Genomic DNA, 55,363 nt, shown 5'->3' with positions numbered 1-55,363 from the left:
ATGAATCCGGCATCGGTGACCGTGCTGGTCGCGCTGGCAAGCGTTTCAAAATCCTGGGCGTTCTACGTGACGCGCTGCGCGGTAAATCCGTGGGCGTTATCGAACAGGACGACGTCAAAGGCCTGACCAAAATCGCGAAACCAGCAGGCGTTATCGCGTCGCTGATCCCAACCACCAACCCAGAACTGACACCTCCGGTAACCGGCATCTACGCAATCAAATGTAAAGACGCTGTTATCTTCTCGCCTCACCCACGCGCGAAAAAGACCACGTTCGAAATGGTCCGCGTTATGCGTGAAACTCTGGCGAAACTGGGCGCTCCACGCGACCTGTTCCAGTGTGTTGAAAACCCATCGATCCCTCTGACCAACTATCTGATGGGCGCATGTGACCTGACGATGGCAACCGGCGGTAAACCAATGGTTCAGGCGGCATATTCGTCGGGCAAACCTGCCTACGGCGTTGGCGCTGGTAACTCGACCATGGTTATCGACGAAGATGCAGACATCGCAGAAGCAGCCATGAACAGCCGCATTTCGAAAACTTCGGACTTTGGTTCGGGCTGTTCGGCAGACGGCAACCTGATCATCCACTCGAAAATCTACGACGAGATGAAAGAGGCGCTGATCAAAGAAGGCGGTTACCTGTGTAACGCAGAAGAAAAAGAGCTTCTGCAAAAAGCACTGTGGACCGAAGAAGGCGGCCGCCGCATCGAAACCGTTGCGATCGCTGCGCAGAAAATCGCAGAATTCGCAGGCTTTGAGATCCCAGAAGACCGTAAATTCATCATGGTCGAACAAGAAGAGATCGGAAAAGAGCACAAATTCTCGGGTGAAAAACTGTCTGTCACCATGGCGCTGTACAAAGCGGCTGATTTCGATGACGCGATGGCCAAAGTGCGCGCGATCTACGACGTAGCAGGCAAAGGCCATTCGTGTGGTATCTATTCGTTCAGCGAAGAGAACATCATCAAACACGCAATGAACGCACCTGTTTCGCGCGTTATGGTTCGTCAGCCTCAGTCCAAAGCGAACGCTGGTTCGTTCGAAAATGGCATGCCAATGACATCGTCGCTGGGTTGCGGTATCTGGGGTGGCAACATCACCAACGAAAACGTCAACCTGAAACACTACATGAACGTGACTTGGGTTGCGCGTCCGATCCCTGCTGACCGTCCATCCGACGAAGAGCTGTTCGGCGAATTCTACAACACAGAGGTGATGTAAGAATGGTTACCAAGAACATCGAGCCAGGTAAGGACCTGATTGCAAATCAGCTGTGCCGTTACCTAGAGGGCCGCGGCGTCGAACATATCTTCGGCCTGTGTGGTCACACAAACATCGCTGTTCTGTCGGCGCTGGCGGAGTCGTCCATCGACTTCGTCAACGTTCGCCACGAACAAATTTCGTCGCACGCAGCAGACGGTTACGCACGTGTCACCGGCAAAGCGTCGGTCGTCCTGTCGCACCTGTCGCCTGGTCTGACCAACGCGGCAACCGGTGTTGCGAACGCGGCGCTGGACTGTATCCCAATGGTCGTGATCGCAGGTGACATTCCGTCGTACTACTACGGTAAACACCCCCACCAAGAGGTGAACCTGCACGCCGACGGTTCGCAGTACGAAATCTACCGCCCGTTCGTGAAACGTGCATGGCGTGTGGATACCCCTGAACTGCTGCCAGAAATTATGGAAAAAGCGTTCCAATTGGCCGAAAGCGGTCAGCCGGGTCCGGTTCTGGTCAACGTGCCGATGGATTACTTCTCGGCTCAGGTTGAAAACACCCTGTGGGAAAAGCAGAACGCCAACACCAAAGCGCTGAAGAAACCATCGATCGATGACGAAACCGCGCGCGAAATCATTCAGGCTCTGCTGGATGCAGAACGCCCAGTGATCTACGCAGGCGGCGGCGTTGCGCTGGCACGTGCATGGGACGAATTGAAAGAGTTCGTTGACCACCTGCAACTGCCTGTTGCGCATTCGCTGATGGGCAAAGGTTGCGTGCCTGATGACCACCCGCTGGTTCTGGGCATGACTGGTTTCTGGGGAACTTCGTTCACCAACCAACAGACCCTGAACGCTGACTGGATCATCGGTCTGGGTTCGCGTTTCAAAGAAGCTGACTGTTCGTCTTGGTATCCTGAATACACGTTCAACATCGGCGAAGGCGCGACCAAACTGATCCACATCGACATCGAAAGCCAAGAGATTGGCCGCAACTACCCAGTTGAAATCGGTGCCGTTGCTGATCTGAAAGCCGCGCTAAAGGTTCTGAACCGCGTTGCCAAAGAAATGAAACCAGAAGGCGTTCAGCGCCCAGAGCTGGTTCAGGCGATTGCTGATTTCCGTGCAGAGTTCAAATCCAAGAACACTGAAATGCAGAAATCGGACGCATTCCCGATGATGCCAGAACGTATTCTGGCTGACCTGCGCGAAGCGATGCCTCGCAACGCCTATCTGACCTCGGACGTGGGTTGGAACAAAAACGGTGTGGCGCAGCAGTTCGACATCTTTGAACCAGGTTCGATCCTGATCCCGGGCGGTTTTGCGACCATGGGCTTTGGTCCTGGTGCGGCTGTCGGTGCACAGGTTGCAGCACCTGATCGCGTTGTCATTTCGCTGGTTGGCGATGGCGGCTTTGGTCAGAACCCTGCGGTACTGGCAACGGCTGCGGCTGAAAACCTGCCTGTCATCTGGGTTGTTATGAACAACAACGCATTCGGCACCATCGCAGGTCTGCAAAAAGCGCACTACGATCTGACCTACGGCACCACCTTTAACAAGGCGGATGAAGTACTGGAGCAGACCCCAGACTATGCGGCAATCGCACGTGCCTATGGCTGTGTCGGCGTTCGCCCTGCATCGGCGGCTGAATTCAAACCAGCCCTAGAAGCAGCGATCGCATCGCGCAAACCAACCGTGATCGATATCGCGATGATCAACAACCCGACCCCAACTTCGGGCCACTGGAACATCTTGGATATCTATTCGCCAGAAGGCGGCGTAGGCCACGTATCGACCGACTAATTTCGGTCTAAAAACAACGTTGCGGCGTGCAATTCGGGGTGACTTTGGCAGGTGCTAGAGTATGCTCTGAACTGCGCGCCGCGCGGCATTTTAAAGGTGAGACGATGAAAACTTCGATTGCGACTGTGTCCATTTCCGGCGACCTGATCGAAAAGCTGACCGCGATTTCTAACGCGGGGTTCGACGGCATCGAAATTTTCGAACAGGACATCATCACCTTTGACGGATCGCCTCGTCAGGTCGGCGAACTGGCCAAAGAATTCGGTTTGACCATCGATCTATTCCAACCCGTCCGCGATTTCGAAGGCATGCCCGACGGCCTGCGCCAAAAGGCGTTTGATCGCGTTGAACGCAAATTCGATCTGTTGCAGGAATTGGGCACCGATCTGCTGCTCATTTCGTCCTCGACCCATCCAAAGGCGTTGGGCGGTGTGGATCGTCTGGCGGCGGATTTCGCCGAACTGGGCGAACTGGCGGCAAAACGCGGTGTGCGCATCGGCTACGAGGCCCGTTCGTGGGGCACCTATGTGTCATCGCACCTAGACGCATGGGAGGTCGTGCGCCGCGCTGATCACCCGAACGTCGGTATCATTCTGGACAGTTTCCACACGCTGGCCGCAGGTCACGACGTGGACAGCATCCGCCGTATTCCCGGTGACAAAGTGTTCCACGTCCAACTGTCGGACGCGCCGAATATCGACATGGATCTGGAATATCTGTCCCGCCATTTCCGGTCTATGCCGGGCGAAGGCGATCTGGACATCGTATCGTTCTTGGGCGCTGTGATGGACACAGGGTATAACGGCCCGCTGAGCCTAGAGATTTTGAACGACCAATTCCGCGGCGGGAACCCGCGGATCATCGCCAATGACGGTCAGCGGTCGTTGATCGCGTCGATGGATGCGCTGCGCCGCACGGGGCAGGAATTGACCGTCGATCTGCCTGACATGCCTGCGCCTGTCGCGCTAAAGGGTGTCGAATTCGTTGAATTCGCCGCAGACGAGGCAGAGGCGAAAGTGCTGGGCGGTATGCTGACCACCTTGGGCTTTGCCCATGCGGGGCAGCACATCAGCAAAAACGTTAACCTGTACCGTCAGGGCGATATCAACATCGTCATCAATACCGAACAAGAAGGCTATGCCTATTCCGCCTATGTGACCCACGGCACCTGCGTTTGTGATGTGGGCCTGCTGGTGGATGATGCACAGGCCGCGAAAACCCGCGCGAACGCTTTGGGCGCAAACCTGTTTTCGCAGCGGCGCGGGGCAGGGGAATTGGATATCCCAGCCGTGCGCGGCGTGGGCGGCAGCGTTCTGCACCTGCTGGACCACGGCGCCGAACTGGGCAAAGTCTGGGAGGCAGAGTTCACCCAACTAAACGCCGATACCAAAGGTGCAGGTCTGACCCGCATCGACCATCTGGCCGAGTCGATGAAACACGAAGAGCTGCTGACCTGGACCCTGTTCTATTCCACCATCTTTGATCTGGACCGCACGCCGATCACTGACGTCGCGGACCCTGGCGGCGTGGTGCATTCGCGCGCGCTGCAGTCATCAGATGGCGCGTTCCGTCTGACCATGAACGGCGTGGATACCCACCGTACCTTTGCTGGGCGTTTCTTGGCCGACAGCTTTGGCAGTTCGGTCCAGCACGTCGCGTTTGGCACGGATGATATCTTTGCAACTGCGCAGGCGCTGTCGGACAACGGGTTCGAACCTTTGCCGATTTTCGAAAACTACTATGCAGATCTGGACGCGCGTGGCGTTTTGGATGACGCGACGATGGACCGTCTGAAACAGTTCAACATCATGTATGACGAAGACGAACAGGGCGGATATTTCCAGATGTATTCGAAACCCTATGGCAACGGTTTCTTCTTTGAAATCGTGCAGCGGACAGGCAAATACGGCGGCTACGGCGCGCCAAATGCGCCCTATCGGACCGCAGCGCTGAAACGTCTGGCGCGGGATATTAGCATCCCGACGATGTAAGAATCGTTAACGAATGCCTAAATTCGTCGCCTATATAGTGGTTGTGCACAGGATATTTCCCTAGAGTTTGGGTTATCCCCAATATTTTGCTTTACACCGAATCACTTCCGAATCACCATGGTTGGTAGAGGCGGACGTGATTTTGGGGCCTCTGCAAAACGCAACTAGCGTTTCGGTCGCTGCCAATCGCCGAACGCTACAGCGCATGAGGCCGAGCAAATGGCACTGACAGAGCAGTATTTCGACAACGGCGATATTCACCCGATTGATGTCGTTGAAAATCTAGCAAATTTCCATGAATGGGAATTCGACCGTATCGCGGACGATCAGATTGCGATGCAAGTCGAAGGCCTTTGGCGCACCTATTCGATCACCTTGGCGTGGTCGGCTTATGATCAGACACTGCGGTTGATCTGCAGCTTTGAAATGGAACCACCTGAACACCGCATCCCGCACCTGTACGAGGCGCTGAGCCGCGCGAATGATCAATGCTGGTCAGGTAATTTCACGTGGTGGGGCGAACAGCAGTTGATGGTGTATCGCTATGGTCTGGTTCTGACCGGCGATCAAATCGCATCGCCTGAACAGATTGATACGATCATTGGGTCGGCTGTGGTGAACAGCGAACGGTTCTATCCTGCGTTCCAATTGGTCACTTGGGCCGAACGCACTCCCAAAGAGGCGATGGACATCGCCATGAGCGAAGCTTACGGCACCGCCTAAATCAAACAGCTGGGCGGGAAACCTGCCTGCCCGCTTGCAGTCCTATTCCCCGCGTCCTACCAATTGGGCAAATGACTATGGGGATTGCCATGAATATGGATGATGTGGCCCGTCGCGGGCTGGTTTTGCTGGGATGCGGGAAAATGGGATCGGCGATGCTGGCCGGTTGGTTGCGGTCTGGGCTGCCGGCAACGTCGGTCTGGGTGAATGATCCCCATCCCAGCGATTGGTTGACCCAGCAGGGCGTGAACATCAACGCGGTTCTGCCTGATAGCCCTGCGATCGTTTTGGTCGCCGTGAAACCCCAAATGATGGCTGATGCGCTGCCGACCCTGCGGTCGTATGGCAATGGCGACACTGTGTTTCTGTCGGTTGCTGCGGGCATCACCATTGGCACCTATGAAACCATGCTGGGCGCTGAAACGCCGATCATCCGCGCTATGCCCAACACGCCTGCCGCCATCGGGCGCGGTGTGACGGCGATTGTCGGCAATGCGCAGGCGTCGGCGGATATGATGGATCTGGCGGACAACCTGCTACAAGCCATCGGTCAGGTCGTTCGACTGGAATCTGAATCCCAGATGAGCGCGGTCACAGCGATTTCCGGCTGCGGCCCTGCCTATGTGTTCCACCTGATCGAAGCGATGGCAGCTGCGGGCGAAAAGGCGGGCCTAGCCCCTGAATTGGCCATGCAGTTGGCCAAGGCAACCGTGGGCGGCGCAGGACAATTGGCCGAAGACGCAGACGACAGCCCAACGCAGTTGCGGATCAACGTGACGTCCCCGAATGGCGTGACGTTCGAGGCGCTAAAGGTGCTGATGAACGAAACCGATGGGTTCCCAGTGTTGATGGACCGCGCGGTTCAGGCCGCCGTTCAGCGCGATCAGGAATTGTCGAATGGCTGAGATTGATTTCGACGATTTCCTAAAGGTGGATGTACGGGTCGGCCGCGTTGTGCGCGCCGAACCCTATCCCGAGGCGCGAAAGCCAGCGATCAAAATGTGGATCGATTTTGGCGATGAGATTGGGGAAAAACGGACCTCGGCGCAGGTGACGAAACACTATGACCCTGACATGCTGATAGGGAAACAGGTGATGGCTGTGGTCAATTTCCCGCCCCGCCAAATCGGCAAATTCATGTCCGAAGTTCTGGTTCTGGGGCTGCCCGATGAAAACGGCGATATCGTGCTGGTCGGCCCCGATCATGGCGTACCCGTAGGAGGCCGTCTGCATTGAAACTGTTGATCACCCGCGCCCTAGCGCAGCCCGTTCTGGATCAAGCGGCACAGCTGTTTGACATGACGTTGAACGAAAACGGTCCTTTGTCGGCGGACGCAGCCCGCGCTGCCATGATGGAATACGACGCGATTTTAGCGACCTTGTCCGATGATTTTTCCGCTGCTGCGTTTGATGGCGATCTGCGGTGCAAGATGCTGGGGAATTTCGGGGTGGGGTATAACCACATCGACACGGACGCCGCCGCAAAGGCTGGCGTGATCGTGTCAAACACCCCTGATGTGTTGACCGATGCCACGGCGGATACTGGCCTGACGTTGCTGTTGATGGCCGCCCGCCGCGCTGGCGAAGGTGAACGGATGCTGCGCGCTGGCCAATGGCAGGGGTTCGGTCCTGCGGTCGGTTTGGGCACCCAAGTGACCGGCAAAACCGTGTCGATCATCGGCATGGGGCGTATCGGTCAGGCCGTGGCGCATCGTTGCCACTATGGCTTTGGTATGGATGTGATCTATTACAACCGCAGCCGCAAAGATGTTGCCGTCCCAGCGCGTCAGGTCGATACGTTGGAACAGGCAATGAACGCCGATTTTGTGGTGGTGACTGTCCCTGGCGGGGCAGAGACGCGACAGTTGATTGATAAAGACGCCTTGGCCGCGATGCCCGAACATGGGATTTTCATCAATATCGCGCGCGGCGAAGTCGTGGACGAGGACGCATTGATCGACGCGTTGGAGGCCAAAACAATCCGCGCGGCGGGGCTGGACGTTTACGTCAATGAACCCCACGTGCCCCAGCGTCTGATTGACCTAGAAAACGCGGTTCTGTTGCCGCACATCGGATCCGCAACGGTCGAAACGCGTCAGGCGATGGCCCAGATGGCATTGGACAACATCGTTGCATGGTCCAAAGGCCAAATGCCGCCCCAAAAGGTCAATTAACAGCAGTCGCCGACAGCCTCGCGCCAATGTTTGCGGCATAGCGAAACATAACGGTCGTTACCGCCAATCGACACCTGATCGCCTGCGGTGACGACATTTCCGTTTTCGTCCTTGCGGATAACCATCGTGGCCTTTTTTCCGCAGTGGCAGATGGTGCGGACTTCGCGCATTTCGTCGGCTAGGGCCAATAGAGCCGCAGAGCCTGGGAAAAGTTGCCCCAGAAAATCAACGCGCAACCCATAGCACATGACCGGCACTTTCAGGTCATCGACGGCGCGGGCCAATTGCCAGACTTGGGTTTCCGTCAGAAATTGGGCTTCGTCGACGAAAATACAGGCGCAGGGCCCAGCGTTCAGGCGCGCCTGAATTTTTTCAAACAAATCATCGTTTGCGGAATAGGTATCGGCCTTAGCCGATATTCCGATGCGGCTGGCAATCACGCCTTCGCCCGCGCGATCGTCCATTTGCGCGGTTAGCAAATAGGTCTGCATCCCGCGTTCGATATAGTTGTAAGACGCCTGAAGCAGGATCGTAGATTTGCCTGCGTTCATCGTCGAAAAATTGAAATACAGCTTTGCCATATCGCAGGAATAATCGGCCTATGGCCCCGAATTCAAGTGCAGAAAAAATGGCCAGAGACGGTGGTGCGAGGGTCGGCGCAGGATGCCAAACGACGCGCAGGATGGGGACACTATCCCTGGCCAATGCAGCGAAAAAAACGCGCTGCAACTCGGAAACACAATAAAAACGCAATGGGGTATGCGCTTAACTGTAGGTTTTAAATGACATTCTTTGCATATTTGTTTAATGGGAAACTGTAGGTGGTTTTCCCCAGTGGACGGGGGCCATCATGTTTTTGGGGAAAACAGTACGTTGAATAGCTATCTGAAGAAACATACCGAAGCTTTGGTTAAGGACGTCGGAATCGAGGCAGCTTGCCGATTGACCGGTAAATCCAAAGCAACTTTGGGGCGTTATTATTCCGAAGCGGATGAACATTCCGACCGATACATTCCGGTTGATGCAGTTGCAGCCCTAGAAGCCGCAGCATCTTACCCACATGTCACATCGGCATTGGCAGAGCTGAAAGGCGCATCCATTTCGTTGGATCAGTCGCCTTCGAACAGCAAAAGCGGCGGCATTAATTCGGATGTGATCGCGCTAAGCCAACGATTTGCAATGCTGATGGCCGAATACAACCAGTCGATCGAAGACGGTGTGATTTCCATCAACGAAGCAAAACGCCTGCTGCGCGAAACGGTTGCCCTGCAAAAGGTGCTGATCGAAATGAAACTGCACCTAGAAGACGAAGCAGTTTAATTATTTACGGCGCAGGATGACCGAACCGACGGAATAACCTGCGCCGAACGAACAGATCAGACCGGCATCGCCAGACGTCAGATCGTCAGAATATTTATCAAACGCAATGATCGACCCTGCAGACGATGTGTTGGCATAGTCTTGTAAGATGTTGGGCTGTTCGCCGTCCTCTGGTGTGCGGCCCAGAACCTTTTTCCCGATATAGTCGTTCATGGTTTTGTTGGCCTGATGCAGCCACAGGCGTTTCAGATCGTCCGCTGCGATGCCTTCGTCTGCCATGTGGTCGGCGATGTGGGCGCTGACCAAAGGCAGCACCTCTTTGAATACTTTGCGGCCGTTTTGCATGAACCGCATGTCTCGGCGGTCGTCCATGGCGTCACGGGTCGGGCGCAGGAACCCCATGTTATTGCGAATGTTGTTCGAAAATTTCGATGCGCAGCGGGTGGACAGCACGCTGAAACCGTCCTGACCTTCGTCGCGTTCCAGAATGACAGCCGTCGCCACATCGCCAAAGATGAAATGGCAATCGCGGTCGCGCCATTCCAAATGACCCGATGTGATTTCAGGCGAAATGACCATCGCGCGGCGCACCGATCCTGCGCGGATCATGTCAGCGGCGGTTTGAATGCCGAAAGTCGCCGATGAACAAGCCACGTTCATGTCAAACGCCATGCCGCCCGCGCCCAGCAGGTCCTGAATTTCGACGGCCATCGCGGGATAGGCGCGTTCCATGTTGGACGCGGCACATAGGATCAGATCGATATCTTCGCCTTTTAACCCAGCACGGTCCAATGCGATCTGTGCAGCCGCAACGCCCATTTCCGCCATCATCGACGGCGCGTCATCGCTGCGTTCAGTGTAGCGCGGATACATGCGGGTCGGGTCCAGAATGCCGTCTTTGGTCATCACGTAACGGCTTTCGATGCCGGATGCTGCGACGATGAATTCAGAACTGGAATGGGGGACCGCCGCACGTTCGCCCGCAGCAATCGCATCGGCGTGTTGTTCGTTTTGCAGATCTGCATAGGCATTGAACGCCTGCACCAATTCGTCGTTGGAAATGGCATGTGGCGGCGTGAAAACGCCGGTGGCAGTCAGAACAACACTATGCATTGGGGCCTCCTTCGCAGTGCATGGATTTTGTGCGCTAACGAAGGGATTGTCCATAACGTCGCAGGGCGGACGTGACGTAACGAAAAGGCCGGTCACAGGGACCGGCCTTTTGTATGTGATGTGCTGTGCGCTTAGCTTTGCAGGCTGCGGACGGTTAGGTCGTCTTCGTCGCGGGCTTGCATGGCCTGTGCGGCGGCTTGGGCGCCTGCTGCGGTGGTGAAGTACGGGATCTTGTCGTACAGCGCGACCGAACGGATTTCACGGCTGTCTGTGACCGCTTGTGCGCCTTCGGTGGTGTTGAACACCAGATCGATTTTCCCGTCTTTCAGCAGGTCCACAATGGTGCGGCCGCCTTCGTAGACTTTGTTCACGGTTTCACACGCAACGCCGTTTTCCGACAGGAACGCAGCGGTGCCGCGGGTGGCCTGAATGCCAAAGCCCAGATCGGTCAGCGTTTTCGCGGCTGTGACCATGTCTGCGGTTTTGTCGTCGTCGCGGATCGAAATGAACACGTTGCCTTCGGTCGGCAGGTGCGTGCCTGCGCCCAGCTGTGCCTTTAGGAACGCGCGGCCAAACGAACGGTCCCAACCCATGACTTCACCGGTCGAGCGCATTTCTGGGCCCAAGATGGTGTCAACGCCAGGGAAACGTGCGAACGGCAGAACTGCCTCTTTCACGCTGAACCATGGGGTGTTCGGGTCGGCCAATTCGAACGGGTTGTTGCCTTTTTCAGGGGCATCAGCCGCACGCAGAGGGAAGTTCGACAGCGGTTCGCCCGCCATCAGACGTGCCGCGATCGATGCAACCGCGCTGTCCACAGCCTTGGCCACGAACGGAACGGTACGCGATGCGCGTGGGTTCACCTCGATCAGGTAAACGTCGCCGTCTTTGACCGCGAACTGAACGTTCATCAGGCCTTTGACTTGCAGCGCCAGTGCCAATTCTTTGGTCTGGCGGCGGATTTCGGTGACGATGTCCGCTGGCAGAGTGTGGGGCGGCAGACAGCAAGCCGAGTCGCCCGAGTGAACGCCGGCTTCTTCGATGTGCTGCATGATGCCTGCAACGTGGACGTTTTCGCCGTCGCATAGTGCGTCGACGTCAACTTCGGTTGCGCCCGACAGGTAGCTGTCTAGCAGAACAGGGCTGTCACCCGACACAACAACCGCTTCGTTGATGTAGCGTTCCAGCTGCGCCTGATCGCGCACGATTTCCATCGCGCGGCCACCCAGAACGTAGGATGGGCGGATCACCAGTGGGAAACCGATTTCAGCCGCGATTTTGAACGCTTCTTCGTCGGTGGACGCGATGCCGTTGACTGGCTGTTTCAGGTCTAGGCGGTTCACCAGATCCTGGAAACGTTCACGGTCTTCGGCCAGGTCGATCGCGTCTGGCGACGTACCAAGGATCGGGATGCCAGATTCTTCCAATGCGTTTGCCAATTTCAGCGGGGTCTGGCCGCCGAACTGAACGATCACGCCGTGCAGGTTGCCGTTTTCCTGTTCTACGCGCAGGATTTCCATCACGTGTTCGAACGTCAGCGGTTCGAAATACAGACGGTCCGAGGTGTCGTAGTCGGTCGAAACGGTTTCTGGGTTACAGTTGATCATGATCGTCTCGTAACCCTGTTCGGTTAGCGAGAAACACGCATGACAGCAGCAGTAATCGAATTCGATACCCTGACCGATACGGTTTGGACCACCACCCAAGATGACGACTTTCTTACGGTCGGTCGGGCGGCTTTCGCATTCAACGTCGCCCATCGCTGGGGCTTCGTAGGTCGAATACATGTACGGGGTCTGCGCTTCGAACTCTGCCGCGCAGGTGTCGATGCGTTTGAAGGTTGCCACAACGCCCAGATTCTGGCGTGCGCGGCGCACGTTATCTTCGTCGCGGCCTGTTAGTTTCGCCAGACGCGCGTCGGTAAAGCCCATCATCTTCAGCTTGCGCAGGCCTTTTTCGTCGACAGGCAGGCCGTTTTTACGAATGTCTTCTTCGGCGTCGATGATTTCGCGGATGCGGTCAAGGAACCAAGGATCGAACGACGTGATCGCCTGAATTTCGTCGTTGGTGAAACCGTGACGCATCGATTGCGCGATGGTGCGCAGGCGGTCAGGGGTCGCTTTGGAAATCGCGGCGGAAACAGCAGCTTTGTCTGGTGCGCCCGGGATTTTGACTTCGTCGAAACCGGTCAGGCCCGTTTCCATCGATGCCAATGCCTTTTGCATGGATTCGTGGAAGGTTCGGCCAATCGCCATTGCCTCGCCCACGGATTTCATCGCGGTGGTCAGGTATGGTTCGGAACCTGCAAATTTTTCAAACGCGAAACGTGGGATTTTAGTGACCACGTAGTCGATTGTTGGTTCGAACGACGCTGGGGTCACTTTGGTGATGTCGTTGTCCAGTTCGTCCAGCGTGTAACCAACAGCCAGTTTCGCCGCGATTTTCGCGATTGGGAAACCGGTTGCCTTGGACGCCAGAGCCGACGAACGCGACACGCGTGGGTTCATTTCGATCACGACCATACGGCCGTCTTTGGGGTTAACGGCCCACTGAACGTTCGAACCACCAGTTTCCACGCCGATTTCGCGCAGGACCGCGATCGATGCGGTGCGCATGATCTGGTATTCTTTGTCGGTCAGGGTCAGTGCAGGCGCCACAGTGATGGAATCGCCTGTGTGAACGCCCATCGGGTCCACGTTTTCGATCGAACATACGATGATCGCGTTGTCTGCTTTGTCGCGGACAACTTCCATTTCGTATTCTTTCCAGCCCAGCAGGGATTCATCGACCAGGATCTGACCCACTGGCGATGCGTCCATGCCCGAACGGCAATAGTGTTCGTATTCTTCGCGGTTGTATGCAACGCCGCCGCCTGTGCCGCCCAAAGTGAACGCAGGACGGATGATCGCAGGCAGACCGATTTCTTCCAGTGCTTCCATCGCGATGGCCAGACCGGCCTTTAGGTCTTTTTTGCCGTTGGCATCAACAGGCGCGGTGACGATGGTCGCTTTGGGGTTTTCGATGCCCAGACGGTCCATCGCGTCGCGGAACAATTTGCGGTCTTCGGCCATTTCGATGGCTTCGCGTTTTGCGCCGATCATTTCGACGTTGTATTTTTCCAGAACGCCCATGTCGGCCAGTGCCAGCGACGTGTTCAGGCCCGTTTGGCCGCCCATGGTTGGCAGCAACGCATCGGGGCGTTCTTTTTCGATGATTTTCGCAACGACCTCTGGGGTGATCGGTTCGATGTAGGTCGCGTCAGCCAGACCTGGGTCGGTCATGATCGTCGCAGGGTTCGAGTTTACCAGAATAACGCGGTAACCCTCTTCGCGCAGCGCCTTACAGGCCTGTGCGCCAGAGTAGTCGAATTCACAAGCCTGACCGATAATAATCGGCCCCGCTCCGATGATCATGATCGACTGGATGTCGGTTCTCTTCGGCATAGGACCCTCATATGTTTTTGGCAGCAGAAAACAGAGCGCGTGCGGCGCTCAAATTGTTGGGCGTTATAGGCATCGAACGGCGCGGCGCAAGGGGCTAATGCGCATGTTCCCCGTTTTCGGCCCAGTTTTCGCACCCAGCGTAAATGTGACGTGATTATTCGCAATAAAATTCCAAAACCGACGGGCCGCGCGGGCAAAAAAATTGCAGGTGTCGGCCATTGATAACGCCGCATCGCGTTTCATTTCCGTCATCAACAGAATCGGTTCGGACAATTGCGGTTGTGATTTGCGCGATTATCTGGTGTCACGATGCCAAACCCAACTAGGACGCATAGATTGCAGCGATGAAGATCTATTTTGACAAAGGCCCAAACGGCACCGCCGCCCAGTTTGATGCGCCCGATCAGATCATCGAAGCATGGACACCAGGCGACGTTCCTGCCGCATTTGCGGCGCTGGCGGATGCGGACGGATGGCTGGCGGGGTACTGCAGCTATGAACTGGGCTACGCGTTAGAGCCGAAGCTGGCGGACCTGATGCCAGCGGATCGAAACCTGCCGTTGTTGCGATTTGGTGTGTATTCGGGCTGGTCCGATGGTGCATTGCCGGATGCGGGCGGCGATATCGGGGCGCTGCGCCCTGTTTGGTCGCAATCGGACCATGCGGATGCCATAAAACGTGTGCGGGACTATATCGCGGCTGGCGATATCTATCAGGCAAATCTGACCTTTCCGATCGAAACCACCGTGTCGGGCGATCCTGCCGCGCTCTATGCCCTTTTGGCCGCGCATCAGCCCGTTGGCCACGGCGCGTTTGTGCAGCAAGACGGCCCCACGATCCTATCGCGGTCGCCCGAACTGTTTTTCCGCACCACGAACGGCGTGATTGAAACGGCTCCGATGAAAGGCACCATGCCGCGCGGCGCCACCCCGCAAGAGGACGCCGCGAACAAAGCGTTCCTATCGTCGGACGAAAAGAACCGCGCCGAAAACCTGATGATCGTGGATTTGCTGCGCAATGACATCAGCCGCGTGTCAAAGGCTGGTTCGGTTAAGGTGCCCGACCTGTTCCACGTCCAGACCTTTGCGACGGTGCATCAAATGATCAGCCGTGTGCGGGCCGAACTGAATGACGGCGTGACGTTGCCCGATATCCTGACCGCGCTGTTCCCCTGCGGGTCGATCACAGGCGCACCCAAAGTCCGCGCGATGGAGGTCATCCGCGAACTGGAACCCGCGCCGCGCGATATTTATTGCGGGTCGATCGGGTGGTACGCACCCAGCGGCGACAGCGAATTTAACGTGGCGATCCGCACCCTGACCGTCGATGGGGACCGCGCCACGCTGAATGTTGGGGGCGGCATCGTCTGGGATTCCCGCGCTGCCGACGAATACCAAGAGGCCCTGTGGAAGGCCCGTTTCGCGCAGTTTTAGTATAAGTTTCGCCGCGAATGACGCGGCTTTGCTTGACATCTGGGCATGAACGCTGTGTATCGGCTCGAAACCCCGAAAACCCTAAGGGATATTGAATTCATGCACGCCTATCGCACACACAATTGCGCTCAGCTGACCAAAGAAAACGTTGGTGAAACCGTCCGTCTGTCGGGCTGGGTCCACCGCGTCCGCGACCACGGCGGCATTCTGTTTATCGACCTTCGTGATACATACGGCGTTACGCAGGTTCTGTGTGACCCTGACAGCCCTGTATTTGCAGAGGTCGAAAAGGTCCGCAGCGAATGGTGTATCCGCATCGACGGCACCGTCAAAGCACGTGATCCTGAACTGGTGAACCCGAAACTGCCAACCGGCGAAGTCGAGGTTTTCGTTCGCGATATCGAAATTCTGGGATCGGCTGGCGAACTGCCGCTGATGGTGTTCGGCGATCAGGAATACCCAGAAGAAACCCGCCTAAAATACCGTTATCTGGACCTGCGCCGCGACGTGATGCAGACCAACATGAAAATGCGTTCGGACGTTGTGCGTTCGATGCGCGAACGCATGTGGAACAACGGTTTCCGCGAATTCCAGACGCCAATCATCACCGCATCGTCCCCAGAAGGCGCGCGCGATTTCTTGGTGCCTTCGCGTCTGCACCCAGGTAAATTCTATGCGCTGCCTCAGGCTCCTCAGCAGTTCAAACAGCTGATCATGGTGTCGGGCTACGACAAATATTTCCAGATCGCGCCTTGTTTCCGCGACGAAGATCCACGCGCTGACCGTTCGCCAACCGATTTCTATCAGTTGGACATGGAAATGTCGTTCGTGACCCAGCAAGATATCTTTGACACCATTTCCCCAGTTCTGGCTGGCGTGTTCGAAGAATTCGGCGGCGGCAAAAAAGTCGATAACCCAGCAGAATGGCCACAGATTTCGTACCGTGACGCGGCGCTGTGGTACGGTTCGGACAAACCTGACCTGCGTAACCCGATCAAGATGCAGGTTGTTTCCGAACACTTTGCAGGGTCTGGTTTCGCGATCTTCTCGAAACTGCTGGAACAAGAAGGCACCGAAATCCGTGCCATCCCTGCGCCCAAAGGCGGCAGCCGCAAATTCTGTGACCGCATGAACGCGTTCGCACAGAAAGAGGGTCTGCCTGGTATGGGCTACATCTTCTGGCGCGATCAGGGCGAAGGCATGGAAGCTGCCGGTCCATTGGCGAAAAACATCGGCCCAGAGCGTACCGAAGCGATCCGTCAGCAACTGGGTCTGGGCGTTGGCGATGCTGCGTTCTTCTTGGGTGGTAAACCCAAAGCGTTCGAATCCGTTGCAGGCAAAGCTCGTAACGTCATCGGCGAAGAACTGGGCCTGACCGACAAGGACCGTTTTGCATTCGCTTGGATCGTGGATTTCCCGATCTACGAAAAAGACGAAGAAACCGGCGACATCGATTTCGAACACAACCCGTTCTCGATGCCTCAGGGCGGTATGGACGCGCTGATGGGCGACCCGCTAGAGGTCAAAGGCTATCAGTACGATTTGGCTTGTAACGGCTACGAACTGGTGTCGGGCGCGATCCGTAACCACAAACCTGAAATCATGGTCAAAGCGTTCGAACTGGCTGGTTACGGCGAAGAAGAGGTTAAGAACCGCTTTGGTGCGCTGTTTAACGCGTTCCACTACGGCGCTCCTCCGCACGGTGGCTGTGCTGCGGGTATCGACCGTATCGTCATGCTGCTGGCTGAACAGTCGAACATCCGCGAAGTCATGATGTTCCCAATGAACCAGCGCGCCGAAGACCTGATGATGAACGCGCCTAGCGCGCCGCAAAACGAACAGCTGCGCGAACTGTCGCTGCGTGTGATCCCACAAGAAGACTGATCACTTTTCCGCTGATTTCAAAGGCCGGTAGGGAAACCTATCGGCCTTTTTGTTATGTAGTGGTGAATCGTATAAAGGGGGCGGTATGCGCACAGAGGCAGAAATTGCGCAAATTCGGTATGGTCTGGGATTGTCACCGCATGTCACGTCGCCGACTGCGCCAGATGATATGTTGGATCGTTTGACGCGGTTCGATGCAGATGCCGCACGTTTTCCGATCCCGTTGTTTGATGCTGCGCACCCGACATTGTTGGAACAGCGTCTGATGCGCCGTGAACGCAGTGCCGCCGACCAATCCGGTGACCCCGTTGCCATTGCCGAAGTGCAAGCGCGATATCGCGCCCAAAGAAAAGCCCGCCGCGATGCGGAATGGCTGCATTTCCGAACCAACCTAGTGCGCGGCGCATGGACCGAAGATGCGTTTCGCGAACGGCTTGCGCGGTTTTGGGGGGACCACTTTACCGTTGCCTCCCGTGTGCATGAAAGCAGCCATTTGGTTGCGCCCTATATTGAAACAGCGATCCGGCCGAATATGACGGGCCGATTTGCCGATCTGCTGTGGGCCGTTGTGACCCATCCAATGATGATCGGCTATCTGGATCAGGGGCGGTCTTATGGACCCAACAGTGTGCTCGGTCTGCGGCGCGGGTTGGGATTGAACGAAAACCTCGCTCGAGAGATGTTAGAGCTGCACACGCTAGGCATTGACGGCAGCTATGACCAAGATGACGTTCGCGAATTGGCTGAACTGTTGACGGGGCTGACCTATCGCCCTGATCGCGGGCTATATTTTGATGCGGGTCGTGCGGAACCTGGCGCAGAAACTGTTTTAGGCCGCACGTATATGGCCGTTGCGGACATGTCTGTGCTGCGCGCTGCGGTTGATGATATCGCGGCGCACCCCGACACAGCGTTTCACATCGCCCGCAAATTGGTCGTGCATTTCGTGTCAGATGAACCCGATACGGCTTTGGTTGCGGCCATTGCGGGACGTTTTTCCGAAACAGGGGGCGACCTGATGGCGGTCTATGAGGCGTTGTTGACGCATGACGCTGCATGGGAACCAAACGCCCAAAAGGTCAAACAGCCGATGGGGTTTGTCACATCGACGTTCAGGGCGCTGGGCACGGACGCGGACCGAATTTTCAACGCACAGCATACGCATATTAAGAACGGCATTTACGTACCTATGCAGACGATGGGTCAGGAATGGGAACACCCCATCAGTCCCGAAGGTTGGCCCGAAGAGGCCGAAGCATGGGTGACACCGCAAGGCATGGCGGGCCGGATCAATTGGGCGATGACAGCGCCAGAGCGCTGGGTGGATGAATTGCCAGACCCTCGGGACTTTGTGGTGACGGCGCTGGGCAACGGCGCGGATGCTGAATTGCGCTTTGCCGCACATGCCGCTGAATCTGTGCGCGATGGCGTGGGGATCGTTCTGGCCTCTGCTGCGTTTCAACGGAGATGACAATGATTGGACGCCGTGGATTTTTACAACAAGGTTTGGCGCTGGGCTGTTCGGCGGCTGCGTCACCGTTTTTGACGCCGATCGCTTTTGCTTCGGCGCCGTGGAACACGCGGTTGGTCGTGATTGTCCTGCGTGGTGCTATGGATGGTTTGCATATGGTGCAGCCCTATGGAGATCCGGCTTTTGCGGACTATCGACCGAATTTGGCGATGTCGCCCGATCAAGGGGCCTTTGATCTGGATGGATTTTTCGCCATGCACGGTGATTTGGCTCCGCTGTGGCCATTATGGCAAGCGGGCGAATTGGGATTTGTGCACGCCGTATCCACGCCCTACCGCGATAAACGAAGCCATTTTGACGGACAGGATATTCTAGAGGCAGGTGGCTATCAGGTGGGGGATGTCGATGGCGGATGGCTGAACCGTTTGGTATCCCATTTGCCCGCGTCCGATCCGGAAATTGCCTATGCTGTGGGGCGCGAACAGATGTTGATTTTGTCGGGGCAGGCAGACGTGTCCAGTTGGTCGCCCGACGCGACACTATCTCTAAGCCCCCAAGCGCAACGTTTGCTACAGCGCGTCTACGAAGGGGACCCACTATTTGAACAGGCCAGTTTGGACGCGATTAACATCGCTCAGGGGTTAACAGCATCCGATGACATGGCCGATGACGACATGATGATGGGCGGGTCAAATGGGGGGCATGTTGAAATTGCGAAATTTGCGGCGTCTCGGTTGGCGGGCGACGCGCGCATCGCAAGTTTTTCGTTGAATGGCTGGGATACGCACGTCAAACAAAATCGCAATTTGCGAAAATCATTCGCCAATCTGTCTGATGTGATCCTGACCTTGCGGGCCTATCTAGGGCCGATTTGGCAAAATACAGCCGTTGTCGCGATGACAGAATTCGGGCGCACGGTTGCGGAAAACGGGAACCAAGGCACCGACCACGGCACAGGTGGCGCAATGCTTACGGCGGGGGGCGCAATCCGCGGGGGGCGCGTTGTATGTGACTGGCCAGGTTTGGCCGAGGCTGATTTATACGCGCGCCGCGATCTGATGCCGACCCAAGATGTCCGCGCGATTGCAGGTTGGATCATGCGCGGGGCCACAGATGTGCCGTTGGACGTTATTCGTGATGCGGTGTTTCCGGGGGTCGATATGGGCACTGACCCGAAATTCTTTGGCTAATTAGACGCCAGCGATTGTGGCGACCGCTGAATCATCCTGCGCGATGTTGCTGGCGCTGGTGTCAATGACCGCGAAAATCGCAATGGACAGCATGACCAGACCTGCCGACAGCACCAACCAGTCAACCGCGTTGCTGCCTTTGTCGTCGTTCCAGAACCGTTCCATAATTTCGGCCATGTCGCTTTTCCTAGTCTTGGTTGTTCGTCTGATACGTTTGTGACGAAAGACTTGGACGCGTTAACGGACGGTTTGTGCCATTTTTGAGGTTTCGTTCGCCTGATTGGGGCGAAAAAATGACGGCGTTAGTTTAGGCTGTTGTGTTCGGTTTCCAGTAATCGCGTTTCGATTAGGTCCGAAAGAGCACGCATTTGCGGGCCGATAGGTTGGCCGTTTTGACGAAGTGATTGCAATTCATCTAGCGCCTGCAAAATCGGCTGGTCGTCCGCGCATTCTGCAACGCCTGACAGGAATTGATGCACGTAATCAAGCGTTCTGGGGTCCGCGTTTGTTGCGATCAGGCGTGCGATCTGGGTCAGGTCATCGCGATAGGCAATGCGATCTGGCGCTATTGTTGCGGCCGGCAAACGGCGCGGGCCTTTGGGGCGGCGATCCATCGGCATGTGGTCTAAAATGGCGGCTTGAAACGCGGCTAGGCTATTGAAAGGTTTGCACATAAATCCGTCGGCGCCAGATATTTTTGCGCGCATTTCTCCGTCAGGATCGCCGCTGGTTGCCAAAATGGCTTGGACGCGGGGTGTTGCGCGGGATAGTTCGGAAATCAGGTCTTCGCCATATCCGTCGGGCAGCCCCAGATCGATGATCGCAACCGAAGGTCGATAAATCCGCAGGTGTTGGCGCGCGCTGGCAATGCTGTCGGCACGGCGCAACCGCGCGCCCGAACGCGACGCCATCATACGCATCGCTTCGCAGGCGAAACGGCTGTCTTCGACCAATAAAAGTGTGACCCCCATCAGGGGACGTTCCGCGGTTGGTGGGCGGGTCAGTAGAAAATCGTCTTGGGTATCCATAGCGAATCCTCTGGCAGGGGGATTATGGGTCATGATTGCGCAGCTTGGTTGATGATCGGTTAACCTGCGACGCAACGACCGCTTTGCAAAATGCTGCGGGTGCGTAATAAAGTTGCGCAGACATAGGGAGATTCCAAAATGATCGGACGCTTGAATCACGTCGCCATCGCCGTGCCAGACCTAGAGGCCGCATCCGCGCAATACCGTGACACGCTGGGCGCGAATGTTGGCGCACCGCAAGATGAACCAGATCACGGCGTGACCGTGGTGTTCATCGAATTGCCGAATACCAAAATCGAATTGCTGTACCCGCTGGGCGACGATTCCCCGATCAACGGGTTTCTGGAAAAGAATCCGTCGGGCGGCATTCACCATGTCTGCTACGAAGTGGACGATATTCTAGCCGCGCGTGATCAGCTGGTCGAAAAGGGCGCGCGCATTTTGGGCAGTGGCGAACCGAAAATCGGTGCGCACGGCAAACCCGTGTTGTTCCTGCACCCCAAAGATTTTCAAGGCACGCTGGTCGAACTAGAGCAAGTGTGACTTGTCCCGCGATCTAATCGGCGTATGTAACGCGGGGCGGGATATCCGCCCCGTTTGTATTTAGGAGGATCCGATGGCCATAACTTCGGCTTTGGTATTGCTAGCTGTGACTTGGTTCATGACGCTGTTTTGCGTGTTGCCGATGCGTTTAACGACCCAAGGTGAAGCCGGCGAAGTCGTTCCGGGTACACACGCGTCGGCGCCTGCGAATTTTTCGGCAAAACGCACGGCTTGGGTCACCACCCTGATCGCCGTGCCGATTTGGGCGCTGATCACCGGCGTTATCCTTTCGGGCGTCATTAGCGTCCGCGATCTGGATTATTTTCAACGGATGAGCACACCAGAAGTATCGCAGCCAGCGGCGACTGAATAATCAGCGCGCCGCCAGTCGGTGATAAAGGTGCGTAAACGTTGCAGCCCCCAATATCGGGATCAGCAGGTTTAGGATCGGCACCATCAACGGCACGGTCATCAAACACCCAGCGAACCAAATTTGCGCAGAGTAACGTTTGCGCAGAATTTTGGCGCCCTGACGACCTTCGCGGCGCATGGCAGCCAAAGTGAAATATTCTCGGCCCAGAAGAAATCCGTTTAGGCCGACGAAAATTGGAACGGCAAAGATCGGAAATACGATCGACAGCGCGAACGCGATGATGTTTGCCGCAATAAGCACGCCCAGAAAATTCACCGTATCGACCACGCCATCCCAAAAGGATGGGCCAGGCACATCTGGCAGATGCGGATAATGTTTGTGTTCAACGGCTTGGGCAACGTCATCCAAAAATAGCGACGTCATGGCTGATGCCACAGGCACCATCAAAAACACGGACAGCACCATCATCAGGATCAAGGACCCGATGGAAAAGAACCCGTTTAGCCAACCGACCTGACCGACAATGGGCAAGCTAACCGACGATGGGTCGGCCCAGCTGATCAATCCGACCAGCGCCATGTAAATCAGGACCAATAGGCCCAAAGCCAGCCCGATGCCCAAAAACAGAACGCGCTGGAAACGTGAATCCGACAGTTGGGCAACGGCTTTGGCGAAATCGGTAAAAATCATTTCCACGTCACGATGTTGGATAGATCTGGGCGTGGGCGTTCTGGTGGAACCATGGATTCCGTGCCCAGATGGATGATGCCAGCGACCTTTTCATCTGCGGTTACGCCTAACTGATCTGCGACGTGTTGCGGATCGTGGCTGTGCCAGCCTGAAACCCAGCTTGCTGCCCAGCCCGATGCCAATGCTGCATTCACCAACGACAGGCAAGCAGCGCCTGCCGAATATAGCTGTTCAATCTCGGGTACTTTGGCGGCGGGTTTCGGCGAATACACGACCACAACGGCACAGGGCGATTGAGTATAAACACCAGCGGGTTTGTCGATGTTTGCCTGTTCCACGCCCAGACGTTCGCCAGCGGCCTGCAGGGTGTTGGCATAGGCGGTCAACGCCTCATCGCCCAACACAATAAACCGCCAAGGCACCAACGCGCCGTGGTCGGGCGTGCGTGCTGCGGCCGTTAGGATGGTTTCCAATGCTGCGCGATCAGGGCCGGGGCCTTTGATCGTTTTGGCAGGGCGCGAACGGCGGGTGGTCAAAAATTCCATAACAGCATCGTTATGGGCAAGCGGTGCAATTGTTGTGTTGGTCATCGAAATCTCCTGTTGGGCCAGATATCGGGGTTTGATCCAGCAAATTCAATCACTAGCCTGCGCAGTATCGGCGGTCTAAACTAATTTTCTATGACGGACCTGACACATTTTATGAGCTCTGGCGCGATGATCGCTGTGCGCGTGACACCCAAGGCAAGCCGCGACCGTATCACGGTCGAGGGCGATCAGATACGTGTCTACGTGACCGCCGTGCCCGAAAACGGCAAAGCGAACGCAGCGGTCGTGAAACTACTGGCCAAGGCTTTGGGCGTGCCGAAATCACGCCTGACTGTCGTGAAAGGCGTGACATCGCGCGACAAGGTCATCCAGATCGACTGATCAGTCTTTGCGTAGGCGATAGACGCCCTCTGGTAGGTCCAGCGCGGCCTCTAGATCCTGAAGCTGCGAAAACGACAGCGTGATTTTCATCACCTGATCCGTCCGCGCGTCCAGTTGTTCGATTGTAATGCAGTCTTCGAATGCGGATACCGTAATATCCTCTTGAAGGTGGGTGCCGCCTTCGTCGACCAATGTGACGACAGTCGCGTCAAAATCATGCTCGATGGTAAACATAAGGTCAGCCTACGCCCGAGTTTCCCCAAAGAAAAGCCCTGATGGCGAACCTGTGATTGATCGGGCTTTGACCTTTGCTGCGGTTGCAGAAATGATAGGGCGTTGAATATAGGGAATTTCGATGCGGATCGTATTTGCAGCAATGTTTGTAGCGTTGTCGTTGGCAGGGTGCGTGATGGCACCAATCGGCCCTATGCCAACGGTCGGAAACAGCGAACCGGACCTAGCGCAGCGGGCCCAGTTTCTGCGCGTGGTGGACAACGTTGAACCTGTGATCGAACGCATTTGCCGCGAGGTGACCATTCAACGGGATTGCGATTTTCTGATCGTTGTCGACACCGCAGCGAACATGCCCGCGAATGCCTATCAAACGGTGGATCAACGTGGGCGCCCAGTGATCGCCTTTACCACCGCATTGCTGGACGACATTCAGAACGATGACGAACTGGCCTTTGTTCTGGGTCACGAAGCATCGCATCACATCGCGGGCCATCTGGAACAAACCCAGCGCAACGCCCAGATCGGAGCCGAGATTTTCAGCGGCCTTGCAGGGCTTGCTGGGTCCGGCGTGCCAGAAGATGTGACGCTGGCACGGGAACTGGGGGCCGCCGTTGGCGCGCGCGCCTATTCCAAAGACTATGAATTAGAAGCCGACAGGATGGCCGCACGTATCTCCACGATCGCAGGGTATGATGCGTGGAAAGGGGCGCAGTTCTTTTTCCGAATCCCTGATCCTGGTGACCGGTTTTTAGGGTCTCATCCGGCGAATGCAGACCGTGTTCGGGCCGTTCAAAACGTGGTCGCAGGCCTGAATTAACATACCCATTGGTAGAGTTTTCCCATGCCCGATTTTCAGCGGATCGGACCTTTTGGCACATTTTTTGAAAATAATTCACTCGGATGGATAAAATGGTCAGTCCGTCGGTCGTTACCCTACCTGAACGAAAAGTTCACTGCACCGAAGGGGATTTTGACATGGGCTCTATACAACATAAGACGTTCCAAAAGTCTAAAGACGTTGCTGGTACGCCGCGTTGTTGTCTCGAACTGTTCCTTGCGGTCGAAGATGGACACATGAATGCGACAAATGTTCATGACCTGTCCGAAACGTGCCGTAAGTGTCCGCGCAGGAACCGCGCGCGGGGGTGGATTAGTGATAATAGCAGCATCGGTGTGTGGAGCGGATGCGCCCACCAGCGGCAGCTGAAAGATGCAATGAAACGGTAAACGCGCCAAACGTTGGGTGGGCTTTGGCGTAACGAAAGCGAAGTTACGTGGCCTTTCCAATGTGCTGTCATATTTGCGCCCGTCGTGATGCGCCTGTGATGCACCTGCAGGTGCCATCATGAGCTATACCGTTAAAACCGTGCTGCCCGCCAAAGTCATCCACGACGCTGGCCGCGAAGATAGCCCCGAAGAAAAAGTAAACATCGTTGGTTTTGATGTGGTGGACACATCCGTTTTAGCGATGACCGTCGAAGACGCCACAGGCAACATGCAGCAATTCCCGCTGTGGCCGACCGTTCGGATTTCCACGCGCTATGGCAAACAACAAACGGGCGATCAGCTGTTGGCCGAACTGGTAAAGGCCAAAAAGGTCAATATGATCGAGCCGCCCAAACCGCGTCAGGAATTCCACCAGCCGCCGCTAGAGCCTGTAAAGCTGGTCAAGCTGCGCAAATGGGAAGTCTACGCCCTGACCTTTGTCATCATGTTCTTTATCTGGGAAATCGTGCGGCACGCGTTATAACGGCGCGCATGAAAATTCTGGATAACATCATTTCCGACCGCGGATCGAAATATTCGGTGTCCGGCGCGCCCGTCAATTCGCCCGAGGACGCCAAGGCATTCATCAAAACCCTGTGTAAAAACAAAAAGTTCGCCAAAGCGACCCATAACACATGGGCCGTTCTGCTGGACAACGGCCCGCTGAAAAACGACGACGGAGAAAGCGGCGCAGGCATGGTGATCGTGCGGATGCTGGAACGCGAAGGCCTACGCGGTCACCTCATCTGCGTCACCCGCTGGTTCGGCGGCAAACATCTGGGCGGAGACAGGTTCCGACACGTTCAGGATGCTGTGCGGGTTTATTTGGAGGGGATGGAGCGAAGAAAAACTATTAACAAATAGAATAATGATAAAAAGACCTAGCTTTACTCTGGGATATTTTCATCAGGATATAGCGTTCGCCAAGTTTTGTGTAATTCCGTGAAGCTCTTGTTAAGCTGCTTACCTTGAGCAGCCGTAGCTTGCAGGAATTTGAGCCGATATTGTGGCGATTTCTTAGGTATCCCTACTGCCTCAACTAGGCTTTGGGGTTGGTCAAAAATATCGGGATTTAAAATTACCCGAGTATCGGGGGCGGGTCGATCGGCCGAGTGGTCCAGAAATTCCATCAGTAGATCAGCATCGCTTTTCAGGCATTTAAATTTCGCTTGCAGACTATCATGATCAAAAAACTTGTTAGGGTTTTTGAGGAGCTTCTCCAAATCTGTGAGCCGGTCCAACTGCAGAACATCAAAGGACTGACCTATGTCATCCAAGAATCGCTGTATGCCATTAAAGTGCTCGTGTATCTCGTGATACAGAGATCGATCACCTTGTGTAGGTTTAATTCTTGTTTGTATCGAAGCGTTTGGCGCCGTGCTCTTTGTCTTCGAAGCAACGGCATTCTTACCGCTTGGAGAAGAATAAACTTCCGAGCCGATCCAAGTGAAAATCGCTGCAATCGCGCCCCAGACTTCCCAAGTTCTATTTTGATAGAATAGCTCTAGATCATCTTTAGTTGGGAGGTGAAGTGGGCGAAATAGCAATGCCACCAGAGCTATAGCAGTAGGCCAGCTCCGATTCTTATAAAATTTACTTTTTGCACAATTCTCTTACCCTAGGTTACCCCACAAATCATACTCCCCAGCCTCATCAACCTCAACCTTAACGATATCACCGACGGACAACCCTTGGGTGCCTTCGTCGATGAATAGGTTGCCGTCGATCTCTGGCGCGTCGGCCCATGTGCGGCAGGTGGCGATGCCGTCTTCGTCGATGTCGTCCACGATCGCTTCGACCGTTTTGCCGACTTTGGCCTGTAGTTTCGCCTCGGAAATGGCCTGTGCCTTTTCCATGAAACGTTCCCAGCGGTCCTGTTTCACCTCGGCGGGGACATGATCGGGCAGGTCGTTCGACCGCGCTCCGTCCACGTTTTCGTACTGGAAACAGCCGACGCGATCCAATTGCGCTTCGTCCAGCCAATCCAGCAGAGTGTTGAATTCATCCTCGGTTTCGCCGGGGTAGCCCACGATAAACGTGCTGCGCAGGGTCATATCTGGGCAGACCGACCGCCACGCCGCGATTTCGTCCAGCGTTTTCGCCGCCGCTGCAGGGCGCGCCATGCGTTTTAGCGTGTCGGGGTGCGCGTGTTGGAACGGGATGTCCAGATACGGCAGGATCAGCCCGTCCGCCATCAGCGGGATCAGGTCGCGCACATGCGGGTAGGGGTAGACATAGTGCAAACGCACCCACGCACCCAAACTGCCCAAATCGCGCGCCAGATCAGTGATGTGCGCACGGTGTTCGCGTTCGGTTTTGTGTTTGATGTCAACGCCATAGGCGCTGGTGTCTTGGGAAATGACCAGCAGTTCCTTAACACCTGCATCGACGAGTTTTTCCGCCTCGCGGATGACCGCATGGGCTGGGCGCGACGCCAGTTTGCCGCGCATATCTGGGATGATGCAGAATTTACATTTGTGGTTACAGCCTTCGGAGATTTTCAGATAGCTGTAGTGGCGCGGCGTCAGTTTCACGCCCGACGCAGGCAGCAAATCCACAAAGGGATCAGGTTTTGGCGGCACGGCGGCATGCACGCTATCCAGCACCTGTTCGTACTGATGCGGGCCCGTGACGGCCAGAATATTCGGGTGATGTTCGCGGATGTAATCAGGTTCCGCGCCCAAACAGCCGGTCACGATGACTTTGCCGTTTTCGACCAGCGCTTCGCCAATGGCGTCCAGCGATTCAGCCTTGGCCGAATCTAGAAAACCGCAAGTGTTCACGATCACCGCGTCCGCGCCCGTGTAATCGGGGCTGATCTGGTAACCTTCGGCGCGTAGGCGCGTCAAAATCCGTTCGCTATCGACCAACGCTTTGGGACAGCCCAAAGAGACCATGCCGATCGTCGGCTGGCCGTCGCGTTTTTCAGTATCGAAGCGGGGCTTTGGCGCCAGATCAGGGCGCAAGCTTGGCGGATTTTGAGACATGACAGCCCTATAATCCTGAATCTGCTGCCGTTAAAGAGATTACAGAGCTGCGACGATCAAAATCGCGTTTCTATCCTTTTGGTAAGTCAAAGGGGGCTATGCAGGCCGCCTTTGGTTTCGTATTGGTAAGAAATGCTATACACGTATCGAAACCGCAATTCTGACTGTCCTTATGAAATGGCGCTGGGTTTGGTGTCAAAACGGTGGAAGCCGCGCATTTTGGCGATCCTGTCTGAACAGACCCTGCGATATGGCGATTTAAAGGACGCATTGGCGGGCGTTTCGGACAAAGTGCTGACCGGCGCGTTGGATGATTTGACGCGGGACGGGTTGATCAGCCGCACAGCGTTCGCCGTGATCCCGCCGCGGGTCGAATATGCGCTGACCCCGCAGGGCGAAACGCTGCTAGAGGCGCTGGCGCCGTTGGCAGAATGGGCAAAGCGGGAAAATGGTCGATAAACCTGCTATATCATTTATTACCCAATGGTGAGAAATGATATTTATTGGCTTTCGTTCATGATCGTGTTCGCGACCAATTCGCTAATAGCATTGCTTCCTTTGGCGGATGGGTGGATCAGATCGAGCCCGTGAAAACTGCGGTCGCCATGGGGCACCAGTTCGGCCAGCGATACAAACACCACACCATCATCACCTTCGGCAAATCGGGCGATCCGCGCGTCCATTTCGTCGCCAATGGGGCCGCACGATTCAATCGGACCATTAACGCCGGGGGTACGCAGATATCCGGTGTAAAGAACCCGAGCGCCCGTTTCGCGCAGGTCGCGGATTGTGTCGGGAATAACGCCGGTTTGCCCATCGGCGGAAATCAGGCGGTCCAGACGTCGATCACAGGCGCCGCAACCGCAGCCGAACAGGATATCGTTGCCGCCGCCATTCATGACGATCCATTCCCAATTGCCGGTCAGGTACTGGCTTTGGATTTTCATACCTGCGGCGCCGCTGACGGGTAGGTTATAGATCAGGCGCGCGCCGGAAACGGATCGATCTATGACATTCGTGCCCAAACGATCCTGCAGGTGATCCGCCACGCTGTTTCCCGACAGGCGATTGAACGCCATCATGGAATCGCCCATCAGCAATATTTGCGGTTCCGAGGGATCCTCGACCGTATCAGTGCAGGACATGGCCAAAAGGCTGACCAAGACGATGAAAAACCAGCGCAACATGTGCCACCTGAATCTGTGTGGGCATAAAAATGATATCACAGTGATTTATAACGGGTGAAATGCGTTCAAATTAGGTCGGAAAACCTGCCTTGAGCGGGGGATGGGTGATTCGCATGAAAAAACCCGCCTCAATGGGCGGGTTGATCCGTAAAATCGTGGTGCCAATTAGCGGCGGCGATCGCGGCGCGCGCTCATGGGTTGGAAGGCCACGCCAACGTGCGCTTCGCAATATGGTTTGCCCTGTTGGACGGGCAGACCGCAGAACCAGAAATCTGATGTTGCTGGGTCACCGATCGGCCATTTGCAGGTGCGTTCGGTCAATTCCATCAGAGAAATTTTCTTGGCGGTTTTTTCCACCTCGTTCACGCGGGCCAGTGCCTCGGGCGAAATTTCGTTGGCCGATGGTTGCGGCGGCAAAGGCTGTCCTGCAGGGATAATCGCCTTGCGTGCTGGGCTCATTGGCACAGTGGCAGGGGGCTGCGCGGCGGCAGGCTCTGCGGCTTTCGGCTCTGGTTTGGGGGCCGGCTTGGCCTTGGGCTTCGGCGCTGGGGCCGGCTTTGGTGCCTCGGCCTTGGCCGCTTTGGGGGCGGCTGCCGCACCCGCGCTGGTCGCGCGGTTGGATAGGCCCAAACGGTGCACTTTGCCGATCACAGCGTTACGTGTAACGCCGCCCAGTTCTTTAGCGATCTGGCTTGCGGATTGGCCTTCGCCCCACATCTTTTTCAACAGCTCGACGCGTTCGTCGGTCCAGGACATATGAGTTCCTTTGACATTTTTGGCGGGCGCAGCGCGGCATCCGTCCTTGCAACATTGGTCAGAGACCTATTCTAAGCACCATTGAGCGGGATACAAGCGTTCGAATCGCGAAAACAGGAGAGGATGATGCAAGAACACGTCGCAATGGGCGTTCGCCGCTTTGGTCGGGTGAACTGGTTGGGCCTTTATACGTTGATCCGCCGAGAGATTTTGCGGTTCATGAACGTTTGGTCGCAAACAATCATGGCGCCGCTAATTAACGCGGGCCTGTTTCTGCTGATTTTCACAATTGCCATCGGTTCCCAACGCGGAGACGTCATGGGCGTGCCGTTTATGCATTTTCTGGCCCCCGGTATCCTAACGATGACGGTGATCCAGAACGCATTTGCGAATTCGTCGTCGTCGCTGACTTCGGCCAAGGTGCAGGGGAATATCGTTGATACGCTGATGCCGCCGCTGTCAGCGGGGGAATTGGTTGCGGGATATGTTTGCGGCGCTGTTGCGCGGGGCCTGTTGGTCGCGGTCGTGATCGCAGTGGGCGTTTGGCTGTTTCTGGGCGTTGGTATGCAGCATCCGCTGTGGGTGCTGGTGTTCGTCGTTCTGGGCGCTGTGTTTATGGGCGGTTTGGGCATCATCGCCGCGATTTTTGCCAATAAATTCGATCAGTTGGCGGCAATCAGTAATTTCATCGTGACCCCGCTGTCTTTCCTATCGGGCACGTTTTATTCCATCGATGCCTTGCCGCCGTTTCTGAATAAACTCAGCCACGTGAACCCGTTTTTCTACATCATCGACGGCGTCCGCTATGGGATGATCGGCGTGTCTGACGGCAGCCCGTGGCGCGGCCTGTGGGTCGCGGCACTGGCGGCGACCATCGTTCTGTCGATCTGCTGGTATTGGTTCCGCAAAGGTTACCGGCTCAAAGCATAAAACGCTTTGCATTATGCCATGTCGCCCCTATACGGGCGGCATGATGACCTGTGCACAAAACACCACGATTCGACGCCGACGCTAATTTATTTAGCGCCGCGCTGCTTTTGCGCACCCATCTTCCTTCCTTACACGTTGACATGCCCCCGCCAGCTTGGCACCAATCGGGCTTCTAATTTTTAAAGGGTTTGACCATGATCCCCTCTGTTTTGCCGACCTATAACCGTGCGCCGCTGTCTTTTGTCGAAGGCAAAGGCTCTTGGCTGATCGAGGCGGACGGCCGACGTTTTCTGGATTTGGGCGCGGGCATCGCGGTGAATTCGCTGGGACATGCGCACCCTGATCTGGTTGCGGCCCTAACGACCCAAGCGAATGCGCTGTGGCATGTGTCGAACCTGTATAAAATCCCTGCGCAACAGGAATTGGCCGATCGTGTGGTCGAAGCCTCCTTTGCCGACACCGTGTTTTTCACGAACTCGGGCACGGAATCGTGCGAACTGGCCGTGAAAATGGCGCGCAAATATCATTACGAAAAAGGCGCGCCAGAACGCACCACGATCATCACCTTTGACGGATCGTTCCACGGTCGTTCGTCGGCGGGCATCGCGGCCGCGGGGTCGGAAAAAATGGTCAAAGGTTTTGGCCCGTTGTTGCCAGGTTTCAAACACCTGAAATGGGGCGACCACGATGCATTGCGCGCAGCGGCGGCTGAACCGGATGTTGGCGCGATCCTGATCGAACCTGTTCAGGGCGAAGGCGGCATTCGCCCGCTACCTGATCAGTGCCTAAAAGGTCTGCGCGATCTGTGCGACGAACACGGTATCCTGTTGATTTTGGACGAAGTTCAATGCGGCGTGGGCCGTACGGGCAAACTGTTTGCGCATGAATGGTCGGGCGTGACGCCTGATATCATGATGGTCGCCAAAGGCATCGGTGGTGGTTTCCCGCTGGGCGCTGTTCTGGCCACCGAAAACGCGGCCTATGGCATGACCGCAGGCACCCACGGGTCCACCTATGGCGGTAACCCATTGGCCTGCGCGGTGGGCAACGCCGTGATGAAACACGTGGCCGACGATGTATTTCTGGCCGAAGTGAACCGCAAAGGCGCGTTGCTGCGTCAAAAACTAGAAGGGCTGGTCGCCTCTCATCCTGACGTGTTCGATCACGTGCGTGGGTCGGGCCTGATGCTGGGTATCAAATGCAAATCCCCGAACACTGATGTTGTGGCCGCTGGCTATGACAATGGCGTTCTAACGGTTCCCGCTGGGGACAACGTCCTGCGTTTGCTGCCCGCGCTGAACATCAGCGATGACGACATCGATCAGGCGATCACACGTCTGGATGCCGCAGCCGCCCAAATTGAAAAGGGCTAAGGCCCAAGCGAAAGATTATACGATGACCCATTTTCTGGATATCAACACCACCTCGCCCGAGGATCTGCGGGCGATTATCGACAGCGCCAAAGCGATGAAAGCAGCCCGTCAGGGCCAGCCGAAAGGCGCTTTGGATGCGGAAAAACCGCTGGACGGCCGTATGGTCGCGCTGATCTTTGAAAAACCATCCACCCGTACCCGCGTTTCGTTTGACGTGGGCGTACGCCAGATGGGCGGTCAGACCATGGTTCTGTCGGGCACTGATATGCAGCTGGGTCACGGTGAAACCATCGCCGATACCGCGCGCGTTCTGTCGCGTTACGTTGACATGATCATGATCCGCACATTCGAAGAACAGACCCTACAGGAAATGGCGGAATATGCGTCCGTTCCTGTGATCAACGGCCTGACCAACCGCACGCACCCATGCCAGATCATGGCCGACATCCAAACGTTCGAAGAACACCGTGGGTCGATCGCCGGTAAAAAGGTTGTCTGGTCGGGCGACGGCAACAACGTTTGCGCATCGTTCATCCATGCCGCTGGCCAGTTCGGTTTCGACCTGACGTTCACCGGCCCTGAAAAACTGGACCCAGAGGCCGTGTTCGTCGAAGAGGCCCGCGCAAAAGGCGTGACCATCGATATCGAACGCGATCCGATCAAAGCGGTCGAAGGCGCGGATCTGGTTGTCACTGATACGTGGGTGTCGATGCATGATCCGGCGTCCGCTCGTGAACGCCGCCATAACCTGCTGCACAAATATCAGGTCAACGAACGCCTGATGGCTGCGGCAAAACCTGACGCGTTGTTCATGCACTGTCTGCCTGCCCACCGCGAAGACGAAGCCACAAGCGCCGTGATGGATGGACCGAATTCGGTGATTTTTGACGAAGCGGAAAACCGTCTGCACGCACAAAAAGCCATCATGCGTCACTGTTTGGGCGCATAAATAAAAGGGGCCTTAGCGGCCCCTTTTTTCGTTACAGCGCTAGGCCGATGGTGACGGTGCCGGTATAGCCGGTTTCAGGATCACCTGTGACAACCATCGTGCGTTGTTCCATCTGCGCGTCCGAACTGTCGCCAAACACCATGTCGCGGGTCAGTGTCTGACGGTCCAAATTACGGATGCCGTTGGAATACAGATCGCTTTTCGCGTTGTAGACGGTTTCACAGTCGTCTTCGTTGAATGCGATCTGCGAAATCAGCAGGCTGTCGCGGCCCGTTGCGATGTCGTCAGGGGATGCGAAAACTTCGAAATGCATGTGCGGCCAGCGGCCATCGTAACAACCAGGGAAAATGCTGGTGAATTTCACGATGCCGTTTTCATCCGAAATGCCGACGCCGCGCAGATAGTTGCGGTCGGTCGTATCATAAAGCGAATACAGGCCCGTCACATCACAGTGCCACAGATACAGGGCATAGCCCGAAACCGGCGCGCAATTGTCGTTCACGTTGACCAATTGCAGCTGCATCTCTAGCGGAACACCTTCGGCGGTTGTGCCTTCGTAATCGCCGAAAGATGTGCGTAGGTCTTCGCGGATCACGCCTTCTTGGGTTAGGACGTTGACGGTTTGGCCCGCTTTGGCGTTGGTGCCGTCAGCAGGGTAGGGGCCCGCGGTTTCCTGTTGGTCTGCGACGCACATCAGATCGGCGGCAGCCGCTGGGCCAGCCATCGCAATACCGGTGCCTAGGCCCAGCAGCATCAATGCTTTGCGGCGGCCAATCAGGCGGGGCAGGTCGTGTTTTAGGCCGTGATCGTGGTCATGAATATCGGACATTTGAAATACCTTTTTGTTCGCGTTCAAAGGTTAAACGCATAAGTTTTGATATTCCGTCATAATTTTTTTGAATACTTGTCAGCCAAGCGCCTGCAAAACATGAAATGCGGCGGCGGAAAAGATCGCAGTGATTGGCAAGGTCACCATCCACGCTGCGATAATTGTCATGAAATGACTGCGCCGCACCAAACGGCGATGGCGGCGTTCTTCGACTGCGGTTCGGGGGTGTAGGGTCGACCGTTTCTGTTTTTGCGCCTGATCCCATTCACGAAAGAAACCAACGCCAAACACGGCGCCAACGGCGATATGGGTTGATGACACAGGCAGACCAAACCCACTGGCGATAATCACCGTGACTGCGGCAGACAGGGCGACGCAAAACCCGCGAACAGGGTTCAGTTTGGTGATCTGTTTGCCGACCATCCGGATCAATTTCGGGCCGAATGTCATCAGCCCGAATGAAATGCCCAATGCGCCAATCAACATCACCCACAGCGGAATTTCAGCATTAAAAGAAACATCGCCGTAGGAGTATGTGTGAACGATCGCGGCCAGCGGCCCAACCGCATTCGCAACGTCATTCGCCCCATGGGCAAAGGACAACAAAGCGGCGGCAATGACCAATGGTGCCCGAAACAATTGTTTGATTGATTTCGCGCGGTTTTCCATCCCAACGGATTTTGCGCGGATAACCGGTTTTGCAATCGCATAGGCCAACGCGGCAAATCCGGCGGACACCAACACAACCCGCAATGTTGATGGGGTGTCGATGACTTTGTTTAGACCTTTGGTCATAAGATAAGCGGAAAATGATCCAGCCATGATCGCAAAATAAACGGGCAGCCAACGGCGTGCGGCTGTGATCTGGTCGTCTTGGCCCAATATCGTGCGCCGTATCAGCGCCAAAAAAACCGCAGCGACCAAACCGCCAGCCAGCGGTGATGTGACCCAAGAGGCCATGATGATCATAACCGCAGGCCAGTTGACGACGGCAAACCCTGCACCTGCGATGCCCGCACCCAAAACCCCGCCAACAACTGCATGCGTGGTGGATACCGGTGCGCCGATCCATGTTGCGATGTTGACCCATAGGGCTGACGATATCAGGGCCGACAGCATGGCCCACATAAACACTTCTGACGTTGGGGCGACCGTTGGTTCTAGCAAATCACGCGAAATGGTCGTGACGACATCCCCGCCCGCGATCAAAGCGCCCGCCGCTTCGCAAATCGCGGCGATAGCGATCGCAACCCCGATGGGTAATGCGCCAGCCCCCACCGCAGGGCCCATATTGTTGGACACGTCATTGGCCCCGATGTTCAGCGCAAGGTAGGCGCTGAATACGGCTGCTGCGATAACGATGGCGGCCTTTGATTCAAGGCCAAAGAAAACGGCGGCCTCGATCCCTGCGCCAACAATGAAAATCAGCGCGATGCCCATGGCCACCAGCCGCCGTCCCGAAATGAACGACGCGGTTTCCAGCACGGAAATCCGTTTGAGGTCTTTGTCCAGCGACTGCCAGTCGTCATGTTGTTTGTGGCTCATACCCATCGGGTAAGCCTGACAGGTCACCGTTTCAAGCCTGTCGTCGCGGTTTTAACGGTTTGCAATCCAATGGCGTAGAAAATCCGACAAATCCGCATCGTCCACTTCGTCTGGGGCTGTATCCAGATCGACCAGACGGCGGTCACGTTCGGATATTTCGGGATAGTCATCTGACAATTCATCGACGGGGATCACATAAACGAATGTTTCGCAATCAAACCGCAGACCGCTGTCGCGTTCTTTGACCGTGTCAAATCGGCCTGCAAATTGGAATTTTTCTGGGTTCGAGATGACGCCTGCTTCTTCCCATGCCTCTAACGCGGCGGTCTCTGCGCCGGATTTTCCGTTTTCTGGCCAGCCTTTAGGGATAATCCATCGCCCGTTTGACGACGTGATCAAAACGATTTGTGTCTTGTCACTGTTAGCGCATATACACAGCGCGGCAAATTGCACTATTTTCGGGCGTTTCAGAATGGGCGTGACCACAGCGGCCAACATTCTAATTAACGACCTGAACATAAGTTTATCGGCTTTCGGGTTAGGGATGGATGTACCTACCAATACTGTCAGCCTGACGCAAATTTTGATGCTTGGAAAGGCAGACAAATGGACACTTTGGCAAATCTTGGCCTGTACGGTCTGGGGACAATGGGTAGCGCACTGGCGCTGAATATTCTGGATAACGGTTTTGCGCTGCACGTCGCGAACCGTTCCGAAGACGCGACGAAAGACTTCGCTGCCGAAGCGAACGACGCGGCGCTGGCTGACAAACTGACCACGCATGCATCATTGGCGGATATGGCACGCAACATGCCTGCTCCGCGCGCGATCATCCTGATGATCCCAGCGGGCAAACCTGTCGAATCCGCAATCGAAGACCTGTGTGATCTGCTGGAACCCGGTGATACCATCATCGATGCAGGCAACACCGATTTTCACGACACCCGCCGCCGCACCGCCTATGTCGAAGGCCGCGGCCTGACCTTTATCGGTATGGGCGTTTCGGGCGGCGAAGAGGGCGCACGCAACGGCCCGTCGATCATGGTTGGCGGCACGCCTGACGCGTGGTCGGGTATCCGTCCCGTCATCGAAGCGATTGCAGCCAAATTCGAAGGCGCCCCTTGTGCCGACCATCTGGGCCCAGATGGCGCAGGCCATTTTGTGAAAACCGTGCACAACGGCATCGAATATGCCGACATGCAGATGATCACCGAACTGTACGGCATGATGCGTTACGGCCAAGCCATGGATCCAGCAGCCATCGGCGCGCGTTTTGAATCGTGGGATACTGGTGCGCTGAAATCCTATCTGGTGGAAATCACCGGCAAGGTATTGCAAGCGACTGACAGCAAAACAGGCAAACCCGCCGTTGATGTGATCTTGGACAAAGCTGGTCAAAAGGGCACGGGCCGCTGGACCCTGATCGAAGCGTTGCGCCTTGGCCAATCCGCGTCGTCGATCGAAGCCGCCGTTGCGGCCCGTTCGTGGAGTTCCGAAAAAGACACCCGCGTCGCAGGCGAAGCGATCTTGGGCGGCACCCGCAACGCTGTTGACCTAACCGAGGCCGACTATGCCGACGCGTTGCTGGCTGCACGCATCATCGCATATGCCCAAGGTTTCCGTCTGCTGGCTGCGGCGTCCGAAGAATACGAATGGTCGTTGGATTTCGCACGCATCGCTGAAATCTGGCGTGCGGGCTGTATCATCCGTTCGTCGTTGCTGGATGATATTTCGGCAGCATTCCGTGGTGACATGCCACACGGCCAATTGGTGTTCGCGCCAGCCTTTGCTGAACGCCTGTCGAAAACCGTTCCTGCATTGCGCCGCGTTGTGGCTGCTGCTGCGCTGGGCGGTCACCCGATCCCTGCGTTGGCATCGGCGCTGTCGTTCATCGACACCTTTGCAATGGCGCGCGGCCTGACCGACCTGATCCAAGGTCAGCGCGATTTCTTTGGTATGCACGGGTTCGAACGGTTGGACGACGGATCCACAGGCCAACACGGACCTTGGTGGGAATAAATAAAAAGGCGCGGGATGATCCCCGCGCCTTTTTTATGTCTTTCGGGGCTTTGCCCGCAGCGTCGGATCGGCTGTTGTCGGGTCTTCGGGCCACGGATGTTTGGGGTACTGGGCACGCATGTCTTTGCGTACGTCGGGATAGGAATTCACCCAAAATCCTGGAATATCGGCAGTGACCTGAACCGGTTTTTGCGCGGGTGATAGCAACGTAAATTTAATGGGCGTGTTGCCGATCGTCGGGTGCTGCGTGACGCCAAACATTTCCTGAACGCGGACTGTAATGTGCGGCAAGCCGCCTGTGTAATCAATCGGCAGCTTACGACCCAACGGCGTTTGAAAATGCGACGGCGCTTGTTTGTCCAGCAACTGCGTCTGGTCCCAGTCTAGCATCGCGCGTAATGCATTTATCGGGTCGAATTTTTTCCAATCTTCGGCGGATCGAACGCCGTCCAGATGCGGAAGCAGCCAGTCGTCAATCGTCGCCATCAGGCTGTCATCATCCATCGCAGGTAACCTGTCACCGCCCGCCCGAACCAATTCAACCCGCGCCCGAAGCCGCTCTGCGGCGTCCGTCAATCGGATGCCCAATTCGCGCACGCCGTCCAGCATAGCAACCGCCACATCCTGCGGGTCCGCATCGCCATTGTTGCGGTCATCCAAAACCAAAGCGCCCAGCCGTTCCTGCGTGCGCGTCAGCACGCGGCGATCCCGTTTGGACCATTCGCACACGTCCACCCATTCGATCTGATCGGCGAACAATCCGCGCAATTCGCTGTCGGATAGGGCAATTGCCTGACGGATTTTGGCTTCGCGTGGGTTGCCATCCAGATCGGTGGCGACGATCAATCGTTGACCCGCCAACGCGTCGCCGTCAGGCATAATCGCGCCTTTGCCGCCCGACAGGATGAACCGCGGCGCGTCGCCTTTGCGGCGTAAGCCGATGCGGTCGGGATAGGCCAAAGCGGCCATTTCAGCCCAAGATAGCGCAGGTTTGTCCGCAGCCTCTTTGGCTAATCGTTTCGCTTCGGCTCTGATCCTGTCCAGAGCGCTGCGATTGGCGCGGGGGTCCCCGTTTTGAATGGCCCGCATGCGCAACGTCAGATCGGTCGATACGCCCTTTAACGGATCGCGGTCCGCCAGTAACGCGGCCAAAGGTGCGGCCTGTTTTCCCGCGACCACCATCATATGCGCCAATCGGGGGTGCACGGGCATTTTCGCAATGTCTGACCCGTGCGAGGTAATTTGCCCCGCATAGTCCAATGCGCCCAATTGGGTCAGTAGGGCGCGTGCCTCGGCCAATGTGCCTTCGGGTGGGGGCGTCAAAAACGGCAGATCAGATGATCCCCAAACCGCCAGTTCTAATGCGAGCCCCGCCAGATCGGCGGCTTCGATTTCGGCAGGGGGAAAGGCCGCCATCGAACCCTCTTCGCCTTTGGTCCACATGCGGAAACATGTGCCTTCGGCCACGCGGCCCGCGCGGCCTGTCCGCTGGGTTGCTTCGGCTTTGGTCACGCGTTCGGTGACCAGACGGGACATGCCCGATGATGGATCGTATCGCGATCTGCGCGCGCGTCCGCAATCCACCACCACGCGGATATCTTCGATCGTCAGGGACGTTTCGGCGATGGATGTGGACAGCACGACCTTGCGCCCTGATTTCACTGGGGCAATCGCGGCGCGTTGTTTGTCGAAGGGCATCGCGCCGAACAGAGGGCGGATATCGACATCCCCCGGCAGACGGCCCGTTAACGCGGATTCGACACGTCTGATTTCGCCTTCGCCCGGCAGGAACACCAACACGCCGCCGTTGGTAGATTTGACGGCTTGGGCGATCAGATCAGCCGCCGCCGTTTCAAACCGCATGGATTTATCGACAGGGCGATCAAGGTGTTGGATGTCTACGGGATAGGCGCGGCCCTGTGATGTGATGATTGGCGCGTCATCCAACATCGCCGCAACGGGGGCGGCATCCAATGTTGCGGACATGACGACCAGATGCAGATCATCGCGCAGCGCCTGAATAATTTCCCACGTCAGCGCCAGCCCTAGGTCCGCATTCAGCGACCTTTCGTGGAATTCGTCGAAAATGACCGTGCCAATGCCCGTCAGTTCGGGATCGGATTGCAACATACGGGTCAGGATGCCTTCGGTCACGACTTCGATTTTTGAACCCGATTTGCTGTCGCCGCGCATGCGGTAACCCACGCTTTGCCCCGTTTTTTCGCCCAGTTGTTCGGCCAAACGTTCGGCGGCGGCGCGGGCGGCGATGCGGCGCGGTTCCAGCATGATGATTTTGCCCGCGTTTGTGCCCGACTGCATCAGGGCAAGCGGCACACGCGTTGTTTTACCCGCGCCCGGCGGCGCCTGTAGCACCGCGCGACCGTGGGATTTCAGCGCCGCGATCAGATCGGGCAGGGCAGCATCAATGGGCAAAGTCATGGATGCTGTTTAGGGGGCGCGGCTGGTGCGGCGCAAGGGGCCTTATTTTACGATGTGTTCGTCTTTGACGAACAGGTTCGCCCATGCGCGGTCGATCAGGTCAGGTGTCATCTGATAGGGGATGCCTTCGAAATCGCAGATCGAAATGATCTGATCCAACAAGAACCCCGGCTGATAGTTCGCAAACACATTGTTGATCGTCGGGTATTTGTTTTTCAGCAAATGAACCAACGCAGGTTCGTTTAGCGGCACGCCTTTTTTCTTTGCGATCATGGCAAAGATTTTCAGGAAATCCTGTTTGCTGGGGCCGTCGATTTTGATCTTGTAGAAAATACGGCGCAGTGCCGCTTGGTCAAAGATTTCGTTCGGGTGGAAGTTGGTCGAAAAAATGACCAGCGTATCGAACGGCACTTCGAATTTTTCGCCCGATTGCAAGGCAAGGATATCGCGGTTTTCCTCTAGCGGAACAATCCAGCGGTTGACCAGTTTCTGGGGCGGGTCCTCTTGGCGGCCAAGGTCGTCGACGATGAAAACGCCGCCCGTCGATTTCAGCTGCAAAGGCGCCTGATAGGTCCGTGCCACGGGGTTGTAGACAAGGTTCAGCATGTCCAACGACAGTTCGCCCCCCGTTATCACGGTCGGGCGGTCACAGCGGACGTAACGCGTGTCGAATTTGCCCGACGTGCGGCGCAGGGAATTGGGATCGTCCAGATCCTCTTCGGCGGCGGAATGGACGATGGGGTCGTAGACGGTAATCACCTGACCTGCATATTCGATGGCGCGCGGGATATAGATTTTGTCGCCCAACGCGTCACGGATACCGTTGGAAATCGACGATTTACCGTTGCCCGGGGGGCCATACATCAGGATCGAACGCCCCGCCGAAATCGCGGGCCCCAATTCGCCAATCAACGGAGGCGGCAGGATCAGGTGGCCCATCGCCTCGGTCAGGCGTTGGCGGGTCATTTGCAGGTTTTTGATCGACTGGCGTTTCACCTGTTCGGCGTAAACGGCCATCGGCACAGGCATCGCGCCGTAATATTCGGATTGGGCCAATGCCTCTTGCGCGCGGGCGCGTCCGCTGTCGGTCAGTTGATAGGACATTTCGTTGCTGGAATTGGCGTGCAATGTGCCCAGCGTTTCCATCAGGTTCTGACCGCGTGCGATTTCTACCAATTCCTGCGTCACAGGGATCGGCAGCGCAATCATACGCGAAATATCAGAAACCATCGTTTTGTTCGTGCGGAACATGGTTTTGATCAGGATGTCGCGCATCATAACGATGGGCAGCTGCATCGCATCCAACGAACGCGGCGCGGGCGGAGCCATAACGGAACTGGTTTGCATGTTCATAAACGGTGGCCTGTGTCTAATGCGCCGCGACTATTCAGAGTTTCCAAAGCCGCGACGATGAATCGTTGCCCGACCTGATTGGCGAATTATTGTGGCCAAAAAATGGACAAACCATTGAAAGAGGCAGGCATGAGCAAAGCAAACCGCGGTGCGGTTCTATTGGTGTTGGTGGCGGTGCTGATCGCTATGGGTGGAATTTCCCTGCTAAAGGGCGGTTTTTTCATCGGAAAACACGAAGGTGACACCATTCATCTGGTCGATATCGTCATGCGCATGTCGATGGGCCAGACACCGCACAGCGATTTCATGACGCCGATTGGTTTTCTGGCCTTTGCGCCCATGTCGATGTTCGTCGCATGGGGGAATGGGATCGGTCACGCGATTATTCAAAGCCAGATTTTTGTGGCTATCGCTTTGCTACCTGCGATCTGGTGGGTGTCGGTGTCGCGACTGCCGAAACGTTTGGCCATGGGGTTTGGCGTTGTTGTTTTGGTCATGATCCTTGCGCTGGTCCATGGCGAAGCAAACAGCGCCGTTTCCATTTCTATGCACTACAACCGCTGGGCTTGGTCTTTGGCGTATTTGGCGATCATGGCCGCGATCCTGCCGCCCGTTTATGGGCGGTCGCGTATCGCTGACGGCGCCATCATCGGCGGAGCCATGGCCGCGCTTGTGTTGATCAAAGTCACGTATTTTGCGGCCTTTGCGCTGCCTGTTGTCCTTGCACTGATTGTGACGCGCCAAATCATGACGTTCGTTTATGCCATTCTGGCGGGGTTGGTCGTCGCCGGTGCGGTGACCGCGTTTTACGGCGTTGATTTCTGGTTTGCCTATCTTGCCGATCTACAGGCGGTTGCCTCTTCTGACACGCGTGCGGCACCGGGCCTGCCGTTGGATCAGATCCTGATTGCGCCTGCCTACATGGGCATCACCGCTATGGGCGTCGCGGGGGTCATCCTGCTGCGTCAGGCGGGCGCCATGGCCGGAGGATTGGTCCTGCTGACTTTGTTGCCTGGGTTTGTTTATGTGACCTATCAAAACTATGGCAATGATCCGCAGTGGTTGCTGCTGTTCGCCATACTGGTTCTTGCACTGCGTCCCGAAACCGAACGCCGCGCGCCATCAGGGTTAGAGCTGCGCGGTGCGTTGGGCGTATTGGCGGTTATTGCGCTGACCTTTGGCGCGCCATCGTTCCTGAATATGGCCTATAGCCCGTTCCGCCATAACGCAGTCGATACGACCGATTACATCCCGATGTTCTTTGAAACCGAAGGCGCGTTGTCGGATCTATATGCCTTTGCCCCGCGCATTGTTCAGGTCACTGAAAAACGTGGACTGGACGGGACGGGCGAATATTTTCACGAATGGAATGAATTGGCCGATCGGGGCGAGCCGACCGAATTCATGGGCATGACGTTTGATGATTGCACATTGGACGGCGGCATGGCGGCCTATTCAGAATCCATTGGTGCCGAACTGACGGCCGTGAACGGTCAGCCCGTTTTTGTCGCAGATATCTTTAATGCGCTGTGGCTGTATCAGGATTTCGCACTCGTTGCGGGCGCTGCGCCATGGAACTATGGCGATCTGTCAGGGTTCGAAAACGCCAGCCACCTGTTGGTGCCGACCTGCCCGATGTCCGCGCAGGTCCATGGCGCAATTCTGGATGCGATTACTGATGCGGGCACGTCCCTGACCGAAATCGACCGGACAGAGATGTATATCCTATATGAAATCGGATGATCAGGCGGCGATAAACGGTGCAATCAGATAGGCGATTAGGGCCATTCCCAGTGGAAACCCCATTGGGAACCGTTTGCCCGTTGACCAGCTTTCCCAATTTGGGGCCAGTTTGCGTAGCGACGTGTATTTCGCAACGCGATGTAGGCCCACGCCGATCAGGATCGCAGCAGCAAGGATGTACATCATCATGGGTGCATCCTGTCTGGACACAAACGGCGCGGCGGCCGCGATGAATTTGGCATCACCTGCGCCCATTAATCCCAATGCATTTGCCGCAACGCCCGCGAACAGCAACGCGATCAAATGTACCCAGCGCCACGCCCAGACATCCAACGGCAACGCGATGATGCCAACCACAGCAAACACCGCAATCAGCGCTAAGACCGCTTTGTTCGGGATTTTCATCGAACGCAGGTCGCTGTAGGCCACATAGATACAGATCGGGGCGACGGCGGGCAAAAACCACGCTGCTTGGGTCGTTGTCAGGTCCATCGGATCAATTCGTTACGTTGTTTTCCAAGGCGCGTAGCGAACGCACGGCAGCCTCAAAGTGTTGCGGGTGCGTATCAATTGCCTCTTGCAGCAGACCGCGGGCAATTGTGACGTCGCCTTGTTTTACGGCCGTCAACGCCAGAGTATGCAGCAACTGCGCGCGTTCTGTCTGTGTCATCGGGATAACCGGCAGATCATAATTGCGCTGTGATCCGCGCGCCATCACTAGGTTATTTTTGGCCGTGAACAACGATGAATCGCTGCGCAACGCGTCGCTGAACATCTGTTCCGCACCGCGATAATCGCCGCGTGTCAGTTTGGAAAAACCCCAGTTGTTATAGACTCCAGCAGGGGTCATGGTCAGCCCGACAGCGGTTTCATAGAAACTATCGGCGCGATCCCAATCTTCGTTGCTGTCTGCAACCATCGCTTCTAGGCGGTAGCGCGCAAAGGTTTCATAGGTCGGCGGGATGGTGTCCAAAATGCCTTCGGCTTTGTCCCATTCGCCGGTACGCACCAACGCGTCCGCCAACGCCAAATGGTCGTCGTTTGTCGCCTCGGGGTGATTGGAAACGATGGTCCAGACGCGCACGGCTTCGCTATAGCGGCCCGCGCGGATCAGCGATTTGCCCAAACCCTGCAATAGATCGATGCGGTCAGGTTGGCTGGCGCTGGCGCGTTGGAAATAGGCGACGGCTTCGTTCGGATCGCCGATGGTCAGCATCACGTCGTTTAGATTGGTTTCGTCAATCACATTGACGTCTGCCATGGCGCGCGCAACTTCAGCGTCGCCGTCTTTCATACAGCCTGCAAGCGCAATTGCGCCAGCAAGCGTCACAAATCCAATGTGGCGCATGTGCCTGCGTCCTTTACTGCTCTTCTTTCCTTAGTGGTCTGACAGCAGCAGGTAGTCGCCCGAACCGCGCCGAACCAGATGGAAGATATCGTTCTGATTGGGGTCAGCATAATCGGAATTCGCAAGTTTTGATAGCGCCAAGCGCAAGTTGTCGCGGATTTGATCAGAATTGCCGTTGTCCGTGGCATAAGCGCGACGCAGAACCTGTGCGGCCTCTTCGATTTTGCCGCGTTCGATCAAAACAACGCCCAGATTGTTCCAAGCAGCGGCAAATTCTGGGTCTTCTTCGACGGCGCGGCGCAGCAGTTTTTCCGCCTGATTCAGGCGGCCCAGTTTTAGGTTGGCGGACCCTATCGCAGACAAGGTATCGACATTCAGGCCTTGTTGCGCGGCGGCGCGCATATAGGCCCGCAACGCCAGTTCATGTTCGCCCGCGGCCATCAATCGGTGACCCACGATCAAACCGTCAATGTCCATTTCACCCGCGACGCCGGGGGCATAGACCCCGTCTCCACGGTTTAGGCCGCCCGAGGTGCAGGCGGCCAAAAAAGCAATCGAAATGAAGGTCAGAATGATGCGCATGATGCGCGTCAATTACCATTCATGCTCATGAATGTCATGATGCCATAGACGGATGGGCCAATCAGAATGATCAACAGTGGCGGAACGGTCAGCATCATGGTTGCCAGAGTCATCTTGGTCGGCAGGGTATTTGCCTTTTCTTCGGCGCGCATCACGCGTTTGTCACGCATTTCGGCGGCATAGACCCGCAACGCTTCGGCGATGGATGTACCGAATTGCTGCGATTGGATCAGCACGGTCACGAAGGATTGGATGTCACCCACGCCGCAGCGTTCGGCCATGTCGCGCATGACTTGGGTTTTGTCTTTACCCGCTTTCAATTCGTAGGACACGATTTGGAATTCTTCGGCCAGTTCGGGGAAACCCGATTTCAATTCGGTCGCTACCCGCAAAATGGCCTGATCCAACGATTGGCCGGCCTCGATACAGACCAGCAGCATGTCCAAACTGTCAGGGAACCCGTTTTCGATCGCTTTCTGGCGTTCGCCTTGACGGCGGGTGACCCAGTATTTCGGGCCCATATAACCAGCTGCGCCTGGGATCAGGATCGACAGCATGATGTCCTGCGTCGAAGGTTCACCCGTTTTGGATTTCAAAATAGCAAATGCCACGCCTGCAATCAGCGCGATCAGGCCCAAAGCAAACTGGGCAAAATGATACATCCGAACAGCGTTTTTCGACCGATATCCTGCCTGCATCAGTTTTAGCTGAATGGCGGAATATTCTTCTTCGTCCTGCGGTTCTAGAAAGTTGGAATATTTTTCCAGCTTATCGTGCCCAGAGGACGTGCGCAGGCTGTCTTTCCGGTCGCGCGGATCGCCGCGGCCAGCTGTCCGTTTCAGTTTGTCCAGCGGGTCTTCTTTTTGCTGCATCAGGATAGGGATCAGCAAAAGGATCATCAAAACGACGATCCCCGCGACCAGATACAGTGGGCCGTAGGCACCAAACCGATCCGTCAGAAAATCTAATAGTCCGTTCATTTCTGACCCCCTTAGACTTTGATATTAACCAGCGTGCGCATCACAAAGATGTTCGCAGCCAAGAAACCGCCAACGATCAGACAGCCCGGAATAAACGCAGGGGTATCTTTGACGCCGTCGTAGTAATCTGGTTTCGCAACGTTGATCAGCAGCAGCGCCGCCAGCGGGAAACCGGACAGGAACATGCCGGACCATTTCGCCTCGGCGGTGATCGCTTTGACGCGGCGGAACAATTTGAAACGTGCGCGGATCACTTTGGCCAAACCGTCCAGAATTTCGGCCAGGTTACCACCCGATTGCTGTTGGATCGTCACGGCCACGGCCAAGAAACGCAAATCCTGCATACCGATGCGTTCTGCCATCGCTTTCAGACATTCGCCCATATCGCGGCCATAGGCGGCTTCGTCAGCGATCATGCCCATTTCGGTGCCCAATGGGTCTGCGACCTCTTTGGATACGATCTGGACCGCGCTGGAAAACGGGTGACCGACGCGCAGCGAACGCACCATCAGTTCGACCGCGTCAGGCAGCTGTTCTTCTAGCAGGGAAATACGTTTTTTCGCCTTGCCGTTGATCCAGACGTAAACACCGCCGATACCCATCGCCAATGAAACACCGATACGAATGGGCGTCGATGCGCCCGTGCCGACCGTCAGGCCGATAAACGCCATAGCAGACAGTGCCATCATTAGCATAATCAGCTGTGACGGCGTGAACGCGATGTTCGCCTTTTGCGCCTTGCTGGCCAGCAGCGAATACAGCGGGATCTGCTGGGATTTGATGTGCTGCGTCATTTCTTTGCGCAGCTGTTCCAGCACCTGTTCGCGGTTGCCGCCTTTTTCCAGCAGCTCTAGTCGGCGGTTGACGCGGTTGTTCAGGCTGATCGATTTGCCGAAAACCGTCAGATAGACGCCTTCGACCAAAATCAGAACGGCGACAAAGACCAGACCATAGATGAGCGGTTCAGCAGTTAGGACCATGGCAATTATTCCGCAGCATAAGGTTCAAAAATCGAGGCAGGCAGATCATAGCCCCACAGGCGGAACCGTTCGGCAAAATGCGAACGCACCCCGGTTGCGGTGAAATGACCGATGATTTTGTTGTCGGGTGTCAGGCCTACGCGCTGGTAGCGGAACACCTCTTGCATCGAAATCACGTCACCTTCCATGCCGGTGATTTCGGTGATCGATGTCATGCGGCGCGAACCGTCTTGCAGACGCGACGCCTGAACGATCAGGTTCACAGCCGACGAAATCTGGCTACGCACGGCTTTGATCGGCATTTCGATACCGGCCATCGCGATCATGTTTTCCAGACGCGACACACCATCACGAGCCGAGTTGGCGTGGATCGTCGTCATCGATCCGTCGTGACCTGTGTTCATCGCCTGCAGCATGTCGATAACCTCTTCGCCGCGGGTTTCGCCCACGATGATGCGGTCAGGACGCATACGCAGTGCGTTGCGCAAACAGTCGCGCTGGGTCACGGCGCCTTTGCCTTCGACGTTGGGCGGGCGCGATTCCATGCGGCCCACGTGGGTCTGTTGTAGTTGAAGTTCTGCCGTATCTTCGATCGTCAGGATGCGTTCGCTGTCGTCAATGAACGATGACAATGCGTTCAGAGTGGTCGTTTTACCAGAACCCGTACCGCCCGACACGATGACGTTCAGGCGGGTCGCAACGGCGGCCTGCAAATAGGCGGCCATTTCTTCGGTAAAGGCGCCGAATTTGACCAGATCGTCGACGGCCAGCTTTTCCTTTTTGAACTTACGAATGGATACGAGAGATCCGTCAACGGCCACGGGCGGAACCATGGCGTTGAAACGCGAACCATCTGCCAAACGGGCGTCCACGTAAGGGTTGGATTCATCGACGCGGCGGCCCACAGCGGACACGATTTTATCGATGATACGCAATAGGTGGCGTTCGTCTTTGAACGTGATGTCGGTCAGCTGCAGTTTACCCGCGCGTTCCACGAAAATCTGCTGAGGACCGTTGACCAGAATATCGTTGACGCCGTCGTCTTTCAGCAATGCCTCTAGCGGGCCCAGGCCGGTGACTTCGTCGTACAGGTCCTGCGTCAGCTGACCGCGATCTTCGCGGTTCAGAACGATACCTTTTTCTTCAAGCGTTTCGGTGGTGATCGCATTGATTTCCGAACGCAGATCAGATTCAGACGCTTTTTCCAGCGCGGCAAGGTTCAGGTTGTCCAGCAGGGCGCGGTGCAAATCCAGTTTGATTTCGCCCAGACGTTCCTTGCGTTTCTTTTCGCGGTCATCTGGCGCAACCTGCCCGGCCTTTACCGGCAAAGGGCGGCGCAACGATTTCGGCGCATCCGCCGATGTCGGGGCGGGCGCGGCAGCGGCAGGCTGCTGCATCGCAGCGAGCCGTGCGGCAGGCGACGTTGCTTTGGAGGCGCTGGGTTTTTTATATTTCGAAAACATTTCCGATCCTTACCCTTTTGCTACAGCGTCATCAGAGACATTGATTTCGTGAACCGATTTGGCCAATTTGGCGATTTCTTTGCGCAGTGGGTTTTTGGCCGCCATTTCCGCCAATGGTGCGCCGTGATCGTTGGATTGGGTGATCTGTTTGCCGCCGTCAGGCAGCATAACATCGATCGATATTCCCAAAGATTCTGCCATGCGCTTTACGCGGCTTTTGCCGTTTAGATCGGTGAATTTCGGGCCACGATTTAGAATGAACCGCAGTTTCTGGAATGGTAACTCTTCGCTTTGTAGCGCGCGTTTCAGTCGCAACACGTTCTGTGCACAGCGCATATCCAGTTCGGTCAGTGCGAAATAGACGTGGGCGGCCTCTAGCACGGTTTGGGACCATTCGACGGTCACAACGGGCATATCGACGACAACATAGTCAAAATTTGTGCGCGCCATATCCAACACCCGTTCGATATCTTCGGGTGTGAATAGATCCATCGGGATCAAATCCGGCGGAGAGGTCAGAACGTGCAGTTTGTCATCAAACGACAGCAAAGCTTGCATGAACACGTCGCTGTCCATGGTTTCGGTGTCCGACATCATTTCCAGCACGGCTTCGCGGCGCGGCATGTCCAGATATGTCGAAACGGTGCCGTACTGCATGCCGAAATCGATCAGCACCACGCGCGGCGGGTTCTTTTTATCAACCGATGCCAGTTCCCACGCAAGGTTACAGGCAAAAGTCGTGGCGCCAACGCCGCCCGCCATGCCCTGTACGGGAATGATCACGCCCGAACGGTCGCCCGTTGCCTTTAGTTTGTTGCGCATTTCAGGTTCGACCGGGTCTTCGGTCGGCGTTGCCAATACGCGTTCAATGGCTTGCGCCAATTCACCTTCGGGCAAGGGGTAGGGCACAAATTCATCACCACCTTCGCGCAGCAAAACATGCAGCGACGCGGGGCTCACGTCTTCGGTGATCAGGATGATTTTGATGCCACGACGCTTTGCGGCACTGATGACATTGATAATAGGGGACAGATCGGCTTCGTCTTCGGCATCCATCGCGACGGCGAAAAACTGCAACGTTTCCGAATCCGGCTGTTCCATAAATGCCAAGGCGTCTTCAAAGCCAAGATCGCCCCAGCGTTCGCCCATAGTCGTTTCCATATCTTCGATCAGCAGATCAAAGATTTGCACATCGCGGCTGACAGTGCAGGCGATGATCGGTTGCGGCTCGGGCTGCATAGCTGCGGAATGACCCATGTACCAATTTCCTTCAAACAGTCGTCTGAGGTGGAAACCCACCTGGCCCTAGGAATCACTAAGACCTGTTTCGTTGTTTGAAATTTGGCTGGGAAACGTGACCGAAATGGGGCCGAAAGGCTGCAATTGTGCGGAATTCGGGAACGATCACAAAAAAACGCAGGGATTATTTCGCCCTGCGTTTGTGATTTTTTACTGCTCTGTGGCCACTTCGGACCCCGATATGCCGGTCAATCCGGTGCGTGCTGTGGCGCTTTGGATATATTCGCGGAAGATAATATTGGCATAATCTTTGTTTAGAACCATTGGGTTATCTTCGACGAACCCGGACACTTCGGTCACGGTTCGGCGGTTTGCACGTTCGCGGCCTTCGGACACGATCAGTGGTTGGGTTTCGCCAAATGACACAACAGCCTCTAGGCGGGACCGTTCGATACCCAGCGATTGTAGATACAATACGACTGTTTCCGCGCGGCGCAGGCCCAGCTGTCTGTTGTATCCAGCCCCGCCGACCAGATCGGTGTGACCGTACACTTTGAAACGAACCTCTGGGAACTGGCGGATGAAATGCGCCTGCGCCTGTAGGACAGCGCGTGCCTGATCATCCAGTGCGGTCGAGTTGAACGCAAAGTTGATCGTGGTTGGAACTTCGGCTTCGAAACGGCGGTTCAGGTTGATGGCATAGGACTGTTGGCCCGTCTGGATTAACGTGTTGTTCATCGTGGCAGAGCCAAAGGCCCCATCATCCAGACCCGATCCGACCTCTCGGTAGAACGATGCCATGCTGACGTCTGCATTGCCGCAAGCGGTCAATAATGTGGCCGCAGCTGCGGTGATGAAGATGGTGCGTTTCATACCTGTCCCCTGCATTGCCCCATTAATCCAATACGTAACCATAAGACCCCGAGAAGTCCTGGCGTGCAACTTCGCCTGCGGCGCCCGATGTCGGTGTACGGCCTGTCACGCGGCCCTGAAGGAACAATTCACGTTCTGTAGGCAGTGCCACGCGGTCGGTCGGCAGCGACAAAGCTTCGCCGCGGGTTGGCGATACCAGATGCGGGGTGACGATGATGACCAGTTCGGTTTGCTGGCGTTCATATTCCGCGCTGCGGAACAATGCGCCCAGCACTGGAATATCACCCAACCACGGCACCTGACCGTTCAGGTCGCGGAAATCGTCAGACAGTAGGCCCGCAATGGCAAAGCTTTCGCCGTCGCGCATCATCACAGTTGTCGATGTTTCGCGTTTGCGGAACGCATCAATTTCATAACCGCCCAGAACCACGGTGTTGGTGGTGTCGATCGACGATACGGCGGCCTCTAGCTCTAGGTTGATGACGTCACCATCCACAACCCGAGGGATAAAGTTCAATTCAACACCGAATGGTTTGAACTGAACCGCGATCTGCGATCCGTCGTAGACGGGAACAGGATATTCACCACCTGCTAGGAATTTCGCCTCTTGGCCGGATAGGGCCGTCAGGTTTGGTTCTGCTAGGGTGCGCACAACGCCGCGTTCTTCCAATGCTTCTAGCAGCAGGCCGATTTCCAATCCGCCAGCGTTAAAGCCGAACATAACGGCGCCGTTTGCGTCGCCGCCGCCGATGTTGGAACCGCTTAGCGCGCTGCTTAATGCGTCGGATGTGTTCAGTGCGTTGCCGCCGCCCAGAATGCCCAGATTGTCACCCAAGGTCGAACCCGAGATGCCCAGCGAAGACGACAGGGATTTGGAAACAGACCGCTGCATTTCTGCGAAACGGACGCGCAGCATGACCTGTTGCGATCCGCCGACGCTTAGCAAATTGGAAACGCGGTCGGGTGCATAACGCTGGGCCAGATCTACAGCGCGGTCCATCGCGGCAACCGATGTGACGGTGCCCGACAGAACGATACCGTCGTTTGCGGTACGCACTTCGATGTTTTCGCCCGGCAAGATTTGCTGAACGCGTTCTTTGAATTCTGTGATGTCAGGGGTTACCTGAACTTCGACGTTGGTAATGAGCCGTCCGTCCGCGCCCAATAGCGTCAGCGTGGTGCGGCCTGGCTCTTTGCCCAAAACGTAAACTGTCCGGTCAGACAGCGACGAAATGTCGGCGATGCCTGGGTTTGCGATGGAAAGTTCCGTGAATGGTGTGTCGCTTTCGACAACAACCGCACGGTTCATAGGAACCATCAAAGCCGAGGAAGTGGACCCCGACATTACGCGCAGCGTTTCAGCCACAGCAAAGCCCGGCATTGTGGTAAATGCCAAGGATAGGCTGGTCAAAACAGCCGCAAATATTCTTTTACATGTCATTGTGACCTGCCTCTTGGATCACTGCCGGTTGCGGATGTTTTTACCCGTCTTTTGTGCAACCCTGCGCCGAAAAAGCATTTTTTGCAAGAATCAATGCACAATGAACGGCTGATTTTGTGGAAAAGTCGCAACACAAACGCGCCAGAGGCCGGCGCGTTCGCGGTTTTGCACGTCAATTTGTGCAGGGAATTTCCATTTCGATCACGTCGGCGCCGCGGCGCACGCGGGTGGTGCAGACCTTTTCTTCTTCGACGACGGGTGCGACTTCTTCGACGACTGGGGCGACTTCTTCGATGCCCAGTAGCGCGTTTTGGTCGATGACGATCGGCCCTTCGCTGTCATCCATCGCGATTGCATCGGCAGATGTTCCCACAAGCGCCAAGAACAAATTGCCGGTCGTCTGCGCCAGCGTCAAAGCGGCAACCTGATTGCGGGTGCCTTCGACTGTGACGGTACGGGCGATGGTGCCTGTGTCGAAGCTGGTGTCGGTGTTCTGGTCGATGGCGATAATGCGCATGTTCGGCTGGATCAGCTGCGTCACCTCTTTGGTCGATCCGAAACCGGTTTGGTCGTCCATCCGGCCGCTCCAGTATACGTCTACGATATTTCCGGGACGCAGCAGGCCCGAAACGCCGGATGCGACGTCCACACGAATGGCATAGGCGCTCATGTTCGGGGACAAAAGCGATAGGATACCGGCATTTTCACCAGGCGCAGTCACTTTGGCGGCCAAGATCGGTTCCAGATTTTCCATGGCCCGCGTCAAAACACGAGGCGCTTCGGCGCCGCGAGGGAAAACCTCTTCGATCGTGCGAAAGACGCCTTCGGGCAGATAGGGTTCTGCGTATTGGATCAATTGCACGTCTTCGGGTGTCAGGGTGGACCCATAGGGCAGGGGTTTGTTGATCGCGACGATTTCCACCGTAGGGATCTGTTCCGCGACCTGAGCACGTTCCATCGCGCGCAGCATTTCTTGTTCGTCGATATAGCCTTTGACCATGTAGACGGCGAAACCTGCCAACCCAAGACCAAGAACCAGTACCAGTCCAAATGCGGAGCGCATGGTGAATTCCTTTCATGTCCGTCGAAACGGATCGCCTGTTTTATTGTTTCCTATTTGCAGGTCAATTGCGGCGATTTAGCGGCATTGTGCCGTCATTGGTGGGGAATTTTGTCCTGAATGGCAACAATCCAAAACGTAAAAATGGCCGCCCCGATATCAGGACGGCCATTTTTTATCTTTTCCAATCAGTAGTACTTGTCCGCAATCGACGACATGCCAGAGGTAACGTTGTCACCTAATGCTGTCTGTTGTTTGCCGACCGACGACACAATCGCAATGCCCAAGCCTACGAGGAACGCGACCAGTACCACCCAGTCAACAGTCACGGCACCGTCTTCGTCTTGGAACAGTGAGCAGAGCCATTTGTTCATAGCTTGGCTACGTGTGTCGGACTACGATTAGTAAGTAGCGGTTTTCTGTGCTTCCAGCATGGTCGACATTTTGTCGCCCATTGCGGTGGTGCCGCCGGAAACGGTCGAGATAACTGCGATGCCGATGCCAACCAGAGCTGCGGTCAGAACAACCCAGTCTACAGTTACAGCGCCGTCTTCGTCGTTGCGGAAGTTTTTGATGAAGTTAAGCATGTTTTTAATCCTTAGATCAGGTGTTCAGATTAGTAAGTAGCGGTTTTTTGTGCTTCCAGCATGGTCGACATTTTATCGCCCATTGCGGTGGTGCCGCCGGAAACAGTCGAGATAACAGCGATGCCGATACCTACCAGAGCTGCGGTCAGAACAACCCAGTCTACAGTTACTGCGCCGTCTTCGTCGTTGCGGAAGTTTTTGATGAAGTTAAGCATAATCTTGTCCAGTCTATTCAGCTGTAATTATTGATTGAATTAGTAAGTCGCGGTTTTCTGTGCTTCCAGCATGGTCGACATTTTGTCGCCCATTGCGGTGGTGCCGCCGGATACGGTCGAAATAACTGCGATACCGATGCCAACCAGAGCTGCGGTCAGAACAACCCAGTCTACAGTTACAGCGCCGTCTTCGTCGTTACGGAAGTTTTTGATGTAGTTCAGCATGTCAGTCCCTCCTCAGGGGGTTAAATCGCTCAGTTTGGTACCTATCGGATCATCCCGCACCGGCCTCTTATTGGTGCAGTTCCCGTTTCGGATGAGGAGATATAGCCAGTGGAATGGGGCGGGATTTGGGCAGGTTTCGTGCATTTTTGCATCATCGCCCTTTTTAGGGGAAATTTCGTATAAATGACTGATCTAAAAGGGTAAAATAATGATAATAATTATACGTACGTATATAATTGGGTTCGGAAAAGTGACCAATTTGCCCGCTGCGGGGCTATTGTTTTCACATTGAGTAGAAATTGGCCGCTTTTTTCGCTAAGCATTTTGAAAAAAGAATAGGCAGGGCAGCCCCGCATGAAGCGGCGTTTATTAGGAATCACGTTTTTTGCGGTCGTCACCGCTGCTTCGGCCATGGCCGAAAGCCATCGTTTGCAGCCTGATTTTACGTTTAAACGAATCTCGGTGCCTCAGGCGGGCGCAACAACGGGTCGCATAAATGTGCAGATCCAACCGTCTGCCCCGTCAGGTCCGTCCGTCCCCGCCGCGCCTCTGGCAGCAGGAACCCAGACCGGCAGTGTGTCTGGTGCTGTGCCGCGTGTGTCCGAACTATCGTGGTTCTGGGATGCGATCCCCCCTGACCTAAGCGCGACCGCGCCAGGACGGTTAATTTCGGCGATGGATACGATCCAATCCGCGCCAGACGGCGCCATGACACCGCCGCGGTTGGCCGCGTTGCACCAAATCGCCTCGGCTCATGGCACAGATATTATGGTGTCAACAATTGGCACCCGCGTGTCGCCGGCATTGGTTCTGGCTGTCATCGCCGTCGAAAGCGCAGGCGACAGCCGCGCCGTTAGTCGCGCAGGCGCCCAAGGTTTGATGCAATTGATGCCTAATACGGCCGCACGGTTTGATGTCGCTGATCCATTGAACTCTGCCGACAATATAAAAGGCGGCGTTGCCTATCTGGATTGGCTGATCGACACATTCGAAGACGACCCGATTTTATTCATTGCAGCCTATAACGCTGGCGAAGGTTCCATTTGGGATCATTCGGGCGTGCCCAATTTCCCCGAAACACGCGCCTATGTACCCAAAGTACTGGCCGCGTGGTTTGTTGCGCGGGCGTTATGCAAAACGCCGCCTGAACTAATGACAGACGGCTGCGTATTTAATTTGAACGGAGACTGACCCGTGACCGAACAAAAGCCTTTGGTGCTGGATATTGATGGCACTTTTCTGCGTACAGATATGTTGTACGAAAATTTCTGGGCTGGTCTGGGTACGGACGCACCGCAAACGATCAAAGCAGCGGTTCGCCTGTTTCGCGACCCTGCCGCGTTAAAATCGGTCGTCTATGAAATTGCGCCCATCCGTGTGGACCTGCTGCCGGTGAACGCAGATGTTTTGTCCATGGCGAAAGACGCGCA

Annotated in this window: 58 protein-coding genes (2 of these 58 only partly in view); 26 read left to right on the top strand and 32 right to left on the bottom strand. The window is 55.9% G+C overall.

The features are described 5' to 3' along the window. The 7 genes from ACXAGA_RS03755 to ACXAGA_RS03725 form a co-directional block, all read left to right on the top strand. Positions 1–1,226, top strand: partial view of an aldehyde dehydrogenase family protein gene (locus tag ACXAGA_RS03755; RefSeq protein WP_086451324.1) — the 3' portion only. It extends 181 nt beyond the left edge of the window; 1,226 of the gene's 1,407 nt are visible here — the last part of the coding sequence; its start codon lies off the left edge, out of view; the stop codon is at positions 1,224–1,226. A gap of 2 nt (positions 1,227–1,228) precedes the next feature. Beyond that, on the top strand, positions 1,229–3,025 hold the full coding sequence (locus tag ACXAGA_RS03750) for a thiamine pyrophosphate-binding protein (protein ID WP_475116158.1): 1,797 nt from the start codon (positions 1,229–1,231) through the stop codon (positions 3,023–3,025). Positions 3,026–3,129: 104 nt separating this feature from the next. Further along, the gene (locus ACXAGA_RS03745; protein WP_475116157.1) at positions 3,130–5,016 is read left to right on the top strand and encodes a bifunctional sugar phosphate isomerase/epimerase/4-hydroxyphenylpyruvate dioxygenase family protein; all 1,887 of its coding nucleotides are present in this window, start codon (positions 3,130–3,132) and stop codon (positions 5,014–5,016) included. A gap of 219 nt (positions 5,017–5,235) precedes the next feature. Then, positions 5,236–5,739 carry a type III secretion system chaperone family protein gene (locus ACXAGA_RS03740; protein WP_475116156.1) on the top strand — a complete coding sequence of 168 codons (504 nt, stop codon included), beginning with the start codon at positions 5,236–5,238 and terminating at the stop codon, positions 5,737–5,739. Positions 5,740–5,828: 89 nt separating this feature from the next. Beyond that, entirely contained in the window at positions 5,829–6,644 is an 816-nt protein-coding gene (gene proC / locus ACXAGA_RS03735; RefSeq protein WP_475116155.1) for a pyrroline-5-carboxylate reductase, read from the top strand. Then, positions 6,637–6,975 (top strand): tRNA-binding protein, encoded by a 339-nt coding sequence (locus ACXAGA_RS03730; protein ID WP_475116154.1) that lies wholly within the window; start codon positions 6,637–6,639, stop codon positions 6,973–6,975. The genes proC and ACXAGA_RS03730 overlap by 8 nt, the downstream gene beginning before the upstream one ends. Beyond that, positions 6,972–7,913 (top strand): 2-hydroxyacid dehydrogenase, encoded by a 942-nt coding sequence (locus ACXAGA_RS03725; RefSeq protein WP_475116153.1) that lies wholly within the window; start codon positions 6,972–6,974, stop codon positions 7,911–7,913. Before ACXAGA_RS03730 ends, ACXAGA_RS03725 begins: the two co-directional genes overlap by 4 nt. Here the strand turns inward: ACXAGA_RS03725 and ACXAGA_RS03720 are convergent. Then, a complete protein-coding gene (locus ACXAGA_RS03720; protein ID WP_475116152.1) occupies positions 7,910–8,494 on the bottom strand; it encodes a thymidine kinase in 585 nt (194 codons plus the stop codon). The genes ACXAGA_RS03725 and ACXAGA_RS03720 overlap by 4 nt on opposite strands. 292 nt (positions 8,495–8,786) lie before the next feature. On the opposite strand from ACXAGA_RS03720, the gene ACXAGA_RS03715 reads away from it, so the two are divergent. Beyond that, positions 8,787–9,233, top strand: a complete 447-nt coding sequence (locus ACXAGA_RS03715) for a hypothetical protein (RefSeq protein ID WP_475116151.1) — start codon at positions 8,787–8,789, stop codon at positions 9,231–9,233. Here the strand turns inward: ACXAGA_RS03715 and ACXAGA_RS03710 are convergent, their stop codons facing one another. Together ACXAGA_RS03710 and carB are read right to left on the bottom strand one after the other, a co-directional pair. Then, positions 9,234–10,346 carry a beta-ketoacyl-ACP synthase III gene (locus tag ACXAGA_RS03710; protein WP_475116150.1) on the bottom strand — a complete coding sequence of 371 codons (1,113 nt, stop codon included), beginning with the start codon at positions 10,344–10,346 and terminating at the stop codon, positions 9,234–9,236. Positions 10,347–10,477: 131 nt separating this feature from the next. Then, positions 10,478–13,789 carry a carbamoyl-phosphate synthase large subunit gene (gene carB / locus ACXAGA_RS03705; protein WP_475116149.1) on the bottom strand — a complete coding sequence of 1,104 codons (3,312 nt, stop codon included), beginning with the start codon at positions 13,787–13,789 and terminating at the stop codon, positions 10,478–10,480. 344 nt (positions 13,790–14,133) lie between these two features. Between carB and ACXAGA_RS03700 the strand changes: the two genes are divergently transcribed. The 4 genes from ACXAGA_RS03700 to ACXAGA_RS03685 all read left to right on the top strand — a co-directional run bounded on the left by ACXAGA_RS03700 (position 14,134) and on the right by ACXAGA_RS03685 (position 19,767). Continuing rightward, positions 14,134–15,222, top strand: a complete 1,089-nt coding sequence (locus tag ACXAGA_RS03700) for an aminodeoxychorismate synthase component I (protein WP_475116148.1) — start codon at positions 14,134–14,136, stop codon at positions 15,220–15,222. Between the two features lie 99 nt (positions 15,223–15,321). Next, complete coding sequence (gene aspS / locus ACXAGA_RS03695) at positions 15,322–17,106, top strand: aspartate--tRNA ligase (RefSeq protein ID WP_475116227.1); 1,785 nt, start codon at positions 15,322–15,324, stop codon at positions 17,104–17,106. 85 nt (positions 17,107–17,191) lie between these two features. Then, complete coding sequence (locus ACXAGA_RS03690; RefSeq protein ID WP_475116147.1) at positions 17,192–18,577, top strand: DUF1800 domain-containing protein; 1,386 nt, start codon at positions 17,192–17,194, stop codon at positions 18,575–18,577. Beyond that, a complete protein-coding gene (locus ACXAGA_RS03685; RefSeq protein WP_475116146.1) occupies positions 18,574–19,767 on the top strand; it encodes a DUF1501 domain-containing protein in 1,194 nt (397 codons plus the stop codon). Before ACXAGA_RS03690 ends, ACXAGA_RS03685 begins: the two co-directional genes overlap by 4 nt. Here ACXAGA_RS03685 and ACXAGA_RS03680 read toward each other — a convergent pair whose 3' ends face one another. Continuing rightward, positions 19,768–19,944, bottom strand: coding sequence for a hypothetical protein (locus tag ACXAGA_RS03680; RefSeq protein WP_475116145.1), 177 nt, complete (start codon positions 19,942–19,944; stop codon positions 19,768–19,770). A 125-nt stretch (positions 19,945–20,069) separates the two neighbouring features. Beyond that, on the bottom strand, positions 20,070–20,795 hold the full coding sequence (locus ACXAGA_RS03675) for a response regulator (RefSeq protein WP_475116144.1): 726 nt from the start codon (positions 20,793–20,795) through the stop codon (positions 20,070–20,072). Positions 20,796–20,933: 138 nt separating this feature from the next. Between ACXAGA_RS03675 and mce the strand changes: the two genes are divergently transcribed. Together mce and ACXAGA_RS03665 are read left to right on the top strand one after the other, a co-directional pair. Beyond that, entirely contained in the window at positions 20,934–21,338 is a 405-nt protein-coding gene (gene mce / locus ACXAGA_RS03670; protein WP_475116143.1) for a methylmalonyl-CoA epimerase, read from the top strand. 73 nt (positions 21,339–21,411) lie between these two features. Further along, complete coding sequence (locus tag ACXAGA_RS03665) at positions 21,412–21,711, top strand: DUF1467 family protein (protein ID WP_475116142.1); 300 nt, start codon at positions 21,412–21,414, stop codon at positions 21,709–21,711. On the opposite strand, the gene ACXAGA_RS03660 is transcribed toward ACXAGA_RS03665, so the two are convergent. Both ACXAGA_RS03660 and ACXAGA_RS03655 read right to left on the bottom strand, forming a co-directional pair. After that, positions 21,712–22,401: an EI24 domain-containing protein gene (locus ACXAGA_RS03660; RefSeq protein WP_475116141.1), complete on the bottom strand. Its 690-nt coding sequence runs from the start codon at positions 22,399–22,401 to the stop codon at positions 21,712–21,714. Then, complete coding sequence (locus ACXAGA_RS03655; RefSeq protein WP_475116140.1) at positions 22,398–22,991, bottom strand: nitroreductase family protein; 594 nt, start codon at positions 22,989–22,991, stop codon at positions 22,398–22,400. Before ACXAGA_RS03655 ends, ACXAGA_RS03660 begins: the two co-directional genes overlap by 4 nt. Positions 22,992–23,081: 90 nt before the next feature. Here ACXAGA_RS03655 and ACXAGA_RS03650 point away from each other — a divergent pair, with 90 nt between their 5' ends. Beyond that, positions 23,082–23,330 (top strand): DUF167 domain-containing protein, encoded by a 249-nt coding sequence (locus ACXAGA_RS03650; protein WP_475116139.1) that lies wholly within the window; start codon positions 23,082–23,084, stop codon positions 23,328–23,330. Here the strand turns inward: ACXAGA_RS03650 and ACXAGA_RS03645 are convergent, their stop codons facing one another. Then, positions 23,331–23,564, bottom strand: a complete 234-nt coding sequence (locus ACXAGA_RS03645; RefSeq protein ID WP_475116138.1) for a hypothetical protein — start codon at positions 23,562–23,564, stop codon at positions 23,331–23,333. A 121-nt stretch (positions 23,565–23,685) separates the two neighbouring features. Between ACXAGA_RS03645 and ACXAGA_RS03640 the strand changes: the two genes are divergently transcribed. Continuing rightward, positions 23,686–24,381: a M48 family metalloprotease gene (locus tag ACXAGA_RS03640; protein WP_475116137.1), complete on the top strand. Its 696-nt coding sequence runs from the start codon at positions 23,686–23,688 to the stop codon at positions 24,379–24,381. A gap of 116 nt (positions 24,382–24,497) precedes the next feature. On the opposite strand, the gene ACXAGA_RS03635 is transcribed toward ACXAGA_RS03640, so the two are convergent. Then, on the bottom strand, positions 24,498–24,911 hold the full coding sequence (locus ACXAGA_RS03635) for a hypothetical protein (protein ID WP_475116136.1): 414 nt from the start codon (positions 24,909–24,911) through the stop codon (positions 24,498–24,500). On the opposite strand from ACXAGA_RS03635, the gene ACXAGA_RS03630 reads away from it, so the two are divergent. Together ACXAGA_RS03630 and ACXAGA_RS03625 are read left to right on the top strand one after the other, a co-directional pair. Further along, positions 24,910–25,314, top strand: coding sequence for a hypothetical protein (locus ACXAGA_RS03630; RefSeq protein ID WP_475116135.1), 405 nt, complete (start codon positions 24,910–24,912; stop codon positions 25,312–25,314). The genes ACXAGA_RS03635 and ACXAGA_RS03630 overlap by 2 nt on opposite strands. A gap of 8 nt (positions 25,315–25,322) precedes the next feature. Further along, positions 25,323–25,694: a YigZ family protein gene (locus ACXAGA_RS03625; RefSeq protein WP_475116134.1), complete on the top strand. Its 372-nt coding sequence runs from the start codon at positions 25,323–25,325 to the stop codon at positions 25,692–25,694. A gap of 23 nt (positions 25,695–25,717) precedes the next feature. Here ACXAGA_RS03625 and ACXAGA_RS03620 read toward each other — a convergent pair whose 3' ends face one another. Continuing rightward, positions 25,718–26,383 carry a hypothetical protein gene (locus ACXAGA_RS03620; RefSeq protein WP_475116133.1) on the bottom strand — a complete coding sequence of 222 codons (666 nt, stop codon included), beginning with the start codon at positions 26,381–26,383 and terminating at the stop codon, positions 25,718–25,720. Positions 26,384–26,443: 60 nt separating this feature from the next. Beyond that, complete coding sequence (gene rimO, locus ACXAGA_RS03615) at positions 26,444–27,817, bottom strand: 30S ribosomal protein S12 methylthiotransferase RimO (RefSeq protein WP_475116132.1); 1,374 nt, start codon at positions 27,815–27,817, stop codon at positions 26,444–26,446. Between the two features lie 132 nt (positions 27,818–27,949). Here rimO and ACXAGA_RS03610 point away from each other — a divergent pair, with 132 nt between their 5' ends. Beyond that, positions 27,950–28,276: a winged helix-turn-helix transcriptional regulator gene (locus ACXAGA_RS03610; RefSeq protein ID WP_475116131.1), complete on the top strand. Its 327-nt coding sequence runs from the start codon at positions 27,950–27,952 to the stop codon at positions 28,274–28,276. Positions 28,277–28,317: 41 nt separating this feature from the next. Here the strand turns inward: ACXAGA_RS03610 and ACXAGA_RS03605 are convergent, their stop codons facing one another. Both ACXAGA_RS03605 and ACXAGA_RS03600 read right to left on the bottom strand, forming a co-directional pair. Next, positions 28,318–29,004: an SGNH/GDSL hydrolase family protein gene (locus ACXAGA_RS03605; RefSeq protein WP_475116130.1), complete on the bottom strand. Its 687-nt coding sequence runs from the start codon at positions 29,002–29,004 to the stop codon at positions 28,318–28,320. A gap of 165 nt (positions 29,005–29,169) precedes the next feature. Then, positions 29,170–29,760 carry a GcrA family cell cycle regulator gene (locus tag ACXAGA_RS03600; protein ID WP_475116129.1) on the bottom strand — a complete coding sequence of 197 codons (591 nt, stop codon included), beginning with the start codon at positions 29,758–29,760 and terminating at the stop codon, positions 29,170–29,172. A gap of 126 nt (positions 29,761–29,886) precedes the next feature. Between ACXAGA_RS03600 and ACXAGA_RS03595 the strand changes: the two genes are divergently transcribed. The 3 genes from ACXAGA_RS03595 (at position 29,887) to argF (ending at position 33,012) form a co-directional block, all read left to right on the top strand. Then, positions 29,887–30,690, top strand: a complete 804-nt coding sequence (locus tag ACXAGA_RS03595) for an ABC transporter permease (protein WP_475116128.1) — start codon at positions 29,887–29,889, stop codon at positions 30,688–30,690. Positions 30,691–30,884: 194 nt separating this feature from the next. Then, a complete protein-coding gene (locus tag ACXAGA_RS03590; RefSeq protein ID WP_475116127.1) occupies positions 30,885–32,063 on the top strand; it encodes an acetylornithine transaminase in 1,179 nt (392 codons plus the stop codon). A 22-nt stretch (positions 32,064–32,085) separates the two neighbouring features. Continuing rightward, positions 32,086–33,012, top strand: a complete 927-nt coding sequence (argF, locus tag ACXAGA_RS03585; RefSeq protein ID WP_475116126.1) for an ornithine carbamoyltransferase — start codon at positions 32,086–32,088, stop codon at positions 33,010–33,012. Positions 33,013–33,043: 31 nt separating this feature from the next. Here the strand turns inward: argF and ACXAGA_RS03580 are convergent, their stop codons facing one another. From ACXAGA_RS03580 to ACXAGA_RS03570, 3 genes are all read right to left on the bottom strand, one after another. Next, positions 33,044–33,841, bottom strand: coding sequence for a dioxygenase family protein (locus ACXAGA_RS03580; RefSeq protein WP_475116125.1), 798 nt, complete (start codon positions 33,839–33,841; stop codon positions 33,044–33,046). A gap of 78 nt (positions 33,842–33,919) precedes the next feature. Further along, complete coding sequence (locus ACXAGA_RS03575) at positions 33,920–35,386, bottom strand: inorganic phosphate transporter (RefSeq protein ID WP_475116124.1); 1,467 nt, start codon at positions 35,384–35,386, stop codon at positions 33,920–33,922. Between the two features lie 51 nt (positions 35,387–35,437). Continuing rightward, positions 35,438–35,884, bottom strand: a complete 447-nt coding sequence (locus tag ACXAGA_RS03570; protein WP_475116123.1) for an NUDIX hydrolase — start codon at positions 35,882–35,884, stop codon at positions 35,438–35,440. Between the two features lie 108 nt (positions 35,885–35,992). Between ACXAGA_RS03570 and gndA the strand changes: the two genes are divergently transcribed. Continuing rightward, entirely contained in the window at positions 35,993–37,405 is a 1,413-nt protein-coding gene (gene gndA, locus ACXAGA_RS03565; protein ID WP_475116122.1) for an NADP-dependent phosphogluconate dehydrogenase, read from the top strand. Positions 37,406–37,438: 33 nt separating this feature from the next. On the opposite strand, the gene hrpB is transcribed toward gndA, so the two are convergent. Beyond that, positions 37,439–39,844, bottom strand: coding sequence for an ATP-dependent helicase HrpB (gene hrpB, locus ACXAGA_RS03560; RefSeq protein ID WP_475116121.1), 2,406 nt, complete (start codon positions 39,842–39,844; stop codon positions 37,439–37,441). A 42-nt stretch (positions 39,845–39,886) separates the two neighbouring features. Continuing rightward, positions 39,887–41,197 carry an ATPase gene (locus ACXAGA_RS03555; RefSeq protein ID WP_475116120.1) on the bottom strand — a complete coding sequence of 437 codons (1,311 nt, stop codon included), beginning with the start codon at positions 41,195–41,197 and terminating at the stop codon, positions 39,887–39,889. A 129-nt stretch (positions 41,198–41,326) separates the two neighbouring features. Between ACXAGA_RS03555 and ACXAGA_RS03550 the strand changes: the two genes are divergently transcribed. After that, complete coding sequence (locus tag ACXAGA_RS03550; protein WP_475116119.1) at positions 41,327–42,940, top strand: hypothetical protein; 1,614 nt, start codon at positions 41,327–41,329, stop codon at positions 42,938–42,940. Here ACXAGA_RS03550 and ACXAGA_RS03545 read toward each other — a convergent pair whose 3' ends face one another. The 14 genes from ACXAGA_RS03545 to ACXAGA_RS03480 form a co-directional block, all read right to left on the bottom strand. After that, positions 42,941–43,432, bottom strand: coding sequence for an A24 family peptidase (locus ACXAGA_RS03545; RefSeq protein ID WP_475116118.1), 492 nt, complete (start codon positions 43,430–43,432; stop codon positions 42,941–42,943). A gap of 4 nt (positions 43,433–43,436) precedes the next feature. Further along, positions 43,437–44,288: a tetratricopeptide repeat protein gene (locus ACXAGA_RS03540; protein WP_475116117.1), complete on the bottom strand. Its 852-nt coding sequence runs from the start codon at positions 44,286–44,288 to the stop codon at positions 43,437–43,439. A 30-nt stretch (positions 44,289–44,318) separates the two neighbouring features. After that, entirely contained in the window at positions 44,319–44,870 is a 552-nt protein-coding gene (locus ACXAGA_RS03535; protein ID WP_475116226.1) for a tetratricopeptide repeat protein, read from the bottom strand. 8 nt (positions 44,871–44,878) lie between these two features. Beyond that, entirely contained in the window at positions 44,879–45,850 is a 972-nt protein-coding gene (locus ACXAGA_RS03530; protein ID WP_475116116.1) for a type II secretion system F family protein, read from the bottom strand. An 11-nt stretch (positions 45,851–45,861) separates the two neighbouring features. After that, positions 45,862–46,830: a type II secretion system F family protein gene (locus ACXAGA_RS03525; protein WP_475116115.1), complete on the bottom strand. Its 969-nt coding sequence runs from the start codon at positions 46,828–46,830 to the stop codon at positions 45,862–45,864. 5 nt (positions 46,831–46,835) lie between these two features. After that, positions 46,836–48,293 carry a CpaF family protein gene (locus tag ACXAGA_RS03520; RefSeq protein WP_475116114.1) on the bottom strand — a complete coding sequence of 486 codons (1,458 nt, stop codon included), beginning with the start codon at positions 48,291–48,293 and terminating at the stop codon, positions 46,836–46,838. Between the two features lie 9 nt (positions 48,294–48,302). Beyond that, complete coding sequence (locus ACXAGA_RS03515) at positions 48,303–49,550, bottom strand: CpaE/TadZ family protein (RefSeq protein WP_475116113.1); 1,248 nt, start codon at positions 49,548–49,550, stop codon at positions 48,303–48,305. A gap of 192 nt (positions 49,551–49,742) precedes the next feature. Further along, positions 49,743–50,405, bottom strand: a complete 663-nt coding sequence (locus ACXAGA_RS03510) for an OmpA family protein (protein ID WP_475116112.1) — start codon at positions 50,403–50,405, stop codon at positions 49,743–49,745. A 22-nt stretch (positions 50,406–50,427) separates the two neighbouring features. After that, positions 50,428–51,846: a type II and III secretion system protein family protein gene (locus tag ACXAGA_RS03505; RefSeq protein WP_475116111.1), complete on the bottom strand. Its 1,419-nt coding sequence runs from the start codon at positions 51,844–51,846 to the stop codon at positions 50,428–50,430. 172 nt (positions 51,847–52,018) lie between these two features. Next, a complete protein-coding gene (gene cpaB / locus ACXAGA_RS03500; RefSeq protein WP_475116110.1) occupies positions 52,019–52,909 on the bottom strand; it encodes a Flp pilus assembly protein CpaB in 891 nt (296 codons plus the stop codon). A 185-nt stretch (positions 52,910–53,094) separates the two neighbouring features. Further along, positions 53,095–53,280, bottom strand: coding sequence for a hypothetical protein (locus tag ACXAGA_RS03495; protein WP_086451370.1), 186 nt, complete (start codon positions 53,278–53,280; stop codon positions 53,095–53,097). Between the two features lie 27 nt (positions 53,281–53,307). Then, positions 53,308–53,493, bottom strand: coding sequence for a Flp family type IVb pilin (locus tag ACXAGA_RS03490; RefSeq protein ID WP_086451371.1), 186 nt, complete (start codon positions 53,491–53,493; stop codon positions 53,308–53,310). A 29-nt stretch (positions 53,494–53,522) separates the two neighbouring features. Then, the gene (locus ACXAGA_RS03485; protein ID WP_086451371.1) at positions 53,523–53,708 is read right to left on the bottom strand and encodes a Flp family type IVb pilin; all 186 of its coding nucleotides are present in this window, start codon (positions 53,706–53,708) and stop codon (positions 53,523–53,525) included. 39 nt (positions 53,709–53,747) lie between these two features. Beyond that, positions 53,748–53,933 carry a Flp family type IVb pilin gene (locus ACXAGA_RS03480; RefSeq protein WP_086451372.1) on the bottom strand — a complete coding sequence of 62 codons (186 nt, stop codon included), beginning with the start codon at positions 53,931–53,933 and terminating at the stop codon, positions 53,748–53,750. Between the two features lie 354 nt (positions 53,934–54,287). On the opposite strand from ACXAGA_RS03480, the gene ACXAGA_RS03475 reads away from it, so the two are divergent. Both ACXAGA_RS03475 and ACXAGA_RS03470 read left to right on the top strand, forming a co-directional pair. Next, positions 54,288–55,124: a lytic transglycosylase domain-containing protein gene (locus tag ACXAGA_RS03475; RefSeq protein WP_475116109.1), complete on the top strand. Its 837-nt coding sequence runs from the start codon at positions 54,288–54,290 to the stop codon at positions 55,122–55,124. A 3-nt stretch (positions 55,125–55,127) separates the two neighbouring features. Further along, positions 55,128–55,363, top strand: the 5' portion of a protein-coding gene (locus tag ACXAGA_RS03470; RefSeq protein WP_475116108.1) for a UbiA family prenyltransferase. It continues 1,192 nt past the right edge of the window; only the first 236 of its 1,428 coding nucleotides appear in the window; it begins with the start codon at positions 55,128–55,130; the stop codon falls past the right edge of the window.

The organism is Marivivens sp. ABH4_498, assembly GCF_056160585.1.
This window is presented reverse-complemented; position numbering and strand designations above follow the sequence as displayed.

Excerpts from the sequence above, each read along its gene's own strand:
- ACXAGA_RS03750 (WP_475116158.1), top strand. The coding sequence starts at position 1,229 with ATGGTTACCAAGAACATCGAGCCAGGTAAGGACCTGATTGCAAATCAG.
- ACXAGA_RS03745 (WP_475116157.1), top strand. The coding sequence starts at position 3,130 with ATGAAAACTTCGATTGCGACTGTGTCCATTTCCGGCGACCTGATCGAA.
- ACXAGA_RS03740 (WP_475116156.1), top strand. The coding sequence starts at position 5,236 with ATGGCACTGACAGAGCAGTATTTCGACAACGGCGATATTCACCCGATT.
- proC (WP_475116155.1), top strand. The coding sequence starts at position 5,829 with ATGAATATGGATGATGTGGCCCGTCGCGGGCTGGTTTTGCTGGGATGC.
- ACXAGA_RS03730 (WP_475116154.1), top strand. The coding sequence starts at position 6,637 with ATGGCTGAGATTGATTTCGACGATTTCCTAAAGGTGGATGTACGGGTC.
- ACXAGA_RS03720 (WP_475116152.1), bottom strand. The coding sequence starts at position 8,494 with ATGGCAAAGCTGTATTTCAATTTTTCGACGATGAACGCAGGCAAATCT.
- ACXAGA_RS03710 (WP_475116150.1), bottom strand. The coding sequence starts at position 10,346 with ATGCATAGTGTTGTTCTGACTGCCACCGGCGTTTTCACGCCGCCACAT.
- carB (WP_475116149.1), bottom strand. The coding sequence starts at position 13,789 with ATGCCGAAGAGAACCGACATCCAGTCGATCATGATCATCGGAGCGGGG.
- ACXAGA_RS03700 (WP_475116148.1), top strand. The coding sequence starts at position 14,134 with ATGAAGATCTATTTTGACAAAGGCCCAAACGGCACCGCCGCCCAGTTT.
- aspS (WP_475116227.1), top strand. The coding sequence starts at position 15,322 with ATGCACGCCTATCGCACACACAATTGCGCTCAGCTGACCAAAGAAAAC.
- ACXAGA_RS03690 (WP_475116147.1), top strand. The coding sequence starts at position 17,192 with ATGCGCACAGAGGCAGAAATTGCGCAAATTCGGTATGGTCTGGGATTG.
- ACXAGA_RS03685 (WP_475116146.1), top strand. The coding sequence starts at position 18,574 with ATGACAATGATTGGACGCCGTGGATTTTTACAACAAGGTTTGGCGCTG.
- ACXAGA_RS03680 (WP_475116145.1), bottom strand. The coding sequence starts at position 19,944 with ATGGCCGAAATTATGGAACGGTTCTGGAACGACGACAAAGGCAGCAAC.
- ACXAGA_RS03675 (WP_475116144.1), bottom strand. The coding sequence starts at position 20,795 with ATGGATACCCAAGACGATTTTCTACTGACCCGCCCACCAACCGCGGAA.
- mce (WP_475116143.1), top strand. The coding sequence starts at position 20,934 with ATGATCGGACGCTTGAATCACGTCGCCATCGCCGTGCCAGACCTAGAG.
- ACXAGA_RS03665 (WP_475116142.1), top strand. The coding sequence starts at position 21,412 with ATGGCCATAACTTCGGCTTTGGTATTGCTAGCTGTGACTTGGTTCATG.
- ACXAGA_RS03660 (WP_475116141.1), bottom strand. The coding sequence starts at position 22,401 with ATGATTTTTACCGATTTCGCCAAAGCCGTTGCCCAACTGTCGGATTCA.
- ACXAGA_RS03655 (WP_475116140.1), bottom strand. The coding sequence starts at position 22,991 with ATGACCAACACAACAATTGCACCGCTTGCCCATAACGATGCTGTTATG.
- ACXAGA_RS03650 (WP_475116139.1), top strand. The coding sequence starts at position 23,082 with ATGACGGACCTGACACATTTTATGAGCTCTGGCGCGATGATCGCTGTG.
- ACXAGA_RS03645 (WP_475116138.1), bottom strand. The coding sequence starts at position 23,564 with ATGTTTACCATCGAGCATGATTTTGACGCGACTGTCGTCACATTGGTC.
- ACXAGA_RS03640 (WP_475116137.1), top strand. The coding sequence starts at position 23,686 with ATGCGGATCGTATTTGCAGCAATGTTTGTAGCGTTGTCGTTGGCAGGG.
- ACXAGA_RS03630 (WP_475116135.1), top strand. The coding sequence starts at position 24,910 with ATGAGCTATACCGTTAAAACCGTGCTGCCCGCCAAAGTCATCCACGAC.
- ACXAGA_RS03635 (WP_475116136.1), bottom strand. The coding sequence starts at position 24,911 with ATGATGGCACCTGCAGGTGCATCACAGGCGCATCACGACGGGCGCAAA.
- ACXAGA_RS03625 (WP_475116134.1), top strand. The coding sequence starts at position 25,323 with ATGAAAATTCTGGATAACATCATTTCCGACCGCGGATCGAAATATTCG.
- rimO (WP_475116132.1), bottom strand. The coding sequence starts at position 27,817 with ATGTCTCAAAATCCGCCAAGCTTGCGCCCTGATCTGGCGCCAAAGCCC.
- ACXAGA_RS03610 (WP_475116131.1), top strand. The coding sequence starts at position 27,950 with ATGCTATACACGTATCGAAACCGCAATTCTGACTGTCCTTATGAAATG.
- ACXAGA_RS03605 (WP_475116130.1), bottom strand. The coding sequence starts at position 29,004 with ATGTTGCGCTGGTTTTTCATCGTCTTGGTCAGCCTTTTGGCCATGTCC.
- ACXAGA_RS03600 (WP_475116129.1), bottom strand. The coding sequence starts at position 29,760 with ATGTCCTGGACCGACGAACGCGTCGAGCTGTTGAAAAAGATGTGGGGC.
- ACXAGA_RS03595 (WP_475116128.1), top strand. The coding sequence starts at position 29,887 with ATGCAAGAACACGTCGCAATGGGCGTTCGCCGCTTTGGTCGGGTGAAC.
- ACXAGA_RS03590 (WP_475116127.1), top strand. The coding sequence starts at position 30,885 with ATGATCCCCTCTGTTTTGCCGACCTATAACCGTGCGCCGCTGTCTTTT.
- argF (WP_475116126.1), top strand. The coding sequence starts at position 32,086 with ATGACCCATTTTCTGGATATCAACACCACCTCGCCCGAGGATCTGCGG.
- ACXAGA_RS03580 (WP_475116125.1), bottom strand. The coding sequence starts at position 33,841 with ATGTCCGATATTCATGACCACGATCACGGCCTAAAACACGACCTGCCC.
- ACXAGA_RS03575 (WP_475116124.1), bottom strand. The coding sequence starts at position 35,386 with ATGAGCCACAAACAACATGACGACTGGCAGTCGCTGGACAAAGACCTC.
- ACXAGA_RS03570 (WP_475116123.1), bottom strand. The coding sequence starts at position 35,884 with ATGTTGGCCGCTGTGGTCACGCCCATTCTGAAACGCCCGAAAATAGTG.
- gndA (WP_475116122.1), top strand. The coding sequence starts at position 35,993 with ATGGACACTTTGGCAAATCTTGGCCTGTACGGTCTGGGGACAATGGGT.
- hrpB (WP_475116121.1), bottom strand. The coding sequence starts at position 39,844 with ATGACTTTGCCCATTGATGCTGCCCTGCCCGATCTGATCGCGGCGCTG.
- ACXAGA_RS03555 (WP_475116120.1), bottom strand. The coding sequence starts at position 41,197 with ATGAACATGCAAACCAGTTCCGTTATGGCTCCGCCCGCGCCGCGTTCG.
- ACXAGA_RS03550 (WP_475116119.1), top strand. The coding sequence starts at position 41,327 with ATGAGCAAAGCAAACCGCGGTGCGGTTCTATTGGTGTTGGTGGCGGTG.
- ACXAGA_RS03545 (WP_475116118.1), bottom strand. The coding sequence starts at position 43,432 with ATGGACCTGACAACGACCCAAGCAGCGTGGTTTTTGCCCGCCGTCGCC.
- ACXAGA_RS03540 (WP_475116117.1), bottom strand. The coding sequence starts at position 44,288 with ATGCGCCACATTGGATTTGTGACGCTTGCTGGCGCAATTGCGCTTGCA.
- ACXAGA_RS03535 (WP_475116226.1), bottom strand. The coding sequence starts at position 44,870 with ATGCGCATCATTCTGACCTTCATTTCGATTGCTTTTTTGGCCGCCTGC.
- ACXAGA_RS03530 (WP_475116116.1), bottom strand. The coding sequence starts at position 45,850 with ATGAACGGACTATTAGATTTTCTGACGGATCGGTTTGGTGCCTACGGC.
- ACXAGA_RS03525 (WP_475116115.1), bottom strand. The coding sequence starts at position 46,830 with ATGGTCCTAACTGCTGAACCGCTCATCTATGGTCTGGTCTTTGTCGCC.
- ACXAGA_RS03520 (WP_475116114.1), bottom strand. The coding sequence starts at position 48,293 with ATGTTTTCGAAATATAAAAAACCCAGCGCCTCCAAAGCAACGTCGCCT.
- ACXAGA_RS03515 (WP_475116113.1), bottom strand. The coding sequence starts at position 49,550 with ATGGGTCATTCCGCAGCTATGCAGCCCGAGCCGCAACCGATCATCGCC.
- ACXAGA_RS03510 (WP_475116112.1), bottom strand. The coding sequence starts at position 50,405 with ATGAAACGCACCATCTTCATCACCGCAGCTGCGGCCACATTATTGACC.
- ACXAGA_RS03505 (WP_475116111.1), bottom strand. The coding sequence starts at position 51,846 with ATGACATGTAAAAGAATATTTGCGGCTGTTTTGACCAGCCTATCCTTG.
- cpaB (WP_475116110.1), bottom strand. The coding sequence starts at position 52,909 with ATGCGCTCCGCATTTGGACTGGTACTGGTTCTTGGTCTTGGGTTGGCA.
- ACXAGA_RS03495 (WP_086451370.1), bottom strand. The coding sequence starts at position 53,280 with ATGAACAAATGGCTCTGCTCACTGTTCCAAGACGAAGACGGTGCCGTG.
- ACXAGA_RS03490 (WP_086451371.1), bottom strand. The coding sequence starts at position 53,493 with ATGCTTAACTTCATCAAAAACTTCCGCAACGACGAAGACGGCGCTGTA.
- ACXAGA_RS03485 (WP_086451371.1), bottom strand. The coding sequence starts at position 53,708 with ATGCTTAACTTCATCAAAAACTTCCGCAACGACGAAGACGGCGCAGTA.
- ACXAGA_RS03480 (WP_086451372.1), bottom strand. The coding sequence starts at position 53,933 with ATGCTGAACTACATCAAAAACTTCCGTAACGACGAAGACGGCGCTGTA.
- ACXAGA_RS03475 (WP_475116109.1), top strand. The coding sequence starts at position 54,288 with ATGAAGCGGCGTTTATTAGGAATCACGTTTTTTGCGGTCGTCACCGCT.